The following is a 57,671-nucleotide window of genomic DNA, read 5'->3' on the forward strand; positions in this document are numbered from 1 at the left end:
GGTACGGACAACGGGTCGGGTGCCGGGCTTATTCGGGGAAAACCAGCGCGTCGGTTTTGGCAATGACCTCGCTCTGCCCGGTGCCGTTGGTGTTGCGCTGCAGGTAGAAGTAACAGGTGATGGGCCGGGCGGGCATGGGGCTGGTGGTCCGGTCCCAGAAACGGCTCAGCGGATACGACATGCTCACGGTGCCTTTGCGGGCGGTCAGGTCGACGGAGCTGGGGTTGATGGCGAAGGTGCTGCCAGTGGTCGATTTGAACAGAATGGACACCCGGTAGCCGTAGGCCGAGGTTTCGCTGTCGGCCAGGCTGTAGTTCAGCGTCGCGTCGATGGTGGTGGCGCGCGACACCTGCGTGCCGGGGGCGGGCGTCAGGCTGGCAATGCTGATAGCGGTGACAGCCGGCTGCGCGGGCGGGTTGTTGTCTTTTTTGCCGCAGCCGGCCAGCAGCAGGGTTCCGAGCAGCAGCGCGCTGGCGCCGGTTTTGCGAATGGGCATAGGAGGTAAAAGGCTTGGTTATAGCCCCGCAAGTTAAGCTGAGCCGGGCGCCGGGAAAAGTCCGTCTTTAGCGCAGTGCGGCCCCAAGAATGCTGATGCAGCGGAAAGAAACAGCCGGTTCTGCTTTGGCGCTATGGGCCACGGCGTGGCAGCCCAGCCAGCGCCGGGCGGAAGCTACTTGCCCGCCACCTGCTGCGCGGAGCCCTAGGGCTTGCGGGGCAGCGGGGCAGCGGCGGCGGACTCCGGGGAGGGCAGCCGCCGGGCCAGGGCCTGAACCTGCGTGGTGAGCTGCTCAAGCTGGCGCTGCTGCTCCTTCAGGGCCTCCAGCAGCACGGGCGTCAGCAGGGCGTAGTTGACGGCTTTGTAGCCCTGGGCATCGGTGCTCACCAGCTCGGGGTACACGCGCTCCACCTCCTGGGCCAGCAGCCCGAGCTGCTCGGCCCCGGCCGTACCGCCGTGCTGCACGCCCAGCGCGTTCCAATGGTAGCGCACCCCGCGCAGCTGCTGCACGGCGGCCAGCGCCCCGCCCAGCGGCCGCACGTCCTGCTTGAAGCGCGCGTCGGAGGGCGACACATTGCTGCCGCGGATGGTGCCGGCCACGTCCAGGGTGTAGCCCGCGTTGAGCGTGTTGATGCCCACGTTGCCGGTGGCCTGGTTCCAGCTCATCACGCCCACGGCGGCGGCGCCGTTGAGCCGCTCCAGCACCAGGCGGTCAGCGGACTGCCCGGCTTCCGCGCCGCCGGTGTTGTGGCGCAGGTTCCAGCCATAATTGGTGTCGTTTTCGCGCCACTGCAGCGCGGCTCCGCTCACCAGGTTGTTGGTGTTGGAGTGCAGCAGCAGGGTCGGTGAGGCCACACCTGCCTGCTCCACCACGCCGCTGCTGCTGATGCGGATGCCGCTCGTGCCCCCGTTGCCCACCAGCTGGAAGGTTTTCAGGTCGAAGTTGCCGCCGGCCGCCGTGATGGGCATCCACTTGCCGTTGCCCACGCCGTCGGAGGTGAGCACCTTGCCCGCGCCCTGGGTGCCGTCGACGATGCGGATGGCGGCGTTGGCATTAACGTAACCGGGGTGGCCGGCCAGGCCCACCCAGCGCAGCGGCTGGCCGGGCCGCCCCGCCGTGAAGATGCCCGCCCAGCCGTCGGAACGGTAGGCGTTGCCCCACACGGCGTAGTCGATGTCCGTGCCGTAAGGGCCCGTGCCGTAGCCCGAAAGCATGGTGCGGGTGTAGTTCCGGCCGTACAGGCTGCGCGTCATCAGGGCCACGCTTTTACTGGGTACAAACGACTGCACCAGCACTTGGGACGCGGAGTCGCCCAGGGCGGCGGTGGCCACGGCGCTTAGAGGCTTGTTGTTCAAGTCGAAGGTCTGGGTGGCGCGGTGGTTGCCGAGGTTGTCGCCGGATTTGGTCTTATCCGGGATGTAGAGCCACTGCCCGCCCACGGCGTACCAGAAGCCCCGGCGGCCGTCGGTCTGGAACACCATCAGCCCGTCGGGCGGCGTGCCGATGCCGGCGCGGGCGCTGGAGTCCATGCGCGGGATGAGCAGGCCCTTGCCGGTGGCCTGGATGTCGAGGGCGGCTTTGGCGTCGGGCGTGGCGGTGCCGATGCCCACGGAGCCGGGCGTTTGGGCGGCGGCGGCGGCGGCCGTGAGCAGGAGCGGAAAGAGGAAGGTTGTTTTCATCGGTGGCGGGAGCGTGGAACGAGTGCTATTCCAAAAGTAAGGCGTGCGCGAAGGAAATAAAGGGTAAGGCGGTCAACGACCGGCGGTGGGACGTGAGCAACCGGATTTGGGCAGCGGCCGGGCCGGACAACCCGGCGCCCGGCTGCCGCTAGCTGGGCCGCCGGGCGCCGGCCAGTGGCACCATAGAAGACTGGTCGAACGGGGATGGCACGGGCAAGCGGGCCACCCCGCCCCCCCAGCCGCTGGCTTGATGCGCGCCAAGAAATAGCCAGGTAGCAGCGGGAGCAGGGCTGCGGTCCGGGCGGCGTGGGCGGCTGGGGAGGTAGGGGCCGCTGGGGGTAGCGGGCAGAACCGGCTTGCCGCTGGGGCGGCAGGGAGGTACAACCTCCCACCAAGCCGGGCACAAGCTACCAGCCCGCTTCCGTTGGGGTGGCTGCGGGGGCGGGACTTTGCGTAGTACTCTTCTATCGGGGCGGCCGGCCCGGTCGCCGCGCTCATCACGCGTAACTCATCTGGCTTGCTTGCGCGGTCTGGCTACCCACGTGGCGCCGCTACGCGGCTGTGGGGCCGCCCCTATGCCGGTGCCGCTTTATCAACGCCGTCAACTTCATCCACTCCAGCTTATGCAACTGCACCACATCCGACGCGGCCAGGGCCAGCCCCTGCTGCTTCTTCACGGCATCGGCGGGAGCTGGCGCTCCTGGAGCCCCATCCTGGCGGCGCTGGCCGCCCGCCGCGAAGTCATTGCCCTGGACCTGCCCGGCCACGGCCAGTCGCCCGCGCTGCCCGGCGAAAACTCGTTTTACGCCCTCACCGATGCGGTGGAAGCCTGGCTGCGGGCCCAGGGGCTGACGGGCGTGGCCTGCGTGGGCTCGTCGATGGGGGCGCGCATGGTGCTGGAGCTGGCTCGGCGCGGGGCCGTGGGCGCCGCCGTGGCCCTGGACCCCGGCGGCTTCTGGCAGGGCTGGCAGGTGCCGGCGTTCTACTACTCGGTGGCCGGCTCGGTGCGGCTGCTGCGCGCCGCGGAGCCGCTGCTGCCCGCCCTCACGAGCAATGCCCTGACGCGCACGCTGCTGCTGGCGCAGTTTTCGGCCCGGCCCTGGCGCCTGCCGGCTGAGGTAGCCCTGACGGAGCTGCGCAGCTTTGTCCGCACCCCCGTGTTCGATGAGCTGCTGCGCCACCTAGCGTACGGGCCGCGGCAGGCAGGCGCCCCGCGCGGCAGCCTGCGGGCCCCGCTGGTGATTGGGTGGGGGCGGCAGGACCGGGTGTGCTTCCCCAGCCAAGCCCGCCGGGCCACGGCGGCCTTCCCCGATGCCGCGCTGTACTGGTTTGACCGCTGCGGCCACTTCCCGCATTGGGACCAGCCCGCCGAAACCGTGGCAATGATTCTGGCCGCGACGAAGCCGCAGGCGGGGGCAGCGGTGCCACGGGCGCAGTCGGCGGGGCACGAAGAGTAGTCTGGAAATAGCACGACGCCCGGCTTCCGCGGAAGGGAAGCCGGGCGTCGGCAATTAGTGGCAATAGGGTCGAAGCGGGATAGTACGGGCCTTGCGTGCGCCTCTTGTGCGCCTTACCCCCGGCTCCCTCCCTCGCTTGATGCGCGACATGAAAAGGAGAGGGGGAGCCTGACGACTTGGGGAAGTGGGGTACAGGGTTTAAATGGCGGGGGCGGCGGGTTTGACGGCTTTTTGCGAGCGGGCGGCGGTGTTGATGGTTTGGCGGGCCGACGCGTAGGCAGTGTGGAACCGGGGCTGGCTGCGCTGGTAGCGCACCATGAACTTGTCGACGCGGTTGCGGAGCAGGGCGGTGGCCTGGCGCAGGTCGGCGTCGATTTCCAGTTTCTGGGCTTTGCCGTCGGCCGTGAGGGCGCGGGGCGTGGTCTGCTCCTGCTGGAAGGCCTGGATGGCGGCTTGCAGCTCCGTCAGCTCCGCGGGGGTGCCAGGGCCTGGGCGTGCCCGGTGGCGCGCTGGTGCAGGTTTTGGGTGATGCGCAGCAGGTCGGCGTCGGGCTGGCGGCGGAGCTGGCGCTCGGAGTAGTCGCTGGCGGTGTGCAGGCGGATGTCCTGCCGCTCGTCGGCCAGGGCGAGCAGGGCGGCGGCCACGGCGGCGGCGCGCTCGGCCAGCGTCTGCTTGGTGGCCTGCTTCACGGCGCCGGGCTTCGGGGGCGTGGCGGCGCGCTGCTGCCGCTCGGCGGTGGGGTCGAGGTCGGCGACCAGGGCGGCCAGCTCGAGGCGGGCGTTGCCGAGGGCTTTGTTGGTGGGGTACAGGTCGGCGTGCCCGTCGAGCACGCGCAGGGTGGTGTGCAGCATGGCCAGCTTGGCCCGTTGCGAATCGTTCATAGGGAGTAATTGGGTTAGGGTAAATGGTTGAGCTTAAGGTAGACGGATTCCGGGTTGCTTGTATGCGGGCGGGCCGGTAGTTGGGCGGTGCGGGCTGACATGGCCTTCGCCGGACGTGACATGAACCTTAGCGGCGGTGACATGGGCTTCGCCGGGGCTGACGGGAGGTTCAACGGCGGTGACAGGAACCTCAACGCGCGTGACAGGAGGTTCAACAGACCTGACATGAGGTTCAACGGCGGTGACAGGAGCCTGATGCGGGGTGACAGGGGCTTCCGCGGCCGCGTCAGGAGGGTGAAGGCGGGGCACCTCTCCCTTTGGCCCCCTCTTCGGGAGAGTGGTTAGTAGCTGGCGGTGGGGTGCGGCCCGCACGGTATCAGTGGTATCGGTTGTTGTATCCGTTCCTATCTGTGGTCTGAGATAGGGGGGCGGGCTGCTGGGGAGGGGAAAGTAGCTTTCGTAGCAGACAAAGCCAGATGGCCGCTGGGGCGGCAGGGAGGCATAGCCTCCCGCCAAGCTGGGCACGAGCCACAAGCTTGCGCTCAGCTTGACGGGCAGTTGAGGGCGGGCGGTGCTGTAGGCGCGCTCCGCGGCGCGCGTCCGGCGGGCGCCCCGGGTAGAACTCAGGGTTGGTTGCGGACTTGTACCAAACCATCTAACTTGCGTGCAAACTGCGGAGTGTATTCAGCGGCTTGTCGTGCGACAAGGGTGAGGCTACACAATCCTTTGATTCCAATGAGAAACCTACTCACTCCCTGGTGGGCCGCTGCGATGCTGCTTGCCACCCCCGCCCTGGCGCAAACGGGCGGCGTGGGCATTGGCACCACCACCCCCGACGCCTCGGCCGCCCTGGACATCCGCAGCACGGGCAAGGGCCTGCTGCCCCCGCGCCTGACCTACGCCCAGCGCACGGGCATCAGCAATGCCGCCGCCGGCCTGCTGGTGTACCAGAGCGACGCCAGCACCAGCCCGGCGGCCCCGGCCGGCTACTACTATTATACCGGCACGCAGTGGCTGCCGCTGCTCAGCCAGGGCGACAACCTCGGCAACCACGCCGCCACCCAAAGCCTGAACCTGGCCGGCAACGCGCTGGTGGGCACCGGCGACAACATCAGCGGCGTGGGCGTGGGCGTGCGCGCCGACGGGGGGCTGAACCTGGGGCAGAACTCCGTGAGCAACAACATCTACCTGGGCTACCAGGCCGGCCAGTCGAATACCACCGGGCGCGGCAACTATTTTGCCGGCTACCGGAGCGGTTTCTCCAACACCACCGGCGACGATAACGTGTTCGTGGGCTACCGGAGCGGCTACTGGAACACCAGCGGGGCGGAGAACGTGTTTATCGGGACCGAGAGCGGCGGCCTGAACACGGATGGCATCCGCAACATCTTCGTGGGCATGCACAGCGGCCTGCGCAATACGTCGGGCGGCTACAACGTGTTCAGCGGCTACCAGAGCGGTCTTTTCAACACCACGGGGCAAAACAACGTGTTCAGCGGGCCGTCGGCGGGCGTGCGCAATACCTCGGGCAACCGCAACGTATTCGTGGGGCCCGAGGCCGGTACCAACAACGCCGTCGGGAACAACAACACGGCCCTGGGCAGTCAGGCCGACCTGCTCGGCGACGCGCTGACCAACGCCACGGCCATCGGCTACAACGCCAAGGTGAGCCAGAGCAACAGCCTGGTGCTGGGCGGCACCGGGGCCAACGCCGTGCGCGTGGGCATCGGCACCACCGCCCCGGCCGTGGCCCTGGACGTGCAAAGCAGCGGCTCGCTCGGCAGCTACGACTTCGCCTTTTACGCCCGCAACGGCAACGCCGCCAACACCGGCTACGCCTCCAACGCCAACAGCGACGTGAGCATCCGGGCCTCGGGCCGCATGGTGGCCACCGAGTTCAACGCCACCTCCGACCGTCGCCTGAAAACCGTTATCGGCCTGAGCGACGCGGCCCAGGACCTGGCCCTGCTCCGCCGCCTGCGCATCATCGATTACCAGATGCGCGACCGGGTGCAGTTCGGCCCGCGGCCGTTCAAGAAAGTCATTGCCCAGGAAGTGGAGCAGGTGTTTCCGCAGGCCGTGCAGCAGCAAACCGCGTTTCTGCCCGACGTCTACCAGGTGGCCGCAGGCCTTACGGCCCTGCCCGGCGACTCGCTGCTGCTCCTGCGCCTGCCCGCCGGCCTGGCCGAAGCCGCCGCCGCGGGGCAGCGCCTGAAGCTGCTCGGGCCCGCCGGCGAAGTGCTGGCCCGGCTGGCGCGCCCGGCGGCCGCCGGCGCCACCACGCTCACCGTGCGCGGCGCCGGGGCGCTGGCCGCGCAGCCAGCCAGCCAGGTGTTCGTGTACGGCCTGGAGCGCGCCGACGTGCGCACCGTCGACTACGAGGCCCTGTCGATGCTGAACGTGTCGGCTACCCAGGAGCTGGCCCGCAAGGTGCAGGCCCTGGAGCAGCAGAACGCCGCCCTGCGGCAGCAGGCCACGGCCGCCGCGGCCCAGGCCGATACCCGCGCTACCGCCGCCGAAGCCAGCCTGGCGAAGCTGGAGGCGCGGCTGCGCGCCCTGGAAAGCCAGCAGCCCACGGCGGCCCAGCCCTAACCCTTCCGGAATAGCTTGCGCTTCACCAAGCCCGTCAGGCCGCCGTGCCGGACGGGCTTTTTTGGGGTGTGCGGACGGCAACCGGATGCGGCGTTTCGCGGCTTTCCAGGGTGTCGGCCGGGCGTTCTGGTGGTTTGCTCTTCACATTGCCTGGTGGGTGAGGGAGCTGGCCGGCTGCTGCAACGCAAAGCGCCCGGCCTCCGCAGGGGAAGCCGGGCGCTGGCATAAGTTGCAATAGGGGGCTAAGCAGATAGGCCGGGCAACGGGGCACCTCTTGTGCGCCTCACCCCCCGGCCCCCTTCCCTCGCTTGATGCGCGACATGAAAAGGAGAGGGGGAGCCTGACGACTTGGGGAGTGGGTGCGGGGTTAGACGGCGGGGGCGGCGGGCTTGGGGGCTTTTTCCGAGCGGGCGGCGGTGTTGATGGTTTGGCGGGCCGACGTGTAGGCGGTGTGGAACTGGGGCTGGCTGCGCTGGTAGCGGACCATGAACTTGTCGACGCGGTTGCGGAGCAGGGCGGTGGCCTGGCGCAGGTCGGCGTCGATTTCCTGTTTCTGGGCTTTGCCGTCGGCCATGCGGGCGCGGGGCGTGGTTTGCTCCTGCTGGAAGGCCTGGATGGCGGCTTGCAGCTCCGTCAGCTCCTCGGCCGTGACGCCTTGCTCGGCCAGGGCCGGGGCGTGCTCGGTGGCGCGCTGGTGCAGGTTTTGGGTGATGCGCAGCAGGTCGGCGTCGGGCTGGCGGCGGAGCTGGCGCTCGGAGTAGTCGCTGGCGGTGTGCAGGCGGATGTCCTGCCGCTCGTCGGCCAGGGCGAGCAGGGCGGCGGCTACGGCGGCGGCGCGCTCGGCCAGGGTCTGCTTGGTGGCCTGCTTCACGGCGCCGGGCTTCTGGGGCGTGGCGGCGCGCTGCTGCCGCTCGGCGGTGGGGTCGAGGTCGGCGACCAGGGTGGCCAGCTCGAGGCGGGCGTTGCCGAGGGCTTTGTTGGTGGGGTACAGGTCGGCGTGCCCGTCGAGCACGCGCAGGGTGGTGTGCAGCATGGCCAGCTTGGCCCGTTGCGAATCGTTCATAGGGAGTAATTGGGTTAGGGTAAATGGTTGAGCTTAAGGTAGACGGATTCCGGGTTGCTTGTATGCGGGCGGGCCGGTAGTTGGGCGGTGCGGGCTGACATGGCCTTTGCCGGCGGTGGCAGGAACCTCGGCGGCAGTGACATGGACTTCACCGGGGCTGACGGGAGGTTCAACGGCGGTGACATGAACCTCAACGGGCGTGACATGAACTTCAACGCGGGTGACATGAACCTCAACGGCGGTGACATGAGGTTCAACGCGCGTGACATGAACCTGACGCGGGGTGACAGGAGCTTCAGCAGCCGCGTCAGGAGGGTGGGGGCGGGGCGCCTCACCCCGCCCTTAAAGAGAAAGAGTGATTATGATTTAGGGAAAGAGACAGAATGGCGCAGGCTACTAGAGCGGAGAGGGCATTTTGAGGTAGTATAAGATGAAAATATTATAGCTAAGTATTTGATTGAAAGCTCTTGTTTGCGTTATATTTAGGCTTCATTTAACTCACTACACAAGCATAATAAACATGGATGAAGTTCTCGGATGGTTGCAGGAACAGAAAGATCCTGATGATGATTTTCAAAACTCTTTAGTTGATAAAATTATTGAACAGTTAAATGAAGGTGGATTTGATAAGTATAAATTTGATAATTGGCTTGTTGCGGAAATATCACAAGCTGAAAAGTCTTTTGTAAATAAATTGAGTAAATAAGAGATGATACAGGTTAAAAGAATATTGATTGAAAATTTTAGAGGTATTAGAATGCCTTTAGAAATTTCATTTAAGAAAGGTAAGAATTTTACTTCGGTTGGTTTGTATGGAAGAAACGGTACGGGTAAGAGTTCAATTGCTGACGCTTGGGAATGGCTGCAATCAGGGAAAATTTCGCATCTAACAAGAGAAAATTCAGGTGAAAAAGATTATCCAAATAAATATGTTGGCGAGGGTGAGTGTTACATTGAGGTTGAGTTTGAGGGTGATATAAACGGTGTAGTGAAATCATCTTTTGATAAAAAGAAAATTACTATACCAAAAATTGAAGGTGAATTTGATGATTTCAAAATGAGTGCTAAGCATCCATGTTATCTTAGATATCGAGAATTGCAGCAGTTTGTGTATAATACAAAAGCTGACAAATATGCCTATATGGCAAAGTATTTGGGGTTTGAAAAACAGTTAAAATTTCAAGTTGATCTTTTTTCTTATTCAAAGCAGTTAAATGAAGAATATTATAGGGTGAAATCGGATTATGATGAAAAAAGGCATCAGGTGCTTGCTTTGGTTGGGGGAGACGAGGTGAACGAGGGTGCGGTTATAAATGCGCTTGCTGCTATTTGTGAAAAATATGGCTTTGATAAACCAACCGGGTTGCTGGATCTGAAAAGACCTTCAGATCAACTTCAAGTTCTCATTGATAGTAACCCTTTGAATAATGAACTTAATCAATGGATGGAGTTTAGGAAAAAGTTAGTTGTTTTTAATAATTTCAATCATATTATAGGTCTTGTTGATGACTTAGTTGTTGCTTTTGATAATTTGAAAAGCGATGAGGAAATTTTGTCGAAGGTAATACTGTCTGACTTGTATTCTTCTGCGTTGGTAGTTCTTCGGCAGAATGATTTTGATGGTAGCTGCCCTGTATGTGATAATGTATTTGATGGGGACTTGCTTGCTCATATACGAGAAAAGCACGAATCGTTAGTTGCTTTTCAGCAGTTAAAAGAATCTTATGATAAAAAATGTGCCCTTGCTAAAAGTAGTTTATCTGTAATAAAGAATGCCTGTGTTGTTCTTTGCGGTGAAGGCTTGGATATTGTTAGAGCTATTGAAGTAAACGTTTTCATGTGCTCAAACAAATTGCCCGATTTAGTTGATGCAGCGGATTCACTACTTGTTTCAAAAGTTCAGGATATAGAAAATCTTGAGGCTCTAATTGATGTAAAATTGGCATTATTGGAGTTATTGGATATTGTTGGAGTAGTTGATGCCGTTGCTGAATTTAAGATAGAGCAGTTGTCCAAGGACTTGGTAGTAAAAAATTTGGCTAACGATTACGAGAGGGCCAGGGCATTGTATCAAGGCTACGGTCGTTTTGTGATGTCAAAGGTTAAAAAGGATAAGTATGAACACTCATCGGTATCTATTGAAAAAGTATACACTAATTATGTGGAATGGATGCAATCGAAGTTGTTAGCTGCATTTGGGGTGATATCGAAAGATGTGATGCTGTATTTTAATATTCTGGAACAAACAGCGTCCCACATTTCTGAACCGACTATAAAATTGAATACAGACAAAAATAAAGCAGTGGAACTTGAGATAAAATTTAATAATGAGGTTATATCTCCTGTTTATAAATACTTAAGTGAATCTCAAATAAATAGTTTTGGGCTATCTGTGTTCTTGGCTGCTATCAAAAATTTTAATCCTGATTTTAAATTCGTTATACTTGATGATATAGTTAATAGTTTTGATGCTTTTAAAAGGCCGAGGATTATTGAGTTGTTACAAATTCACTTTAAGGATTATCAATTTTTAGTTCTTACACATGACGTAATTTGGTTTGAAAGATTGTTAAAAGCATTTAAGCAGTGGAATAAGCTTCGGTTTGAATCTTGGGACTTGACGCATGGGCCAAAAGTTAATCTAGGTAAAAGTGTTTCTGAGCAAATTGAAGAATGTATAAAGTCTGATAACGCTGTTCAAGCAGGTCAACTTTTGGGTAGATATCTTGAATTTTCATTGCAGGATTATAACTATAGCTTAGAGGGGATGCTTAAATATAAGCCGGATAATCAGTATGTATTAAGTGAGCTGTTAGATGCATTAATTGCTAGAGTTAATAAAGATTTGAAAGTAAAACATTTATTATATCAGAAATTGAATGACTTTTCAAGTGATTCAATGTTTAGGAATTATTGCGCTCATTACAAGGCTCCTGAAACTGAGTTTACGGTAGAAGAAATAGATATTATTTATAAAAAGTGGATGGATATTGAGTCTTTGCTAAGATGTGATGATTGTGGGACTTACGTTCGTAAGAATAGTGACGATATATATTGTCAATGTAGGTCCTTGAATCTGAAGGATGCTAAGTTTACAGTTGCGGCGTAAGTAAATCTTTTTTACATCTAAGCCATAATAACACCCGCCCCGCCGGAGCCTCCTGCATCAGAAGGCCCCAGCGGGGCGGCATCAGTTTCCGCAGCTGCTAGCGCCGCTTACCCCTCATCCTCGTCATCCGACACGGTAGCGGTGGCTACCACCGGCGGCATGGATTCCACAGCCAGCTCGTTCATCAGCTCGCGGGCGGGCAGCACGCCGGGCACGTCGGTGATGGTGACGATGAGCTGCTCCTTGCGCTCCTTCATGCTGGCGCGGCGGGGGTGGGTCTGCACGTAGTTCAGGATCTGGCCGAACTGCTCGCCCTGGAAGTAGGGCTCGTGGCCTTCGCCCGCGTCGAGGTAGCCCTTGAGGGTGTCCTTCTTGAGCGAGACTTTGCTGAAGCCCACGCGGCAGGCCTGCCAGCGCAGGCGCACGATGTCGGCCAGCTGCTCCACCTCGGGCGGCAGCGGGCCGAAGCGGTCCACCATGCTCGTGAGCAGGCGGCGCAGCTCCTCGGGCTCCCGGGCGCGGTCCAGCTTGCTGTAGAGCTGCAGGCGCTCGGAGACGGAGGCCACGTAATTGTCGGGGATGAGGATTTGCAGGTCGGTTTCCACGTTGCACTCGCGGGGGCGGGCAAAGTCGGCGGCGTCCTTGAGGCGGCCGGTGGTGTCGCCCAGGAACAGGTCGCGGAACTCGGTTTCCTTGAGCTCCTGCACGGCTTCGTCGAGGATCTGGTGGTAGGTTTCGTAGCCCAGGTCGTTGATGAAGCCCGACTGCTCGCCGCCGAGCAGGTTGCCGGCGCCGCGGATGTCCAGGTCGCGCATGGCCACGTTGAAGCCCGCCCCGAGGTCCGAAAACTCTTCCAGGGTGCTCAGGCGCTTGCGGGCGTCGGAGGGCAGGCCGGCCACGGGCGGGGTGAGCAGGTAGCAGTAAGCTTTCTTGTTGGAGCGGCCCACGCGCCCGCGCATCTGGTGCAGGTCGGAGAGGCCGTGCATGTGGGCGCGGTTGATGATGATGGTGTTGGCGTTCGGAATGTCGAGGCCCGACTCGATGAGGTTGGTCGACACCAGCACGTCGTAGTCGTGCTCCACGAACTGCATCATGCGCTTTTCGAGCACGTCGCCCTCCATCTGCCCGTGGATGCTGGTGATGCGGGCATCGGGCACCAGGCGCTGAATCATGGCGGCCTGCTCGGTGAGGTCCTTCACGCGGTTGTGGACGTAGAACACCTGCCCGCCGCGCTTCAATTCGCGGGCAATGGCGTCGCGCACCAGGTGCTCGTCGAACACGGCCAGCTCCGTCTGCACCGGCTGGCGGTTGGGCGGCGGCGTCGAAATTACCGACAGGTCGCGGGCGCCCATCAGCGAGAAGTGCAGGGTGCGCGGGATGGGCGTGGCGGTGAGCGTGAGCGTGTCCACGTTCACCTTCAGCTCCTTGAGCTTGTCCTTGGTCTTGACGCCGAACTTCTGCTCCTCGTCGATGATGAGCAGGCCCAGCTGCTTGAACTGCACGTCCTTGTTGGTGAGCCGGTGCGTGCCGATGAGAATGTCGGTCTTGCCCTCGGCCACCTTCTGCAGCGTGGCTTTGGCCTGCTTGGTGGTCTTGAAGCGGTTGATGTAGTCGACGGTGACGGGCAGCTCGCCCAGCCGGTCGCGGAAGGTCTTGAAGTGCTGCATGGCCAGGATGGTGGTGGGCACCAGCACGGCCACCTGCTTGCCGTCGGCCACGGCCTTGAAGGCGGCCCGGATGGCCACTTCCGTCTTGCCGAAGCCCACGTCGCCGCACACGAGGCGGTCCATGGGGTGGGGCTGCTCCATGTCGTGCTTCACGTCCTCGGTGGCCTTGGCCTGGTCGGGCGTGTCCTCGTAGATAAAGCTGGATTCCAGCTCGGCCTGCATGAAGGAGTCCTTGGCGAAGGCGTGGCCGGGCGCGGTTTTGCGCTTGGCGTAGAGGCGGATGAGGTCGGCGGCAATGTCCTTGACCTTCTTCTTGACCGCCTTTTTCTTGTTTTCCCACTCCGGGGAGCCCAGCTTGGACATGGTCGGCGGCGTGCCCTCGGCGCCCGAGTACTTGGCAATCTTGTGCAGGGCGTGGATGCTGACCGTGAGCACGTCGTCGTCGCGGTACACCAGGCGGATGGCTTCCTGCTGGTGCCCGTTGATTTCCACCTGCGTCAGGCCGGCGAAGCGCGCAATGCCGTGGTCCTGGTGCACCACGTAGTCGCCGGGCTGCAGGGTGCGCAGCTCCTTGAGGGTAAGCGCCTTTTTCTTCGAGAACTTGCGCTTCTCCTGGGCCCGGTAGTACCGCTCAAATATCTGGTGGTCGGTGTACACCAGCAGCTTGCGTTCCTCGTCGATGTAGCCCTCGCGCAGGCCCAGGGCCAGGTGCTGGAAGCGGATTTCGCGGCCCAACTCGTCGAAGATGGTGCGCAGCCGGTCGAGCTGCCGCATGGATTCGGCGGTGAGGATGGTGGTAAAGTCGCGCTGCTGGTTTTCGAGCAGGTTCTTCGTGAGGCGCGAGAAGTCCTTGTTGAACGAGGGCTGCGGCTTGGAGGTAAACTGCACCTGCTCGGCTTCCTTGTAGTAGAAGCGCTTGCCGAACTCCAGCACCGGAAACCGCTCCAGGTGCTTCTTGAGCGCCTTGGTCGTCTCAAACAGCTCGTCAGGCTTGGACTTGATCTGCACGCCGTGGGCCTCCTGCATCATCTGCTGGAAGTTCTGCTCGGCCTTGTCGAACTGCTCGCCCACCACGTCTAGGAGCTGGCGCGCGTCCTTGGTCCAGATGGCGGTGTTGGCGGGCAAAAACTCCAGGAACCCCTCGCGCTTCTCCGTCAGCAGCTTGGTCTGCACGTTCGGCACGATGCTGATGCTGTCCTGCCGCTCCACCGACAGCTGCGACTCGGGGTTGAAGGTGCGAATCGAGTCAATTTCGTCGCCGAACAGCTCGATGCGGTAGGGCAGCTCGTTGGCGTAGCTGAACACGTCGACGATGCCGCCGCGCACGGCGTACTGACCGGCTTCGTACACGAAGTCGGTGCGCTCGAAGTCGTACTCGGCCAGCAGCTCGCCCAGGAAGTTCACGTCCAGCCGCTCGCCCACGCGGGTGGTGAAGGTGTTCTTCACCAGGCTCTGGCGGTTGATGACCTTCTCGCTCAGCGCCTCGGGGTAGGTCACGATGAGGGCGCCCTTGGGCGGCTTCTCGTCGGCCTTGGCGGCGCTGGCGGAAGTGGTACTACCACTGTCGTTGGCTGATTCCTTCTTGCCCTTCTCGCCCGATTTGCCACTCAGCCGGTTCAGCACCTCGGCGCGCATGAGCACGTTGGCGTTTTCCGTCTCGTCAAAGGAGTAGGAGCGTTTGTAGGAGCTGGGGAAGGTCAGCACTTCCTCCCGCTCGCCCACCAGGTGTTGCAGGTCGGAGGCGAAGTAGCTGGCCTCCTCCCGGTCGTGCAGGATGAAGACCAGGTGCTCATCGGGCCGCTCCAGGTGCAGGGTGGCAGCCACCACCGCGTCCTGGCTGCCCACGAGGCCGCGCAAATGGAAGCGTTGGCCGGTGCCGCCTTCCGCCGCCGGCTTGAGGTTCAGGGCCAGGGTCTGGATGTCGGTGTCGAGCGAGTAAAGGCGGAGGAGTTCGGACGTCTGCACGGGGTATCGGCTGGGAGAGGGGGCAAAGGTAGAAGCCCGGCCGGATGGAATTCCGGTCGGGCACACTGCTACCCAATACCGCCGCGGGCTTGGTAAAGTTTCCCGGGAGGGCCCAGCCGATAGGAGCGGCCCAGCCAGACCTGCCAAGCCTCGCAGGGGATTATGCCGGCACCACTGCTACCGAAACTGGTCGCGGGAGCAGTGCGTTTTGCCGAACGTGTAACGCAGTCGGCCAAGGGTCCAGCACGCGCGGCTACTGTATCAGGGCCGCCGGATGGAAAAAGCGGACGTTGGGCGCCGGGGCAGGCCCGGAGCTGGCGGCGTGCCGTACCTTTGCCAGGTCCTTTTTCCTTCGATTTACGCGTGCGCGGTTCATCTCACTTGGCTATTGGCCTGATTACCGGCGCGGGCATCGCCGCCGTCACTGCCGATGTGCGCCTCTCGTTGCCCGGCATCGCCCTGGCCGGCTTCTCCGCCCTGGCCCCCGACCTCGACCACCCCAACTCGCGCCTGAGCAAGCGTATGGGATTCATGCAGGGGTACATGCGCTGGTCTTTTGCTGCCGGGGCCGCCGTGCTCTCGGTTTATGCCTTTCTGAACGTGCCCCCCGGTCCTAACCAGCGTGTGATGTATATGGCTGCTCTGGCCATGTTTTTAGTAGGCATGGCCATGCAGAGCCAGTCGGCGCGCAAGCTAGCCCTGCTGTTTACCGGGGTAGCGGCGGTGCTCACGGGCCTGTACGTACAAGTGCTCTGGCTGAGTTTGCTCGGCGGTTTTGTGGCCACTGCCCCCTTTACCACGCACCGTTCCTGGACGCACACCATCTGGGCAGCGGCGCTCTGGACTTACATTGGCCACCTGGCCAACCAGGATCTGGGGTGGCACGGCGTGGCCACCTACGCCGGCGCAGGCTACCTCTCGCACCTGCTGGCCGATACGCTCACCAAGTCAGGGGTGCGTTACCTGCTGCCCCTTTCCGATAAAGCCCTGAAGCTGCCCATCATCTCAACCGGTTCGTCTACGGGCAATTTGATCGAGCTGGGAGTGTGCACTGCCTACGGGCTGTTGGTTGCTTTGCTGTGGTGGCAGCGGTACAATTTGGGGTAAGCAGTGCTATTTCCTGTTATGGGAATAGTGCAGTGTCAAATAACTGTATTACAGAAGATTGCAACAAAAACAAGGGGTCGATAGTTAGGAATGGGCTAGGATTTGTAACATTGCAGTCTCAGACGGAACTGTGATTGGGCCCGCAGCGGGTGGCCTGCTTAGCTACTGCCGGGTAGCATGGCAACCGTTGCAACCCTACCCCCAACAGTGGGTCAGTAGCTGGGTAGCAGGCTATGCAGCTATTATTTTTAGCACTATTCAGGGGTAAAATCTTGCATTCGACTGAGAGCATCTTGCACCCTCCATCCATCCAAACCTCACTATGTCTTTGTACCTTTGGCCACTTCCGGCTACCGGGCCCGGAGTTCCCGTCCTCTCTCTCTCTCCTTTTGCACACCTCTCGCAATCATGAATCACATCAATAGCCCGCTGATCCGGATCGGCGTCTTCTACGACGGCAACTATTTCCTCAAGATCAGTGATTACTACTACTTCCAACACGATCGGAAAGCCCGCATCAGCCTGGAAGGCTTGCACGATTTTATCCGGCACCAAGTAGCCGAAGATGAAGACGCCGATGTGCGTTTGTGCCAAATCACGGAACCTCACTTCTTCCGCGGCCGCCTCTCGGCCACCGAAGCCCGCGACAAAGACCGCCTGTTCCACGACCGCCTGCTCGACGACATCCTGATGAACATGTCGATCCAGACGCACTACATGCCCCTGAAGACCCGCGACGGGCGCCTGCAGGAAAAAGGCGTGGACGTGTGGCTGGCCCTCGAAGCCCTGGAACTCTCCATGACCAAGCATCTGGACGTGGTGGTGCTCATCGCCGGCGACTCGGACTACGTACCGCTGATCAAGAAGCTCAACACCATCGGTACCCGCGTGATGCTGCTGAGCTGGGACTTCAAGTACACCGACTTCAAAGGCGAAAACCGCGTAACCCGTCCCTCGCAGTTGCTGCTGGAGACGGTGAACTACGCCGTGGCCATGAACGAGGTCATCGACAACAACCGCGGCGGCGACCTGGTGGACAACCTGTTCGTGAACCAGCCGGAGCCTTCGCCCTTCCCGAACGTGGCCACGCCGAAGCCCTATCAGCCCTCAGCCGCCGGTCCGGAGGGCTCCATTGGCATCAGCACCATCAAGAACCTCAAGAACGGCTACGGCTTCGTGGTGATGCCCCCCAACAACCTGTTCTTCTCGTACGCCGACATGGCCGAAGGCCAGGACTTCAACGAGCTGCACGAGGGTGACTGGGTGGAATTCACCGTGGGACGTAACCACCGCAACGAAGACTGCGCCCGCAACGTGCGCAAAGTAGAAGCCCCCGCGGAAGGAGAGTACCAGCACGAGCCGGAGTCGGCCGAGTCGGAAAACCTCTAGCCCCGCACCTGATTTAGCCCGGTTTGTTTGCCGCCGGACCAGCCGCTTTCCCCGGAAAGCCGGCTGCGTCCGGCGGTGGCGTTTGGGAGCTGAGGCGACTTTTATCTTTGGCCTAGACCGTTATTCCTCGCCGGGTTTTTCCAGCCCGAGCTGCCCGGCCAGGGCTTGCACAAACTCGCGCTTGGTAGCCGGGTAGCGGTTAAAGGTGCCCAAGCCCAGGGCCACGACCACGTCGCGCCCCGGGCATTCGATACGGCCGTTGACCACGACCAGGCTTTTGCCGTGGTGCGCCACTTCGGCGTGCGCCACCAGCTCGTCGTGCGGGCGCACGGGGTGCAGAAAGTTGAGTTTGAACTCGACGGTGGAGACGAACTCCTGGTCGAGAAAGGCCTGGGTCAGGGCTGCGGCACCCAGGGCGGCGTCCATCAGGCCCGCTACGGCGCCGCCGTGGGCCGCACCGGGAGAGGAGAGGTGCTGGTCTTGCACGTGCATGCGGTAGCTCACCACGCCAGGACGATGCACGGTCAGTTGCATGCCGTTGGCCCGGCCGTAATGGTTGATCTGGTCGTAGAGAGCCACCATGGTGGCGAGGTCGGGCATTTCGGGCATGGCCGGGAAGCGAAGGAAAGCTTGGGAACGGGGAAAAGTTAGGTTTCTTTCCCGGAAACCGATGCCCTGTGCCATGGCTGCCAAGCTGCCCCCCCGTCTTTCCTTCGCCGAGTTCTACCCTTATTACCTGGCCGAGCACCGGCGGCGCGGTACGCGCGTGCTGCACTTTGTGGGTACCACGTTGTTTCTGTCTTGGCTGGTGCTGGCAGGCGTGCTATCGGCGTACGGCTGCGCCTGGGTGGGCCATTTTTTCGTGGAGCACAACCGGCCCGCCACGTTTCAGTACCCGTGGCTGTCCTTGCGCGGAGATTTCCGCCTGTACTGGGACCTATGGCGCGGCAAGGAGCGGTTCGGGGCGTAGCGCGTTATAGCGTTTTGCGCATCAACCAATGCGGAATCACGCCGAACAGCGTGTGTGAGGGTGTTACGGTTTCATAGCCCAGCCGCTCGTAAAAGCCCACGGCGTTTTGGCGGGCGTGCAGCACCAGTTCGGTGAAGCCCTGCTGTCGGGCCGCTGCCTCCAGGTACTCCAGCAGCTGCCGGCCCGCCTGCCGGCCCTGCCACGCAGGCGCCACGGCCATGTAGCGCACCTGCCCCTGGCTGGGGCCGCTGGGACTAAGGCGAGCCACCCCGCCCACCGTGCCGTCGGGCGCGCGCCAGAGGGCGTGGGTGGTGCTGGGCTGTTCATCGTCGTCGGCACGCTCCGAGCCCGGGGGCTGTTGCCAGGGCTGGCGCAGCACCTGGTAGCGCAGCTGGTAGTACGCGGCCCAGTCGGCGGCGCTGCGGGGTGAATCAACGGAAGCACTCATGCGTACAAGGCCGAAGCAGCGCCGGCGGGAAAGCAGGTTGGGGAAGAATTGTCCTTCGGGGCAAATTAGCCAACTTTGCCGCCCCGGCGGCCCGGCGCATCCGTCGCCGGCTTGTTCCACCAGCCCCGCCCGTCCCATGGCTTCCTTCGACATTGTCAGCAAAGTAGACCCGCAAACCCTGGAAAACGCCGTCAACAATGCCCGGAAAGAGTTGCTCACACGCTACGATTTCCGCGACACCAAGGGCGGCATCGAGCTGGACAAGGCCAACAACGTCATCACCATCTCCTCGGAAAACTCCATGAAGGTGAAGTCCCTGGAGGACATCCTGATGGGGCGCATGGTGAAGCAGAGCATCGACCCGACCAGCCTGGATTTTTCAGCCGAAGAAGAGCCCTCGGGGGCGCTGGTCAAGAAAAAGCTGAAAGTGCGCGCCGGCATCGACAAGGACCTGAGCCGGAAGGTGCAAAAGCTCATTAAGGACTCCAAGCTGAAGGTGGAAGCCCAGATTCAGGGCGACCAGCTGCGCGTCACCGCCAAAAAAATCGACGAGCTGCAGGCCGTTATTGCGCTGCTGCGTGCCAACGCGGCTACCTTGGGCCAGCCGCTGCAGTTCGTCAACATGAAAAGCTAAATGGTTATATGGCTGCATGGCTATAGGGCTGGTCTTTCAAGGTCAGTCGGAAAGCAGCACCGCCAACCATTTAACCATCTGGCCATTTAATCATTTGACAAGTGTTTGACTTCTCCGTTTTCGCCAGCCCTCAGGCGTGGGTGAGCCTGCTGACCCTCACGTTCATGGAAATCGTGTTGGGCATCGACAACATCATTTTTATTTCCATCGTCGTCAACCGCCTGAACCCGGCGCAGCAAAAGCAGGGCCGCACCATCGGTCTGGTGCTGGCGCTGCTGATTCGTATCGCGCTGCTGATGAGTATTTCGTGGATCGTGGGCCTGAAAACCCCGCTGTTCACCGTTGACTTGCCCTGGGCCGAGCAGGGGTTCGGCGTCACCGGCCGCGACATTATTCTCTTCATCGGCGGCCTGTTCCTGATCGGCAAGAGCACCACCGAAATCCACACCAAGCTGCAGGGCGAGGAGGAGCACGACGGCCCCAACAAGGTCTACAGCACCATGAGCCGCATCATCTTTCAGATCGTGCTCATCGACATCGTGTTTTCCTTCGACTCCATCCTAACGGCCGTAGGCTTGGTAGACAACGTGCTGATCATGATTGTGGCCGTGGTGCTGTCGATGGGCGTGATGCTGGCCTTCTCGGGCTTGGTCAGCAACTTCGTCAACCGCAACCCCACCATCAAGATGCTGGCGCTGTCCTTCCTGATCATGATCGGCGTGATGCTGGTGATGGAGGCCTTCCACAAGGAAATCGAGAAGGGCTACATCTACTTCGCCATGGCTTTCTCGCTGGTGGTCGAGCTGCTCAACCTGCGGCTGCGCAAGAAAGCCGAGCCCGTGCACCTGCGCGACTCGCGCTTCGACTAAAAGCGTCCCGGTGTACGCCACTCGCTGCGCCCCGCTGCCTACCAGGTGGCGGGGCGTTGTGGTTAGTAGGGCGAAGCACTGTCGAGGGCCATCAACAGCAGCAGCAGCGTGGCCATGAGCAAGCCTACGCCCACGTTAACCACCGCACCCGCCGACAGCTGCCGCCGCGCGCTTAGCCCGGCCAGCAGCAGCACCAGCAGCGACAATCCGGCCAGCGTGGCGTACACGGGGTGCAGCACGGGCAACGGCTGACCCGACGGCAAGTAAGCCCGCTGTATGCAGCCAAACAACCACGACACTTCCAGGCGGTAGTGGTCGATGCCAGCGGGTAAGTCCATGGGCGTAAGCAAGGAGCCGTGGCTCGTGCGCAGCAAGCAGGAAAAAGCCTGCCGGTAGTGCTGGCACTGCAGCAGGATGGGCTGGGCCTGTACTTGGCGCCCCGGCAGGAGGTAGTCGGCCCACAGCACCACGGGCAGCAGGCCCGGAAGCCGGCCCCAGCGCCGCACCCACGCCGCGTATCGGGCATAGGCCTGCTGCCGCCAGCCGGCGGGGCCAGCGGCGCGGGGCGGCTGGTGCCGCAGCTGCTCGTGGTGCCGGCGGCGCAGCTCCGCGTCGTGCAGGGTGGCGTAGGCGTGCTCCAGGTCGGCGAGTTGGCGCTGAATGGCCGGATCAGCACCGGGTGCCCGCTGCAACAGCCGCTTCCAATGCTGGTAAGCCTGGTCGATTTGCGCGTGGCTGGCCGAATACGGTACGCGCAGTACTTGATACGCATTGCCGCCAAAAGGCTGCGTATAAGCCAGTGGGGCCGGGCGCGGCGGCTGACGGATGGCGCGCAGGCACGCGTCGTGGTGGGCGCGTAGGGCCGGCTGGCGCAGCGTGTCGTACGCCTCGTTGACGAGCAGGTAGCGGCGGTGCGCGGCCGGGTCGGGCGTGCGGTCGGGGTGGGTAAGGCGCACCAGCCGCAAGTACGCCCGCCGGATGTCGGCGGCGCTGGCCTGCTCCGTCAACTCCAGCACGTCGTAATAATTTGTCACGGGGCGGCTTCGGTGGCTAGGGCAACTACGGCGGCGGTTTGCGAGGCCACGCGCTGGCGCGTCAACTCCAGCAAGCGACGATTCATTTCGGCCCGGTGCGCCCGGTACAGCGCGTATTCACCTTCGGTGAACAGCGCCGTCACGAGCCCCGTAAGCGTGTGTTGCAGGCGGGCGTTGCGGCGCAGCAAATCTTCCAGCAGCCGTTGCTGATCGGCGGGGGCGGCGGTGGCCAGCGGCAGGCGGTAGTCGCGGGCGAAGTCGGCCACCAGCTGCAGCAGCCGCTCGTTGTGCAGCTTCAGAATGGGGCGCAGCGCGCCGTGCAGCAGCTGATCAGGTGGGCTGGCACCGGGCGAAACGGCCGCGGACACAGCGGGACGCAGGCCCAGTAAAACAAGGTCGGTGGTGGAATCGGGCATAACGGGCGGGCCGTAACTCGGCGCGTAAACAACAAACGCCCGACCACCAAGGCCGGGCGTTTGCTTAACCATAAGAAGGGCGAATTAGTGGCGCACCACCAGCTTCTGCGTGGCCGTGCCGGTCGAGCCGGTCAGACGTACCACGTAGATGCCCGAGGGCAGCTCAGCCGTGCTCAGCTCCAGCCCGTCGCGCTGCAGGGCAGTGGCGGCGGCCGTCGTGCGCTTCACTACCTGGCCGATGTTGTTGACCAGCTCTACCTGCACAGGCACCGTGCTGGAGGCCAGCAGGCGCACCGTTACGCGGTCCTGGGTCGGGTTCGGGAACACCGTCAGGGCATCAGCAGCCAGCTTGGTCTTGGCAGCCAGCACGGTCGGCAGGCTGTAGGAGGCCGTCTGGTCGGTGAGGCTCTGCGAAGAACCCTGGCTGGCGGTGGCACCCATGCCGCGGCGGGCAAATACCTGCCAGATCAGGGCGGCGTTGGCGGCGTTGTTGTTGACCGAATCCGCCTTCAGAATCCCGTTGCGGCCCGAGATAAAGCCCGGTTCGCAGCCCTGGTACTTGAGGCCGTCGATAACCAGCTTCAGCGCGATGTTGTTGCCGCCGGTGGTGCCGTACAGGTCCGTGTTGTAGCCGTAGCGGTTAATCAGGGCCCAGTTCAGGTCCCACAGTGCCGAGCACCAGATTTCACCGTTGGCGTGCACTGCGTTGTAGGGGGCAGTGCCAAGGTTGGCGTACGTCAGGTCGTTGACGGTCATGTCCGTCGAGTACGGCTTGGTGCGGATACCGCCGCCATTCGGGGCCTCCGAAACGGCGTACGTCCCGATGCCGCGCGGCGTGGTCCCTACGTCGCCGGGTCTGGTCGTCATCCACAGGGCGAAGAAGTCGCTCCAGCCTTCGCCCATCTGCTCGGCGTTCGAAAGGCAGCTCGAACCGGTACCGGTCAGGCGGTTGCTGATGCCGTGGCCGTATTCGTGCGAGATGATGCCGTTGTCGAGGTCCCCGTCGCGGTCGATGATCGAAGCCGATGCCGTTACCGCGCCCGTGGCCAGCGCCGCCAGAATCTGGTCGCCGTGGGCTTTGGAAACAAACAGGGACGGAATGCGCAGGCCCACCGAGTCGGGGGCAGAGCCGCCCATGTTCACCAGCTGCGGCGCGTTCGGGATGCTGTCCATCATGATGACCATGGTGGCGCCGGCATCCTGCGCGGCCTTGATCTTGAGCGCGAAGCTGCAGCCACCGCGCTTCATCAGCGCGATTTTGCCGCTCAGGGCCGCGGCGTTAGGCAGGGGGGTGGTGCAGCCGGGGCCGGCGTATACCACCTGGCCGGTGAGGGGCGAGAAATTGGCCAGGCGCCGTCCCAGGCTGGAGGGGGCAAACTGCAGCGGGCCCAGCGTCGTGCCATTCGGCAACGAAAGGGTCAGCGACTGGTCGTTGGTCGTCCACAGGTACATCTGCATGCGGGGCGTGCCGCTGCCATCCGGGGGCGAGGAGAAGTTGGCATTGTCCATGCCGCGGCCGTCCTGCGCCTCGGCCCGCACAAAATCGGTGCCGCGGCCCACGCCGGTGTAGTTAGTCGACTGGAAGTTGCGCGCGGCTTCGGTGAAGCCGTGGCGCTCCATCACGTCGTGCATCAGGTTGTTCCAGTAGAACAGGTTGCTGATGGCTACGTTTTGGTTGGAAAGGGCCGAGTTGGTGGCCACGTACGGAAAGTCGAAGATCTGGGTGGCGCCGCCATCCGGGCTGTAGCCGGGCTGGTTTAGGTTGCGGCGGTCTTCGTAGGCGTACACGTTGTTGCCGCGGGTGATGGTGTGCTCCGCGCCGGCCTGGCCGTTGGTATCGTGCCACCCGAAGGGCGAAGCCAGCGGGTTGGCCATGTTCGACAGCACCTGGCGCAGGCCATGGCTGGGGCTCTCGATGGTCAGCGGCCACACGTTGTAGCTGTTGGGCGTGTTGGTGCGGCTGGCGGTGCTGGGCAGCGGCGCCGGAGCGGGCGCGCTGCGCTGGGCGGCCGGCGTCGTGGTCAAGCGACGCTGGGCGTTGCGCCGAACAGCATCAGCAAACGAAGTTTCCTCGTGCACCACGTAGTCTTTGCGGTCGATCAGCTCGCCCGTCGTTGCGTCGATGCGCGCGTCCCAGTAGTGCTGGGCGTCGAGGCGGTAAAGCGTCACGTTCCAGGCCAGGGCCAGCTGGCCGTTGGCGCGCTTGGCGTACACGAGCTTCACCGGAATGGGGGCCAGCGAAATGCCGGCCTCCGAGAAGGTCATGCCCGCAGTGGCCGCGCCGTCCTCAATCAGGGTCAGTCCTTGGGGGGCGGGCATTTGCAGGGCGCGGGCAGCGGCGGCTACGGCCTGCTGCGGCGAAAGGCCGGGCGTGGCGCTATTGGCCACGGAGGCGGCATTCGGCACGAAGGTGTTGTGCGACTGTACAACGCGGCCGTTGCGGTCGAAGTGCACCTCAATCACGGCGCCGTCGATTTCCACGCCCTGGTGGCGCTGGCGCAGGTACAGGTGCGTCACGCCGTTGTCGGCATCGGTGTACTCCGAGGCCACGGCGGGGTTGCGCAGATCGGCTTCTGTCAGGCCCAGCTTTACGCGACGGCCGTTGAGGTACTCCAACCCGCGCGCCAGCGACGATGGGGTGGGCTGCTGGGCAAAGCCCAGGGCGGGCAGAGCCAGGAGGGCGGCCAGGGTGATGGTGCGGCCGTAGTGGGTAAACGTGTGTTTCATGCAGTAGACTGGGGAAAAGACAAACGAGAAAGCCGGCCACTAACCCGAAGAGCAACGTAACCGGCCGTTAAAAATACAAATCAGACGGAGAATTTCCGAACGGCAGTCAGGGATGGCACAGAATTAACTCGGCGGCAGCGTAACGCCCCATTTCGTCAGCACGTCCCACACCAGCACGCCCACCGTTACCGACACGTTTAGAGAGTGTTTGGTGCCGAACTGCGGAATTTCCACGGCCGCGTCGCAATGCCGTAGCACTTCGTCGTCCACCCCAAACACTTCATTGCCGAACACCAGCGCCAGCGGCTGCCCGGGGGCCGGCTGAAACTGCGGCAGCGGCACCGAGCCGGTAGTTTGCTCCACGGCCACCACCTGCCAGCCCTCGGCCCGCAGCTGCGCCACCAGCGCCGGCACGTCGGGCGCGTGTTCCCACGGCACCGACTCGGTGGAGCCCAGCGCGGTTTTGGTGATTTCGCGGTGCGGCGGGCGGCCGGTAATGCCGCCCAGCCACAGCTTGTGCACCGCAAACGCGTCGCAGGTGCGGAAGGCGGCGCCCACGTTGTGGAGGCTGCGCACGTTGTCGAGCACCACGCACAAGGGGAATTTCTCCGTATTTTTGAAGTCCTCAACCGTGAGCCGGTTCAGCTCGTGGATGGTTAGTTTCCGCATACTAGTTAGGTCGGCGCCGGCGCGCGGCCGCGTTGCTGGTCGAACGATACCGCCCGAACGAATTGTTCAGACGAACGCGCAAGCTACGGCTTGCGAGCCTTTTTTGCCCGGCCACACCAGGGCGCGTTCCACGACCGTCCTATCCTACCGCACGCTCCCGCAGGTGAAAACTACTACCGCTAAGAAACCCGTTCGCACGCACGGCACCCTCGGCCCCGCCCCCGTGGCCGACACGCCCCTGATGAAGCAGTACCACCAGCTCAAGCAGCAGCACCCCGGTGCGCTGCTGCTGTTTCGGGTGGGCGACTTCTACGAAACCTTCGGCGAGGACGCCGTGACGGCCGCCCGCATCCTGGGCATCGTCGAAACCAAGCGCGGCGCCGGCACCGCCGCTGAAACCGCCCTGGCCGGCTTCCCGCACCACTCGCTCGATACCTACCTGCCCAAGCTGGTGCGCGCCGGGCAGCGCGTGGCCATCTGCGACCAGCTCGAAGACCCCAAGCAGGCCAAGGGCCTCGTCAAGCGCGGCATCACCGAGTTGGTGACGCCCGGCGTGAGCCTGCACGACAACGTGCTGGAGCGCCGCGCCAACAATTACTTGGCCGCCGTGCATTTCGGCCGCGGGCAGCAGGCGGGCATCAGCTTCCTCGACATCAGCACCGGCGAGTTTCTAGTGGCGCAAGGCGACCTGGGCTACCTGGGCAAGCTGCTGCAGAACTTCGCACCGGCGGAGGTGCTGCTCTGCAAAAACAGCCGCCGTGATTTCGAAACGGCTTTTGGCCCCGACTTCTGCACGTATGCCCTCGATGAGTGGGTGTTCGGCGGCGACTATGCCCACGAGACGCTGACGCGCCACTTCAAGACCACGTCGCTCAAGGGCTTCGGCGTGGATAACCTGACCGACGGCATCATTGCTGCCGGCTGCATTCTGCACTACCTGGCCGAAACCAAGCACGACGACATCGGCCACATCAACGGCATCGGGCGCCTGGAGGAGGACAAGTACGTGTGGCTGGACCGCTTCACCGTGCGCAACCTGGAGCTGCTCTCGGCCCAGCACGCCGGCGGCGTCCCGCTCATCGACGTGCTCGACCAGACGCTGACCCCGATGGGCGCCCGCCTGCTGCGCAAGTGGGTGGTGCTGCCGCTGAAGGAGCCCGCTCAGATTCAGCGCCGCCTCGACACGGTGCAGGCCCTGCACGAGCAATCGGAGCTGCTCGAAGCCATCCGCGACCAGCTGCGCCAGATCAACGACCTGGAGCGCCTGATATCGAAAGTGGCCGTGCGCCGCGTGAATCCGCGGGAGCTGCTGCAGCTTAGCCGCGCCCTCGAAGCCCTGGCCCCCATGCGCGAGCTGCTGCACGCCACCGACGTGCGCGCCCTGCAGAAGCTGGCCGACCAGCTCAACCCCTGCGACACGCTGCGCCGCGAAATTCAAAGTAAAATCCGCCCCGACGCCGGCGTGCTGACGAACCAGGGCAACCTGATTCTGGACGGCATTGACGCGGAGCTGGACGAGTTGCGCGCCATTGCTTACACCGGCAAGGATTACCTGCTGCAGTTGCAGCAGCGCGAGCAGCGCAACACCGGCATTTCCTCGTTGAAGGTGGCCTATAACAAGGTCTTCGGCTACTACCTGGAAGTCACCAACGCCCACAAGGACAAGGTCCCCACGGAGTGGATTCGCAAGCAGACCCTGGTGAATGCGGAGCGCTACATCACCGAGGAACTGAAAACCTACGAGGAGAAAATCCTGCACGCCGAGGAACGCCTGTTCGTCATCGAGCAGCGCATCTACGACGAGCTGGTGCTGACCGCGAACGAATTCGTGAGCCAGGTGCAGCAGAACGCCCGCACCATCGGCGTGCTCGACTGCCTGGCCTCCTTTGCCAGCACCGCCCGCCAGCACCGCTATGTGCGCCCCACCGTGGACGACGGTTCCCTGCTCGACATCCGCCAGGGCCGCCACCCGGTCATCGAGCGGCAGCTGCCCCCCGGCGAGCAGTACATCCCCAACGATATCCGCCTCGACCGCGACGACCAGCAAATCGTTGTCATCACCGGCCCGAACATGGCTGGTAAATCGGCCCTGCTGCGCCAGACGGCCCTGATTGCCCTCTTGGCCCAGATCGGCTCCTTCGTGCCCGCCGAAGCGGCCCACGTGGGCGTCATCGACAAGATTTTCACCCGCGTCGGCGCTTCCGACAACTTGTCGAAGGGCGAGAGTACCTTCATGGTGGAAATGACCGAAACGGCTTCCATCCTGAACAACCTCTCCGACCGCAGCCTGGTGCTCATGGACGAAATCGGCCGCGGCACCAGCACCTACGACGGCATCAGCATTGCCTGGGCCATCGTGGAGCACTTGCACAACCACCCCAAGGCCCGCGCCAAGACGCTGTTTGCCACCCACTACCACGAGCTAAACGAGCTGGCCGAGCAGTGCCCGCGGGTGCGCAACTACAACGTGGCCGTGAAGGAAGCCGACGGGCGCATCCTGTTTTTGCGCAAGCTGCAGGAAGGCGGATCCGAGCACTCTTTCGGCATCCACGTGGCCCGCATGGCCGGCATGCCGCCCGCCGTGGTGCTGCGCGCCAACGAAATCATGCACCACCTAGAGCAGGAGCGCACTAGCGTCGGTGCGGATGACGGTGGGGCAGGGCAGGAACTGGTCGAAGCCGGCGCCGCGCCAGCTGCCTCCAACGGCCGCGCCAACATCTCTCAGCCCCATGCCCGGCCGGTAGCTACGGCTACGGCCCCGCGCCCTACGCTACAACTCAGCATGTTCGAGCCCGCTGACCCCGTCCTGGAAGGTATTCGCGACTTGCTTCAGCACCTGGATGTGAATACACTCACGCCTATTGAAGCCTTGCTGAAGCTGAATGAGCTTAAGCTGGCGCTGGCGCGCAAAGGCTAAGGTATTGCTGCCATTGACCAAGGTCAGGGCCGGCTGCACGTGCTGCGCAGCCGGCCCTGATATTTTTTAGGAAGAATTGGGCCTGATAGGCTTTTGCCAGCTCCTTCCTTATAGACCAGCTTGGAGTAGACTTACAATGTTTTTTAGGAGGGTAAGCAAAAAAAAGTGCCTGAGAATGAAGTGAAAGCGGTTTTTGAAGAATTTTTTTCAGGGCCACCTCTTGACTTCAAAGATTCTTGCAGTACCTTTGTCACATCAAAACGCCACTACGGTGGCTGACCTCAAGCGAGAGTAGCTCAGTTGGTAGAGCGCGACCTTGCCAAGGTCGAGGTCGCGAGTTCGAACCTCGTCTCCCGCTCAAGAAAGGACGTTGCCCAGGCAGCGTCCTTTTTTAGTTTAGTGCAAGTTCCTTGCACACGCCAGAGTGGTGTAATGGTAGCCACGAGGGACTTAAAATCCCTTTTCCGTAAGGAAGTACGGGTTCGAGTCCCGTCTCTGGTACCCAAAGCGAAGGCCGCCACAGCAGTGTGGCGGCCTTCGCTGCTTTAAGGATTGATAAGCAATTGCCGACTGCTGCTGTGTTCGGCGGCAATGAGCCGCAGCGTGTACGGCCCAGGAGCAAGGCCGTGCATCAGCAGGTTGCTTTCAGCAGCCGTAAGCTTTTGCTCAAGCACCACTTTGCCAAAACGGTCCAATAAACTAAGCTGCACCGGGTGCTGAGGCGTAGCGTCGGGAATGCGCACGGTGCAGCGCCCCGCGGCTGCCGGATTTGGAAAAACGTCCACCGTCGCCGGAGCAAGCGCAGCCACGGCCCGTCCTTCGTCGGGAGCCGTACCATGCAGGCGGGCCACAAAGCCGGTGTCGGAGCCGCCAGTAAGCGTGTAGGGACCAAATTGGCAAGTGGAATTAAAAGACCCGACAACGCAGGCCCGCAAGCCGGCATCCAACGCAAAGCCCGCCCCGCTGACGGCTGGCGTGCCCGCTACGGTGGTAACCCAGCGCGGCTGGCCCGCGAGGTCCGAGCTAACCAAGGTCAGGTTATTGATGGTGGTGCCGGAGCCGCGCTGCGCATCGCTTTGGTTGAGCAGCACGAAGCTGCCACCGTAACCGTCACAGCGCACCGCTACGGGCACGTCGTCGCCGGCGGTAGCAGGCAGCGGCCGTACCCAGCGCAGACGACCGGCTTTGGTAAAGTGGGCCAGGAAGGCATCATCGCCGCCGCGGTGGCTTAAGGGCTTTCCCTCAAAGGTGGTGTTGCGGCTGTACTGGCCCGCCACCACCAGCCCTTGGCCGTCGGCCGCGGCCATGCTCACGTGGCCGACGTTGCTGTCGAGGTTTTGCAGCCAGTTCAACGCGCCATCCTGCTGCCGAAAGCGGCCGACAAAGCCCCGGACACCGGGAGCGGTCAGGGTAGTGCCCGCCAAGGTGAGCCGCTCGGTGTAGGAGCCGGTGACATAACCGCTGCCCTGCCCGTCCAAGGCCAGGCTGAAGGCATTGTTGAACATGGTCGGGCTCTGGCCCACATCAGCCCAGCGCAGGGCACCGGTCACGGAATAGCTCGCAATGAATACCTGGTAACGAAGCGCTGTTTGGGAAGTGTTGGCTGCGAAAGGCGTGGTAGCGGCGCCTGCCACGTAGCAGTTGCCAGCGGCGTCGGCGGCAATGCCGCTGCCGCCGATGCTGGCGTAGCCGGAACTGCCGTCGCGGCGCAGCCAGCTGATCTGGCCCGTTGCGTTGCAACGGCCCACCAGCACACCGGGCCACTCCATAACGCCCGTGAGCGTCTGACCTGCGCCGTACGTGACCGTGCCACGCACTGTGCCGGTAAAGTAACAGTTGCCACCGGGGTCTACGGCTATGGCTTTGGGGCGTACGCTGGCGTAGGGGCCGCCGAACTGCGTAACCCAGAGCAACGCACCGGTAGGCGAAAATTTGGCTAGAAAAGCGTCGGTGTCACCAGCATACAGAGGGTTGCTCGTGAGCGTGGTGTTGCCCACTTGGGCCGTGCCAGCAAAGCCACCTATTACGTAGCTGTTGCCGGTGGCGTCGCTGGCTACGGCGGCGGGTTTCACATTCAGGCTCATGGCCAACTGCCACTGAGGCGAAGCAAGCGCGCTGCTTGTCCAAAGGAGCAGCAGAAAAACACAAGTAAAACGGAAATGCATAACGGGGAAGGAAACAAATGGAACCAAGTCTGCCCAAAGGGCAACGTCAACCCTACTCCGGCGCTATCTGCCCCGGCTACCTCACTGTGCCATGGTCCTTGCAAGGGAACCGCCTTCGCAATTGCTATGATCAAATATGCATAAAAAAAGACCATATCAATGGTCTTATAATTAAAAAAAATATTGACTTAAGTCTATTGTTGAGCTTGCTTAGGTAGTGTGGCAGCGGCGGCGTAATGCCAGCGCAGAAGCGGCACCAAGGCAGCTACGGGCAGCGGCGAAACAATGAAGTCGATCAGCTGCCGGCCCAGTTTGTAGGCCCAGGCAACGTCGCCGGCCGCTTTGCCGCCCAGCAGCAGCAGCGCACTCAGGGCGAAAATGCCGCCGTATATCCAAAACGCGGTGAGCAGGGCCCGACGCGGGACCAGCAAGCCCAGAATCAGCAAACACACGCTGGTGTAGCCCAACCCGTAGGTGAGCATGGCCGGGACGCTACGCCGGGTAATCTGTCCGCTGGTGCCGCGCTGAATACGCTCGGCCCAAGAATCCAGCCCCAGAGCCCGGAGGGCTTGGTGCCAAAAGTCGGTCAGCCAGGCAAAAACGGGCTCGTCGTAGGTGCCGACCCAGAATAGCAGACCGGCCAGCAGCGCTGCCAGGGCCAGGCGGAGCCAGGTAGCGGTGAAAAAGGAGCGGGCTGGCTCAGGCATCGGGCGAAGTGGCATAGCGCCGCACCCACAGCATCCAGAGCAGGAAAATGCAGCCGTAGACGACGAACGTGAAGGTGTAGTGGTGGTTGAAGTCGACGGTGCTGCGCGAGTATAGGTGGTTGAGGGCCAAGGCCCCGACGCGCACGATGTTCAGGGCGTAAATGGCGGCGACTCCTGCGGCGATAAACGGCAGCTTGCGGCGCCAGCCGCCGCCCGGAAACGCCAGCACGAACCCCACGAACAGGGCGTAGAGCACCAAGCCGTTGCAGGGGTCGCCGACAATTACAGCAGGTTGTCCGCCCACCGATACCACGCGCTCGGTAGCTGCGCCAGCCAGGCCCACGGCCCGCAGCGCGCCGGCACTGACGGCGGCAATGTTGAGTGAGAGGACCTCATCAAGCCGGCCGGCGGGCTTCAACCATTGTTCATAGCCAATAAACCAAAGCAGGTACAGACCGGCCGCCGTAAGCAAAAAGCGGCGCAGGTGCCGGGGATGAGTGGCGTAAGCTTGCATACAGTAAACATAGCACCGCCGCGGGGGCATTGGCACGCCGAGCAGCTACATAATGATGTGGGGCTACCCGCAACTGAGCTGCGAGAGCCGGAACAGGCTAGGGGCTGCAGCCATTCGTTTTAATTGAATATTAATGGGACGATAGTACAATACAAAAACCATTGCGTAGTTTTCAGGGATTTTGCCGGTAGTCATTTTTCGATGCCGGACAACTTCTCTCTCAGTGCTTTACCCCGCCAGTCGGACGTTGCTCTGCACCGCCGCTGCTGCGCCGTCCGCCGGCGGAGCAGCCTCCGGCGTGTAGGTAATGGTTGGCTAGCAGTTTTCCCTCTTTTTTACCACCTAACCCCCATTTCATGCACACACCTTTACGTGCAGTACGGCCCGTTGGGCTCCGTACGACTGCTCGGCCACGTTCGGGCCGATGGGCACCCAAGCTGATGGCGGCGCTGCTGCTGTCGGTGCTCGGTAGCTCCACGGCCTGGGCGCAGCTCAGCGGTACCAAATCCATTCCCGGCGACTACGCGACGATGAGCGCGGCCATCACCGACCTGAACGCCGCGGGCGTGGGGACGGGCGGCGTCACGTTTAACGTAGCGGCGGGGCACACCGAAACGGCCAACGGGCTGATCCTGACGGCCACCGGCACGGCCGCCAACCCCATCGTGTTCCAGAAATCGGGCACGGGCGCCAACCCCACCATCACGGCGGGCGCGGGCACCAGCACGTCGCTGGACTTTATTTTGGCCCTGCAAGGCGCCGACTACGTGACGCTGGACGGTATTTCGGTGGTGGACCCGACCACGAACACCACCAGCACCACGCGCATGGAGTTTGGCCTGGCCCTGCTGAAAGTGGGCACGCCGGCGGTCAACGGCTGCCAGTTCGTGACGGTGAAGAACTGCGGCGTGACGATGCAGCGCGCCTACACCAGCTCGGTCGGCATCTACTCGGCCAACCACACCACGGCCGCCACGACGGCCCTGACGCCCACCACGGCGGAGGGCACGAACTCGAACAACAAGTTCTTCGGCAACACCATCGGCAACGTCAACGGTCCGATTGAGCTGCGGGGCTTCAACGCTTCCGCGCCCTACGACTTCTACGACCAGAACAACGAAATCGGCGGCGCCACGGGCAACACCATTTTCGACTACGGCGCTGGTTCCACGGCCCAGGGCATCTATGCCATCTACCAGAACAACGTGAAGGTGTTCGGTAACACGGTGAGCAGCACGACGGGCACCAGCACGCTCTACGGCATCTTCCTGAGCACGGGCACCAACAGCAGCGCCGACGTGTACAACAACACCGTCACGCTGACCTTCGGCGGCACGTCGTCGTCGGTGTACGGTATCAACAACGCCATGGGCGGCAGCGGTACCACCAACACCATCAACCTCTACAACAACACCGTTACGCTGACCTCGACCACGGCCACCTCCAGCTCGTGGTACGGCGTGTACAACACGGCCACGGCCAGCACGGTGAACATGTACGGCAACACCACCCCCGGCTGGAGCCGGAGCGGCAGCGGCACGTCGTACTGCGTGTACCAATCGGCGGGTGTGGGTACGGCCGCCATGTACAACAACACCGTTCGGGACTTCACCGGCACCTCGACGGGCTCGGTGTACGGCGTGTACAACAACCCTTCTTCGACGACCAACACCGAGGTGTACGGCAACACGGTGCGCAACATGGCGACCGGCGCGGCCACGGTGTACGGCGTGCAGAGCACGACCGGCGCCACGACCAACGTGTACCGCAACAAAGTCAGCGACCTGAGCGCCGGCGGCACGGGCGGGCAGGTGTACGGCCTTTACATCGGCTCGGGCACCACGGTAACCGTGCACAACAACCTGGTGGGTAACCTCTCGGCCCCGGCTGCTACCGGCAGCAACGCCGTGGTGGGCCTCTTCATCGCCGGCGGCACCACCATCAACGCCTACTACAACACGCTGGCGCTGAGCGCAAGCAGCACCAGCACCACCACCTTTGGCACGTCGGGCATCTACGTCAGCTCGATTTCGCCCGTGGTGACGCTGCGCAACAACCTCGTGGTGAACAATTCCACGCCGGGCGCTACCGGCGGGGCCACGGCCGCGCTGCGCTACACCGGTGCGCCCGGCATCGGCCTGGGCAACGCCACCAACAACAACCTCTACTACGCCGGCACGCCGGCGGCCAACCGCGTGATTTACGTGGAAGGCACGGGCACGCTGGCCAACGCCCAGCAGACGCTGGCCAACTACATTTCCTACATCGGCAACAGCCGCGAGACGGCCTCCGCTACGGAGAACCCCACCTTCGTGAGCACCACGGGCACCAACGCGGGCTTCCTGCACCTGAGCCCGACCGTGCCCACGCTGGCCGAAAGCCGGGCGCTGCCCATCAGCGGCATCACCACCGATTTCGACGGGGACACGCGCAACGCCTCCACGCCCGACATCGGGGCCGACGAAGGCTCCTTCACGCCCGGCGGTTCGGCCACCGATGTGGCCGCCAACGGCCTGGTGTCGCCGCTGACCGTGGGCTGCTACGGCACCGCTGAAACCGTGACGGTGAGCATCCGCAACAACGGCCTGCAGCCGCTGAACTTCGCCACCACCCCGGCCACGGTGACCGTGACGCTGAGCGGCGCGGCTACCCAGACGCTGACGGCTACCGTGAGCACCGGAACGCTGGCACCCGGCGCCTCGCAGACGGTGAGCCTGGGGACAGTGAACATGACGGCCACCGGTACCTACACGTTTGCCACGAGCGTGACCGTGGCCGGCGACGGCGACGCGAGCAACGACAACCTGACGGCGACCCGCACGGTGGCCCCGACGGTGGCGCTGCCCCAGGTCGTGAGCTTCACGGGCTTCACCGGCTCGAACCTGACCGCCGTGTTCCCGAACTGGTACGAAGCCACCGGCGCCACCGCGCCGCTGGCCGGCAACGCTGCTTGGGTTAGCGCCACGGGCGTGGGCAGCACAGGCAACGTTACGACCAAGGTGAACCTGTTCTCGACCTCCAAGAACGAGTGGATTATCGGGCCGAAAATCGCGGCGACGGCCGCCACCCGTCTTTCCTTTAAGGCTGCGCTAACGGATTTTGCCTCGACCACCTCGCCGGCCGGTGCCGGCGACGGCATGACCGGCACCGACGACGCGGTGCGCGTGCTGGTGTCGACGGACTGCGGCGTGACCTTCACGGAGGCGTTCCGCGTGGACGCCACCAACCAGCCTTCGCCGACGGCCATTGCCTTCTCGGAGTACTCGGTGCCGCTGAGCGCCTACGCCGGGCAGAGCATCATCGTGGCCTTCAAAGCCACGGACGGACCGGTATCTAACACCCCGGACTACGACTTCCACCTCGACGACATCAGCCTGATCGAGGCGGCCGCCAGCGACGCGGGCATCACGGCCCTGACGGAACCGGGCACGGCCGGCTGCTACTCGGCCACGCAGAACGTGACCGTGACCATCCGCAACTACGGCACCACCGCTCAGAGCGACATTCCGGTGCGCGTGGTAGTGGGTGGCCCCGTGACGCAGACGCTGACGGGTACTTTCACCGGCAGCATCCCGGCCAACGGCACGGCTAATTTCACGGTCGGCCAGGTCAATATGACGGCGCTGGGCACCTACACCTTCGACGCCACCACGCTGCTGCCCGGCGACGCCACCGCCGGCAACGACGCGCTGGCCCAGCAGAGCCGCACCGTAACCGCTCCGGTCGCGCAGGGACAACTCGTCACGTTCACGGGCTTTACCGGCTCGAACCTGAACACGGTATTCCCGGGCTGGACTGAAGCCACCGGGGCCACGCTGCCCACCGGTACCACGTCGGGCTGGACCAATGGCTCCTTGCCCTCGGGCAACACCACGGCGAAGATCAACCTGTTCTCGAACAGCAAAAACGACTGGCTCGTCTCGCCGAAGTTTCTGGCCTCGGCCACCACGCAGCTGACTTTCGACGCGGGCATCTCTGATTTTGCCAGCAGCAGCGCCGACCCGGCCGGCATGACCGGCACCGACGACTTCGTGGAAGTGCGCATCTCCACCGACTGCGGCGCCACGTTTGCCCGCATTCCCGCGTTTGCGCAGTTCAACGCCGGCAACCAGCCCAGCAACGGCAGCCTGACCAGCTACTCCATCAACCTGGGCAGCTACGCCGGGCAGCAGATCATTGTGGCCTTCTTCGCTTCCGAAGGCACTGTGACCAACGCGCCGGACTACGACTTCCACATCGACAACGTGCGCGTGAACAGCCCGGTGGCCATCGACCTGGCCGCTACGGCCCTGGTAACGCCGGCCGCCAACCAAGGCTGCTACTCCGCCACTGAAACCGTGACGGTAACCGTGCGCAACGAAGGCTCGCAGGCGCTGGATTTCGCCGCCAACAACGCCACCGTGACGGCCGTGGTAACCACGCCCGGCGGCCCGCAGACGCTGACCGGCACCCTGACGACGGGTACGCTGGCCGCTGGCGCCACGCAAAACGTGACGCTGACGCCGACGCTGGACATGAGCGTCGCCGGCGCCTACTCCTTCGCCCTGACGGGCACGGTGCAGGGTGACCTGAACACCGCCAATGACGCCCTGGCTACGGCCGTCGCCCGCACGGTGGTGGCCCCGGTGGCCGGCACCGTGTCGCCCGCGGCGGCCATCATCTGCGTGAGCGGCACGAGCACGCTGACACTGACCGGCGCGGCCAACGGCAGCATCCAGTGGCAGCAATCGACCGACAACGTGACCTTCACGAACGTAAGCGCGGCCACTGCCGCCAGCTTCACCACGCCCGTACTGACGCAAACGGCGTACTTCCGCGCCCAGGTAAGCTGCGGCACGCAGACGGTTACCAGCAACGTGGCGACCGTCACGGTCAACAACCCGCTGGTGACTTCTACGAACACGCCCGTTGCCATCTGCGAAGGCGGCACGGCTACGCTGACGGCAACCGGCTCGGCCGGCACCACGCTGCGTTACTTTGAGGCCGCTACCGGCGGCACCGCCCTGGGCACGGGCGCTTCCTTTACCACACCGGCGCTGACGGCCTCGCGCCAGTACTTCGTGGAAGCCGTGAGCGGCGGCACGGAAACGGCGGGTAAGGCTACCACCACCGGCGCCGACGGCGGCTACAGCGGCGGCAACACCGGCCTGGTGTTCAACGCCACCACGGCCGTGACCATTCAGTCGGTTACGGTGTTCCCGAGCTCGACCACGGCTGGCTCGATGTCGGTGGAGCTGCGCTCCAGCACCGGCACGGTACTGGCCACGGCCGGTCCGTTTGCGGTGCCGGCCGGCAGCAGCACCCAGCGCAACCCGCTGGTGCTGCCCATCAACCTGAACGTACCGGGCGCCGGTACTTACCGCCTGGTGACGGCCACGTCGCCGGCTCCGCCCGAGCTGTACCGCGACTTCACCGGCGGCTTCCCGTTTGCTTCGGCCAGCGGCGCCGTTACCGTGACGGGGGGTGTGCTCACGGGCAATACCAGCACCTCGCACTACTTCTTCTACAACTGGCAGATTTCGACGGAGTGTGCCAGCGCCACGCGTACCCCCATCCAGGTGAACGTGACGCCGCTGCCGACGGCCAGCCTGCCGGCTGCCACGGCCAGCAGCTGCGGCACCTCGCCCTTCACGCTGGGCGGCACCGTAGGCGGCTCGGCTACGGGCGGCACCTACACCAGCAGCGGCACGGGCACGTTCTCGCCCAATGCCACCACGCTGAACGCCACCTACACCCCGTCGGCCGCTGACGTAGCCGCCGGCACGGTAACGCTGACGCTGACCTCCACCAACCCAGCGGCTTGCTCGGCCGCTGCGGCCCAGGTGGTTCTTTCGCTCACGGCGCCGGCCGTGGCCGACTTCAGCTACCCGAGCACGACGACCTACTGCGCGGGCTCCACGAGCACCGTAACGCCCACCCTGGGCACCGGCGCTACGGCCGGCACGTTCTCGTCGACTAGCGGCCTGGTTATCGACCCCGCTACGGGTGTCATCAACCTGGCGGGCAGCACCGCCGGCACCTACACCGTAACCAACACGCTGGCCGCCACCGGCGCCTGCGGGGCCGTCACGGCTACGTCCACGGTGACCATTACGCCGGCTGCTTCGGCGGCCTTCAGCTACGGCGCGGGCACGTACTGCGTGAGCGGTACCAACCCCACGGCCACGGTGACGGGCACGGCGGGCGGCACGTTCAGCTCGACCACGGGCCTGAGCCTGAACGCCACGACGGGCGCCATTAACCTGGCCGCCTCCACGCCCGGCACCTATACCGTGACCTACACGGTGGGGACGGCCTGCTCGGCTACCGCCACGGCTACCGTCACCATCACGACGGCGCCGGTGGCTACGTTCAGCTACGCCACGGCCAACTACTGCGCCGGGGCGACCGGCACGGTGGCCCCGGCCTTCGGCACGGGTGCCTCGGGCGGCACGTTCAGCTCCACGGCGGGCCTGAGCATCAATGCGTCGACGGGCGTCATCAACCTGGCCGCTTCGACGGCGGGCACCTACACCGTGACCAACACGATTGCCGCCGGCGGCGGCTGCGCGGCGGCCACGGCCACGACGACCGTGACCATCACGGCTGCCCCGGCCCAGCCGGTGGTGACGGTGCAGTACACCACGCCCGGCGTGGCGGTGCTCACCAGCTCGGCTACTACGGGCAACCAATGGTACCTGAACGGGCAGCTCATCAGCGGGGCCACGGGCCAGACCTACACGGCCAACGGCACGGCGCAGCCTGGCGCTTACACCGTGGTGGTGACCGGCACGGGCGGCTGCGCCTCGCCGGCCTCGGCCACGCTCACGGTGACCTCCGCCGTGAAGCCGCTGGCCGGCTCGGCGCTGGAACTGTTCCCGAACCCGACGCCCGACGGCAAGCTGACCCTGCAGCTGCGCGGCTACCACCAGGCCGTGGAGCTGACCGTGCTCAATGCCTTGGGCCAAGTGGTGCAGCGCCACCACCTGCCGGCCGGCCAGGCCCAGCAGCAGCTGGACCTGAGCACGCTGCCCTCGGGGGTATACGTGCTGCGCGCGGCCACCAAAGGCGGCTTGGATACCCGCCGCATCGTGCGCCAGTAACCACCGCTTCGCGTTAAGCTAAAAAGCCCCGCCGGCGCTGCCGGTGGGGCTTTTTTTGTGGATCAAGATGAGCCGGACGAAGCCGGTGCGCGGGGCTGACGAAGCATAAAACGGCGCTGCCCCGCGCAATTCGGGGCGGCGGTAGGGGCTTACGCTGCCCGCTCGTACCTTTAAGCCGGCGGCCTGTGCCGTCGTTTGCCTACGCCTTGCTCTCATGGATACTTCCGACCTCACGCAGCACTATCAGCAGAAAATCCGGCAGGTATCGGCCGAAGTCGGCAAGGTGGTGGTGGGGCAGCAGTACATGCTCAATCGCCTGCTGATTGGCCTCTTTACCGGCGGCCATATTCTGCTCGAAGGCGTGCCCGGATTGGCCAAAACGCTTACCATCAGCACGCTGGCTCAGGTACTGCACCTGCACTTTCAGCGCGTGCAGTTCACCCCCGACCTGCTGCCCTCCGACCTGGTGGGCACCATGATCTACAACCAGGCCCGCTCGGCATTCGAGGTAAAAAAAGGGCCCATCTTCGCCAACCTGGTGCTGGCCGACGAAGTGAACCGCTCCCCGGCCAAGGTGCAGTCGGCCCTGCTCGAGGCCATGCAGGAAAAGCAGGTCACCATCGGCGAAACCACGTTTCCGCTGGATCTGCCCTTCCTGGTGCTGGCCACCCAGAACCCGGTGGAGCAGGAAGGCACCTACCCCTTACCCGAGGCCCAGGTCGACCGCTTCATGATGAAGGTGTATGTTGACTACCTCAAGAAGGCGGAGGAACTGGAAGTGATGCGCCGCATGGCCAACCTCAGCTACGCCAGCGACGTGCAGGCCGTGCTTACCAAGGAGGACATCTTCGGCATCCGCGGCCTGATCAACCAGGTGCAGATTTCCGACACGCTGGAGAAGTACATCATTGAATTGGTGTTTGCCACGCGCAAGCCCGCCGAGTACGATCTGGCCGAATTTGCCCAGTACGTGCAGTACGGCGTGAGCCCGCGCGCCAGCATTGCCCTGCACCGTGCGGCCCGCACCGTGGCCTTCTTCGATGAGCGCGACTACGTGTTGCCCGAGGACATCAAGGACGTGGCCGCCGACGTGCTCAACCACCGCATCATGCTTACCTACGAAGCCGAAGCCGATGGCGTGCGCACCCAGGACCTGATCGAAGCCATGCTGCGCAAGGTGCCCATTAGCTAGTGTGCTGCGCTTCGCCAATGTGACGGAGGGGCCGATGCAACACAGCAGTAGCCGCATTCCGCACATTCCCGCCTTGGCACATTAACCACATCAGCTCATTTCCCTTTGTCTCGCCTTTCCAAAACCCTGCGCGCTATTGGTAGCCTGATGCGCAACCCCTGGCTGCTCAACGTGGTGCTCACCGCCGACGAGCAGCAGTGGCAGCAGCAGGCCTTGCGCCGTGCCGCCCGCTGGCAGCTTACCCCCGAGGGCGGCTTGCCCGTCACGCCGCTGCGGCCGCTGCTGCCCCCGGGGGGCGACGTGCTGCGCCCGTTTGCCTTCGGCGAGGGCGGCTCCTTGCCAACCGACTTGCTGCTGCTGCGCGCCCTGCTGCGCCGCGTCGGGCCGCAGGCCCGGTACTTTGAAATCGGGACCTGGCGCGGCGAAAGCGCGGCTGCCGTGGCCGAGGTAGCCGCCAGCGTGCACACGCTCAACCTCTCCGACGAGGAGCTGCGCCGCCTGCAGTTGCCCGAGGAGTACATTCGCCTGCACGGTCACTTTTCGCGGCCGCTGCCCAACGTCACGCACCTGCACGGCAACTCCGCCACCTTCGATTACCGCGGCCTGGGCCCTTTCGACGTGGTGTTCATCGACGGCGACCACCGCTACGAGGCCGTGCGCGCTGATACCGCCCGCGTGTTTGGGGAGCTGCTGCACCCGCAGTCGGTGGTGGTGTGGCACGATGCCGCCCGGCAGCCGGGCGTGCCGCGCTGGGAAGTGCTCAGCGGCATTCTCGACGGCCTGCCGGCCACGGCGCCCGGGCAGCTGTACGCGGTGGAGAATACCCTCTGCGCCCTGTACAGCCCTGCGCCGCTGCCCGCCGCGCCGCTGGCCCGGTTTGCTGAGCCCAAGGGGTTTGAGGTGACCGTGCGGCCGCTGGACGAATAATCAGCCAAACCAGTGTTGGGCGCCCTTAGGCGTTGGGGGCGGGGTCGTTGGCCCGGGGGCGGGGCGTGAGCAGCTGCAGCAGGCCCCGCGCATCGGCCGGGCCAGGCAGCAGGGCGCCCAGCCCTAGCCCGGTAGCTCGCCGGAATTGCCACAGCAGCCAGGCCGTGGAGGCGAAGTAGGACAGCGTGGTGCCCAGGGCCGCGCCGGCCGCGCCGAAGCGTGGAATCAGCAGCGCGCCCGCCAGCGTGACGCCCAGCCCGATGGTGGTGCCCAGGTTGTTGATGCGGTAGGCAGCCAGGCCGGCGAAGTAGCTGCTCAGCAGCATGTTCAGGCTGAAGGCAAGCACGCCCGGGGCCAACAGCGCCAGCAGCGGCCGCGTCGCGCCGAACTCGCGACCAAACACGGCCGTCAGCACCGGGGAGGGAATCAGCACCAGCGTGAGCACGGCCCCGCCGGTAGCAAGCAGCACCAGCCGGGCCGTGCGCGCCAGCGCCGCCGCCTGAGCGGTTTTGTCGTCGGCGTGCACCAGGTCCACATACTGCATCTGCGCGGCCGAGCGCGGAATCAGCCAGATGGCTTCGGCCAGCGCCACGCTCACCGACAGCACGCCCACGGCCCCGGCGCCGGCCAGCGCGGCCAGGAAATAATAGCTCAGTCGGTAGTTCAGAAAAGACAGGATGTTGGCCAGGTGCGCCCCCCGGCTGTGTTGGGCCAGCTCGTGCACCACGGCCCGCAACTCGCCCGGCGCCCACCGCCACGGATCAGGCAGGCGCAGCAGCAAGGCCACGCCCAGGAGCAGCGGCAGGCCGAAGGCCGGGTAGCAGGCCCACCAATACGCGGGCACCACGCGCAGCTGTAGCCCCGCGAATAGGGCCAGCAGTAGGGCCACCAGCAGGCCGGCCTGCGCCAAGTTGAGGTAGTTGAAGGCCTGCTCGCGGCGCCGGCCCAGCAGCAGCAGCGTGGTAATGGAAAAGGCCGCCTGCAGCCACGACACCCCGAACAGGTGCGCGGCGTACACCAAGCCCGTGTCGCGCCACAGCCAGATAGCCGCGCTGCCCACCGCGGCCACCACCGTGGCCCAGGTCAGAGCGGGCAGCAGCAGGTGCCACACGCTGCGCCGCGGCGCGAGGTAAATCAGCGAGGAGCCGCCCAGCAACCCGATGAACAGCAGGCTCAGGGCCATGTCCGTCACGAACAGGCTGACCTGCCCGCGGCCGGCGGCCCCGAGGTTGCGGGTGGTGAGCATGACCACCGCGAAGTTCAGCACAGCCACCCCCGCGCGGGCGGCGAAGGTGTGCAGCAGGCGGCGCAAATTCATCGGCGAGGCGGCGGGGAAAGAACGCGGCGGTACAGCGCGCCAAAGGCCTGGCCCACGGCGGCGGGGCTGCACCGGGCTTCGGCATCGGCGCGCAGCCGCTCGGTGGGCAGCGCCAACTGTCCGCCGAGCACGGTGCGCAGGGCATGGGCCAGGGCTGCTTCGTCGTCGGGCGCGATGAGCAGGCCGAACGCGCCTTCGGGCTGGAACAGCTCGGGCACGCCGCCGGTGCGCGTGGCCACCACCGGGCAGCCACAGGCCCGGGCTTCGAGCAATACGCAGCCAAAGGTCTCGGCGCGGCTAAACGACACGAGGGCGGCAGCCCGCTGCATTTCGCGCGCCACGTCGGCGTGGGCCAGCTTGCCCAGAAAAATCACCGTGCCGTCGGCCAGCAGGCCCAACTCGGCGGCGTAGGCACGCAGCCGGGCTTCGTCGGGGCCGTAGCCGGCAATGCGCAGCCGCAGGCCCGGCCGCTCGGCGCGCAGACCGGCCACCACGCGCAGCACGCCCGACACGTTCTTTACCGCATCGTGAAAGGCCGATACGTGCAGCAACGGCCGGCCCGGCGTTGGCGAAGCCGACTCGGCCGCCGGAAAAAACAGCGCAGTATCTACCACGTTGGCAATGACCACCGATTCCGGGCTGGTAAAGTCCAGCTGCCGCATGGCGTCGCCGAGGGCCTGCGAGACGGTATGCAGGGCCGCGGCGCGCCGCACCACCCAGCGCGTGAGCAGGCGGCGCAGCGGCCCGATGAGGTGGTGGCGCTCGGGCAGATACAGCGTCCAGTGCTCGGTTACGATGTAGGGCAGACCCTGCAGCCGCCGCAGCAGCCAGGCTGCTACGCCGGTGCGCAGCAGCACGTGCACGTGCACTAGGTCGGGGCGACCCCAGCGGCGTAGCAGCAGGCGGTAGCCGTGCAGCACGCAGCCGAAGTAGAGCAGCAGCTTCAGCAGCCGGTCGAGTGGGCCCAGGCCGGTAAGGCGCGCCCGGTAGTAGTAGCGCAGGGTGGGCGTGGAGCTCTGCCAGTCGGCCTCCAGCACGGCCAGCCGCGGCAGCGGGCCGCGCGCCACCGTGGCCAGGAGCACCGCCGCCTGCGCGTGCCCGGCAATGGCCGCCACGTGCCGCGCCACGAAGTCACCGTCCTGGTCGTCGTAGCGGTGGGGGTACCACTTGGGCAGCATGAGCACGCGGGGAAGCGGCGGGTGGGGCATGGGGCTGGCACAGCCGTCAAAGGGCGGGCGGAAGCAAGTTCGGCAATCGGCCGCGGAATCGGCGAGTCAGCCCGTGCCGGGGCAGAAAAACGATGGCGGCCCGCCTCCTTTCGGAAACGGGCCGCCGGGGTGGATAAGGATAGGTAACGCGGTCGGGAATAAGGCAGCTTAGCGGTTGACCACGAAGCGGACGGCTTCGCTGGTTTCGGTGGTTTGGACGGTGGCGGTGTAGATGCCGGCTTTCAGGGTAGCGGGCAGCTCCAGCTGCTGCTGGCCGGTGCCGAGCGGCTGGCCCTGCGCTACCACGGCCACCACGCGGCCGGTCACGTCGAGCACGCGCACTGTGACGGCGCTGCCGCGGCGCAGCTCAAAGGCCAGCTGGGCGGCGCCGGCCGTGGGGTTGGGGTACACGCTCAGGCCCTGCACCTGGTCCGAGGCGGGCTTGGCGGCCGTCACCTGCCCGGCCACGTTGTAGCAGGTAAACTGCGGGTTGAAGTTGGTCCAGCCGGCGGCCCAGTTGGTGCTGCCGAAGGCGCCGCGGAAGTTTACCACGTCGAAGGTGCTGTTCGCGCCGCCGTTGCCGGCGCCGGTTACCTTGGCGTTGGTGAAGGCCGCCCCCGTGTTCAGCAGCGAGGCGGCAGGCAGGGCGAAGTTGGGCGCGCACTGAGCGTTGTTGCTGCAGTTGCCTTCGAAGTACAGGTTGTCGCCGTTCAGGCCCAGGCCGGCCAGCGTGCGGGTCGTGTCGTTGCCGCCGGCGCCCACGAAAGCGTTGATGTTGAAGGCCGGCGTAGCGGCGGTGGTGCCGCCGAGGCGGGCGGCGCGGGGGCTGTAGCCGGCCAGCACGTTGTTCTGGAAGGCCAGGGCGCCGGAGGTGGCGTTGGCCTGGGTGGTGCCCGGCGCGCCGCCGTTGATTTCCAGGCCGGCGCGGCGGCCGGCAAAGACGCTGTTGAAGATGCTCTGGGCCGAGTTCTGGCGGATCAGCGCGCCGGCCGAGTTGGCAAACGGGCTGGCCGGGGCCGGCGTAGTCGGCAGGAAGATGCTCATGTTGGAGAACACCGCCGCGGTTTGGGGCGTAGCCGCGCTGTTGGTACCGTCGTTGTCGCTTTCGAAGCCGTTCGACACGCCGCCGGTGGCCACGTCGCCGCGGCTCTGGTCGCGCACGGCCACGCCGAACTGTACCCGGCCCGAGTAGCCGAAGTCGGTATCGAAGTCGTCGTCGGTGCCGGCCAGGGCAATCAGGTACTTGGCATTCACCGTGCCGCCAAACCACTCAAAGGAGTCGTCGCCGGAGGCCGTCACCTGGATGTGGTCGATGGTGGTGCCCGAGCCCACGCCGCCCAGCGTCAGGCCGTTGATTTCGTTGCCGGGCAGGAACGGGATGCCGGGGTACTCGATGCGCACGTACTGGAGCACGCCGGAGTTGTCGGCCGGGTTGTTGCCGCCGTACGTGGCCTGGGTGCCGCCCTCAATGGTGGGGTTGCCGGTGCGGTTGGTGGGAGCGTTGCCGCAAATGATGAGGCCGCCCCAGTCGCCGGGGCCGCGCTGCCCGGCCGGCTTTTCAGAGGTGAAGACGATGGGCTGCGTGGGCGTGCCGGCGGCGTTGATGCGGCCGCCCTGCCGGATAACCAGCGCGCCTTGGTTGGCAAAGCTGCCCTTGATGATGGTACCTGGCTCAATGGTCAAGGTCACGCCGCTGTTCACGTACACGATGCCGTTCAGCAGGTAGATATTGTTGCGGGTCCAGGTGGTGTTGGTCGTGATATCAAAACCCGATTTATCCGGCGTGCCGGTGCCCACAGCCACCACGTTCGACGCGGTAGGGCACGTTTGGGCCTGGGCGGTGGTGCCCAGCAAAGCCGCTACAAGCAGGGTGAGTACGGTCTTTTTCATGAGTAAAGGAGCAGTGCGTGGTACTTAAACTTGACGCTGCGAAGGTCCGCAACAGAAACGCCCGCCGGGGCAGGGCGGGCGTTATCCTTTCGTTGCGGCGGTGTTACGTTTTTGTGTAGTCCTGAGCGCGTTAGAAGCGGTAGGTCAGGCCCAGAGTGGAGTAAAGGCCGCGCTGGTAGCGGGCGTACACGGCCTGCTGCTCGAAGCCGGTGATTTTGCCATTGCGGTCCATGTCGTAGTACTGCTCCACTTGCTGGTTGAGCAGGTTCTGCACGCCGGCCCGCACCTCCAGGTGGGAACCGAAGCCCTTCGTGACGGCCAGGTCCACTACGTGGCGCGGCAGCTCAAACACGCTGAAGTTCTGCGTCTGGTCGCCCACGAACGTGATGCGCGGCCCGATGACGTTGTACTGCGCCGATACCTGCCAGCGGTGCTCGTCGTCCTGGTAAAAGGTGCCCAGGTTCACCACGTAGGGCGACTGGCCCTGCAGCGGACGGTTGTTGAGGGCAAAGCCCTTGTTGCGCGGGCTTTCCATGTCCAGCTGTACCCGGCTCTTCACCAGCGCCGCATTCACCACGAAGGAGAAACGCTGCAGGAAGGGGCTGCTCACCACGCCCAGCAAGGACTTGCGGGCTTCCAGCTCCACCCCCACGTCGTAGGCCTGGTCGGCGTTCTGGTAGCTCAGCGTGACGTTGTTGCTCGAGCGCGTCACCTGCTCGATGGCATCGGTGAAGTGCTTGTAGAATACGCCCACCGAAATCATTTCCGAGCGCGTCGGGTAGAATTCGTAGCGCAGGTCCGCGTTGTAGATGCGGGCGGTGCGCAGGCTGTCGTTGCCTTCGATGAAGAAGTTGGTGCTGAAGTCGTAGTACGTGTAGTCGGCAATTTCGCGGAACTCCGGCCGGTTTACCGATACGCTGCCGCCGGCCCGCAGCAGGTTACGTTCGTTGAACGTGTACGTGGCGTTGAGCGAGGGCAGGACAAACGTGCGGATTTCCTCGTAGGGCTTCTTCACCGCGTTGGCCGCCTCCGTTTCGCCCGAGGCCAGGAACTTGCGGTTGTACTCCAGGCGTACGCCGCCGCTCAGGTTCAGCTTGGCCGAAACCGGCGCCACGGCGCTGATGTAGCCGGCTACCAGGCGGTTCTCGCCGCGGTAGCGGTCCTGCGGCAGCGTGCCTTCGCGCAGCACGAAGCCGGTTTCGGCGTTCAGGTTGGCCGGGTTGAAGATTTCCGTCAGCGGCAGCGTCAGCAGCTGGTTGTTGAAGGTGCGGCGATTCGTGCGCGTATAGTTGAAGTAGCGGCTGGCGTAGTCGCGCTGCTTTTCCTCGGCGTAGAAGCCCACGCGCACCTTGTACTGGTTGGCGCTGAGCGTATCACGCCCGAAGAAGCGCCGCTCCAGCTGCCCGCTGGCCATGTACGTGTCCTCGCCGAGCTTGGAGTAGAAACGCGAGCTGGTCTGCGGCACGATGTCCACCGACACCTGGAAGGGGTTAGGATTGTCAGGGGTGTCAGGGCGGTTGAAACGCGTCTGCTGGTTCTGGCGGTAGTCCGGCTCGTCGCGGCTCACGTAGTTGTAACCCGCAGCCCAGGTCAGCGTGGTCAGGGCGCGGGCGCCCAGGTCGTGGCGGCCGCTGAGCTGCCCGGAGTAGATGCTGCGGCTCTGGTAGTGCAGGGCGTAGTCGTTGCGCTGCTGCGCGTCTTCGCCCGTGCCCGTCTCGAAGTTCAGGCCCCGGCGGTTCACCACCTCGTCGGTGCCGTACTGGTTGAAGAAGTTGCGGAATTCCAGCTGGTGGCGGTTGTTGAGCCGCACCTGGTAGTTGTGAATAATGCCCAGGCGCACGGCCGAGAGGCTACGGGTGTCCACGTAGTCAAACTTCGGGTCCAGAATGCCCGCGCGGTACTCGTTGTAGCGCTGGCGCTCCGAGGTGTACTGCTCCTGCGTGTTCGAGTAGGAGACGGAGGTGACGTTGCTCACGTACACGCTGCCGATTTCGTACTTGCGGTTCAGGCCCAGCGAAAAGCGCAGGTCGGGGCGCGACTGAACCGCCCGCGGAATGAACTCGTTGCGCAGCGCGCCGCCGATGGCCTGGGTTTCGCTCGCCGTCGACGGGTTCAGGGGCGTCAGGCTGTTCAGCGAGCCGGGCATGCGGCGCTGGTCGCCGCCGAAGCCGAAGTGCTGCGCCGAACTCTGGCTCGACTGCAGGTAACCGCCCTTAAAGGTGTTGGTGCTGCGGGCCCAGCCCGACACGCTCAGCGAAGTGGAGTTTTCCAGCACCGAGTTCTTGGTGTACACTTTCACCACGCCGCCGCCAAACTCACCCGGCAGCTCCGGCGCTCCGGACTTGAAAATCAGGACCCGGTCGATAACCGAAGACGGCAGAATATCAAAGGAGAAGGAGCGGGTGTCCACCTCAGCCGAAGGCGTCAGCGCGTCGTTGAGCAGCACCGTGTTGTAGCGCTCCGACAGGCCGCGGATGACGATGAAGTTGTTGTTTTGCACCGTCACGCCCGGAATGCGTTTGACTACCTCGGCCGCGTCGCGGTCCAGGGTCTTCACAATCTGGTCGTTCGACATGCCGCTGACCACCACCTCGCTCTTGCGCAGGTCCTGGATCAGCGCCACCTCGGTGCCGGTCTGGCGCTGCCCCGTAATGGTCACCTCCTGGATGGCCTGCACGTTCTCCTCGAGCGTGCTATTGAGGGTGGTTTTCTGCCCGGCCTCGATAACGATGCCAGGGAAGCTCAGCGGCTTATAGCCGATGTTCGTGATGGTGATGCCGTAGGTGCCGGGCGCGAGGCGCAGCTCGTAGTGGCCCTCCACATCCACCGGGGCGGCTTGGGTCGTGCCCGTCACCACCACCGTCGCCCCGATCACCGCTTCGCCGGTTTTTTTATCGAGGACTTTCCCCACGAGGCTGCCCTGCTGCTGGGCGTAGGTCAAGCTGCTGATGATCAGCAACAAAAACAGTAAAAAAGAACGGCGCATAAGCATGGGCTGGTTGGCGTCGCAAAAGTATTTTGACCCTGTTATGCCAGTGTGACGGCCGGGTTATGCTTATGTTATTCACCGTGCAACTACCTGAATATCTGGATTAGGCCGTACTTTTGTGCCCCCATCTACCACCCTGCCCCATGCTGCTGTCCATGACCGGCTACGGCGTCGCCCAGCGCGAAACCGAGCATTATACCGTTGTCGTCGAAATCAAGTCTTTGAACTCCAAGGGCTTGGATTTGAGTTTGCGCTTTCCTCGCTCCCTGGCCGCCCATGAGTTGGAGCTGCGCAACGTGGTCAGCCGGCAGTTGGTGCGGGGCAAGGTCAACGTCAGCGTCGACATCAGCCGGCCGGCCGCCGTTCGCTCCCGCGCCACCCTGAACCGCGAGGCGCTGACGGCCGCGTATCAGGAGCTGCAGAGCGTGGCGCAGGAGCTGGGCGCCCCCACCGACAACCTGCTGGAACTGGCCCTGCGCCTGCCCGGCGTGGTGCAGTCGCCCAACGAAAGCAACGCCCCCACGGAAGACGAGCCAGCATTGGCCTGGGCCGATCTGTTGCCCATCGTGCAGGAAGCCCTCGACCGCGCGATGGAGTTCCGGCGAGCTGAAGGCCAGAACCTGACCACGGAAATCCTGAGCTACATCGACAGCATCCGTATTCAGCTCTCCGACGTGGACCGCCACGACCCCACGCGCCTGGAGAACGTGCGCCGCCGCATGCACGACGGCCTGGCCGACTTGGCTCAGAGCGACCAGTTCAACCCCAGCCGCTTCGAGCAGGAGCTACTTTACTACATCGAGAAGCTCGACATCGCCGAGGAAAAGGTCCGTTTGGTAAGCCACCTGCACTACTTCACCGAAACGGTGCATCTGCCCGAATACAGCGGCAAAAAGTTGGCTTTCATTTCGCAGGAAATAGGCCGTGAAATCAACACCATCGGCTCCAAAGCCAACGATTCCACCATTCAACACCTAGTAGTCGGAATGAAGGAGGAGCTCGAGAAAATCAAGGAACAGCTCAATAATATTCTCTAAACCCAAATCCATGTTTCTACATATTTCGTAAATGCAATTGAACATTCTCAATACAATCTAGTATAACAGTATGCAGATGCTTGCCGGACGCTGCTCGCTCGCTCGCTAGAGCTATTGAGAAGCTCACAAAGGTCGATTCTGGCCTCGTAGAGCCGTTTTTACAAGCCTAAGTTGCGCCTTTATCTTTTGCACAAAATTATTTTTGTATAAAGATCTTGCGCAGCCGGCTTTTCTTCCTAAATTGTGTTATCCAAACAGACTGACTTTGGCCTGTTCGGTAGTTAACCCAGAAAGAATGTTCACCTTTTTTTGGTTCTAGTCATGAAGAAAGTTCTACTCGCCCCGTTGCTCTGCCTCGCAGTGCTGCTCATGGCCGCTAAGCCTTTTGCTGAAGTGGAGCTGATCAAGAAGCGCGTTCTGAGCGAGCGTGTCGAAATCTTGATTCCGAAAGGATTCGAAGTGATGAGCGAACAGCAAATGGATTTCCTCTACGCCAAAGCGCAGAGCCGTCCGAGCGTCATTTACACCAACGCTTCGCACGCCAGCCTCTCGTTCTCGTACACCGATAACACGGCCGATCAGGACATGGTCGACATGTACGCGACGAACTTCATGAAGACGTACCGCAAGCAGTACTCGGATGCGACGTTCTTCGCCGATGGCGTGAAAGAAATCAATGGTCGCAAGATCGGCTACATCGAGATGATGAAGCCCGAACTGGGCCACCAGGTTTACCAGCTGATCTTCTTCACGGACGTGGAAGGCCGCCTGCTGATGTGCACCTTCTCCTGCCCCGACCGCCAGAAGCCGGAGTGGGAATCGGTAGCCAAGCAAGTAATGGGCTCTTTGCGCAGCAACGGCTAAACAGCGCGGCGCCACCCGCTCTGTTTTTCTACCATCCCGGAATCATCCGCCTCCACCGCGGACGATTCCGGGATGATTGTTTTTCGGCGGTTTGATATATGCTTAAGCTTAGTTAGCTCCGAGCAGTAGCGGGTCAGCTTCTAGGCCCGCGCCGCAAGGAAGACCTGTAAGCCCGGCTATGGTGTCCGCTGCAGTTCGGCGCAGTAAGCCAGTAGCAGCTTGAATAATCCTGGAAAGCCCGTTAGGGGCAACATGGCAGCCTTATCGTGCACATCGTGGTAGTGCGCCGGGGTGCCGCGTAGATACAAAAAGAAGGCAGGTACCCCAGCCTCGGAGAAGGGGTAATGGTCGGAGATGGCGGCGCGGCCCCGCGGCGCCAACCCCGGCAGGTACCGGCCCTGGGCGTTGAGGCGTTCGAGTTGGCGGTACTCAAGCTCGTGCACTTTGCCGTTGACCACCGTCGCACCGTCTTGCCCGGTGCCTTCGAGGTCCAGGTTGAAGAGAAACCGAATCCGGTCGAGCGGCACCAGCGGCTGGCCTACGAAGTAGCGCGAGCCAATCAGCCCGGCTTCCTCGGCGCCGAAGGCAAGGAAGGCAACAGAGTAGCGGGGGCGGTTGGCTGGCTCGGCGTAGTGAGCCGCGAGTTCCAGCAGCAGCGCCGTGCCGCTGGCGTTGTCGTTGGCACCGGGAAAGTAGGCGCGGCGCCCCATGCGGCCCAGGTGGTCGTAATGGGCGCTGAACACAAGAAACGAGTCGGGTTGCGCAGTGCCCGGCAGGAAGCCCACCACGTTTTGGGTAGGGTAGGCTTGCCGCAGTTGGGCATCCACGCGCACGGATACACGCCCCAACGCTTCGGTGGGCCAGCGGTGCGCCAGCACCTGCAGCTGCACCTGCCCGGCCTGCTGTGCTGCCAGTGAGGCCGTAAGCTTGCCCGGCACCAGCGTGATGCGGACCGGGGCCGTGGCCACGTGTTGGGCAAACATGCTCGGCAGGGTACGCAGCCGCTCGGCGTCGCGCTGGCGTAGCACCAGAACGTGACCCTGCAGCGGCTTGGCCAGAAAGCGGCGGCCCGCCGCTTCGTCGGTGAAGATCAGTGAATCGAGGTAGACTGGCTGGCCCGTGAAGTGGCCAGCCCCCGACCCTGGCTCGGCAATAAAGTCGGGACCGGGGCGCAATCGCTGCCGGCCGATACGCAGGTCGAGCCGGTTCGGAAAGGTGTTGACGTCGAACGTAAACCCTTGGAAAAAACCTGGGGTCAACGGCTGTAAACCCAAGGCCCGAAAGCGGTCCTGCAGATACGCGGCCGCTTTCCGCTCACCTTGCTGCACGTAGCCGCGGCCATGCAGACGCGGGCTGGCCAGGTACGTCACCGTCTGACGAACGCGCGCCATGTCCTGGGCGACGGCCGGGCCAGCCAGCAAAGCGCACAGAGTGGGGTAGAGCAGGTGGCGTAGGGCAGCCCTCATACACGTCAGTGGCTAGGCAGCGGCGACGGGCAGGTTTTCCCACCAGCGACGCGTGGCATACATCAACCAGAGGCCTGCCACGGTACCCAGGGAATCACTGATCAGGTCCGACCATTCGCCGCGGCGCCCCAGGTCCATCAGGGTTTGCACCAACTCGATGAAGCCGCCCAGCAGCAGGCACACCACCAGCGTCCACAGGAAAGCCCGGTGGCGCAGGCTGGGAAATAGCCGTTGCCACCGGGCCGCCAAGACGTAAAGGACCGCCGTTACCACAAACATGCCCGCGTGCGCCGCCGTGTCGAAGGACAGTAGTTCCCAGCGGGGCAGGGGCGGCAGCTGCGCAAGCGGACTGAGCGTGCCCCAGAGCATGAACGCCGTCCAGCCCAGGGCCGTCAGCGCCGTCAGTGACCGGAGCACGGCGGTACGCGGAATTAAGCGCCGACCAACTCGCCGTAGGCTTCCGCCGACAGCAGGCCTTCCAGCTCGGCGGGGTTGCCGATGCTGATTTTGATCATCCACCCGTCGCCGTACGGATCCGAGTTAACGGTTTCGGGCGCGTCATTGAGCTTGGGGTTGACTTCCTGCACGGTGCCGCTGATGGGGCTGAACAGGTCCGAAACGGTTTTCACGGCTTCCACCGTGCCGAACACCTCGTCTTTGCTGACTTCCTTGTCGACCGAATCAATGTCCACGTAAACGATGTCGCCCAGCTCTTTCTGCGCAAAATCGGTGATGCCCACGTAGGCCACATCGCCTTCGATGCGGATCCACTCGTGCTCTTTGGTGTACTTCAGGTTAGCGGGGAGGTTCATATCGGGCAAGCAGGGAATTGGAGTGTACGCCAGCTTCGAGGAGCCGGCGGCCAAAGGTAAGAAGTGAAACCGTGAGAAAGCGCACCGGGGAGCGGAGGTTTCGGATTCCCGAAGCTCCGCTCCCCGGTGCGCTTTTGCCCGTGCGCTACTGCGAGAGGCTGTAGCGCAGTTGAATGCCGCCTTCGGTGGCAGCGTTCTTAAAGGAGGTGCCGGCGCGGGGCTGCGACACGTTGCGCGTGAAGTAGAACTGCAGGTTCAGGCGCTGGTTGACCACGTAATCGATGGTGGGACGCAGCTGGAACTGGCGGTTGCCGTTGGTCACCTGTTGGGTGGCTTCGCCGCCGTTACCCGGGTCGGTGGCGGTGGGCAGCGTCACGCCGATGATGCTGCGCTGAATGGTCACGTTGTCGCGAATGGAGAGGTCCAGGCGGGCGTTCAGCTCGTTGCGCAGCACCCGCTGCTCGCCGCCGATGCGGAACGGGATGCGGAAGCGGTTGGTGGTGTAGCCCAAACCGACGGTGATGGTGGTGTTGCGCAATTCCGTCACCTGGGCGTTGGTCGTGTTCAGCGACAACATGCGTTCCAGGCCGTAGTCGAGGCGGCCGTTAAGCTTCTCCAAGGTCTGGAAGTTGATGCCCACCAGCGGGGCCAGGCGTTCCGTAATGGAAACCTGGTTGAGCACGTAGTAGGGAATCAGCTGGCCTTCCTTGTTGGTCAGCGTGGCCAGGCCGCCCGGCTCGCTCTCGTATTCGGTGGAGGTGTTGTAGCCCAGCACCTGGTACTCGGTGGAATAGGCGTGGGTAATGGCCACCGAGCGGAAGAAGCGCTGCACGAAGGGCAGATTTGAAAGACCGTTGTAATCGACGCGCCAGTTGGGCAGCGGCAGCGAGGTGAAGGGGCTGAAGCGCTTGGGCTGGTAGTCGTTGGACGAGCGGCCGCGGTACGCGTCGAGGAAGGCCGGAATGAGCACATCCTGCGAGTTGTAACCGTAAATGCCCGCCGAATTGGCGCCTTGCAAGCTGTTGCGTACGAGGCGCCGGTTTTCCACGAAGCGGTTGAACGACGCCGAGGCGTTGTTCTTGTTCAGGTCGCCGAAGAGTGTGTTTACGGCAATAAAAGTGGTGCTGAACGAGCCCGAGCCCAGCGGTAGGCGCGGAGCCTGCGCCAGCTCCCCGGTCAACGGGTCGATGTACGGCTGCAGGGTAATTTCATCCACGGCCAAACGGTAGAACGCCTCGCGGTTGCGCACTTTCTGCTGCCGCGCCTCAATCTGGATGTTGAAGTCGCGGAACGGCTCCAGCGAAGTGCGTACCTGCAGGTTCTCGGTGCGCAGCGAGCTGAGCGGGGTGTTCAACAGGTCGCTGCGGTCGGTGTACCAGTTGTTGCGAATGGCCAGGTCGTAGAGTTCCGGCAGCTCGTATTGCTGGCCGAGCACGAACGGAATACCCGGGGCGAGCTGGTTGTTGAGGCCGAACATGCTCGTTTTGGGTAGGTAGCCCGGCAGCAGTGTACCCGCCGTGCGGGTGTAGGTGAAGTTCAGCGAGCGGGCCGTCATCAAGGAGCGCAGCACCGCCTTGAGCACGCGCAGCTCCGGCCCCTTGGCCGAGTCCGCAGGCGCATCAGCCATGGGCGTTTTGGCCGCGGCGCCCTGACGCAGGCGGTCCATGGTGCTCACGTTGGCCGCTCCGCCCTTGGCCCCGCCCGCCGGGGCGTTGTTGATGATGTTGAGAAACTTCACCTTGTTGTAGAGCTTCACCAAGTCGATGCGGCCGTTGAGGCTCACGTCCTGGCTGTTCTGCAGGGTGTTGCCCAGGTTCACGCGCGTCGTGGTCGTATCGTCGAGGCCGCCCACGGGGGCGCGGAGCGCGGTGGAGGCCGCCTGCCAGCTGTAGTTGGCCGCGTAGCGCGCATCCGCCGACAGCCAGTCGGTGAGCGGGAACTTGTCGAGCGGCAGGCGGTAGGTCAGCGCCACGGTCTGGTTGAAGTTCGTGGTGCGGCCCCCGCGCTGCAGGTTGCGCTTGATCAGGTCCCGGTTGTCCTGGGCTACCTGGGAGTTGCCGATGGCCGGTCCCACGCCCTCGTCCACGCTGCTGCGGTTATTGGCCGTGTAATCCAGGATCAGGCTCTTGGTCAGGTCCCACTTCAGGTCGTAGATGCGGGTGATGAAGAAGCTCTTCTGGTACACGCCGGGGATGCCCTCAGCGGTGGGCACCTGGCCCTGGGCCTGGGTGCGCTGCAGCAGCCGCTCGTTGTAGCGGCGGTCCAGATCGGCGCGGAAGGCGAAGCGCGAGGGCAGGGGCGTGAAATTCAGTTCCTGCAGCAGCTTCAGGTAGGGCGAGCTGAGCGCTTTTACGTTGCTCAGCGGGGCGTACGACTTGGGCGTGGGCTGGTAGGTGTACGCCAGCGCGCCGGTGTAGGTGCGGTAAAAATCCCGGTCGGTCTGGATATCGGTGTGCAGGCGGTCGGTGAGCGAGTAGCTCAGCGCCAGGTTCTCGATGTCGTAGGGCTTGGGCTTACGGTCGGGGTTCAGGCGCTCCTTGCGCACGTTCAGCAGGCTGATGGACTTGCTGCGCGTCTGGTCGGTGACTTCGCGGCGGTAGGCGGCCCGGTCGGCGTCGGAGGCAAACTTGCTGTCCAAGGACTGCTTGAGCGTCATGTCCGGATCGAGCGGGTCGTACTTGGGCGAGCGGCTCTCGTGGCCGGCTTGCAGCAGCACCGGTACGCGCAGGCCCAGCTTCTCGGGCAAAAACTTCTCGGCGGCCACGGCCGCGTTGACGTCGCCGCGGGCAATGTTGTCGAGGGAGCGTTGCGAAGGCCGGTCCTGCAGCGCGCCGAAGCCCACCGACGTGAAGGAGCCGGTCGCCGTGATGTTGGCCACGTCGGCCAAGCGGGTGTTGAAGCGCGCCGTCGCGGCCCAGCCCCCCTTGTTGTCGAAGTCCTTTACCCGCAGCTCGTCGGCCCAGATACACAGCGACTGGTCGGGGCCCTGGCCACCGTCCGAAGGGTTTTGCACACCAATCATCAGGCCCTGCAGCGCGCTCAGGTCGGGGTTGCCGAGCACGGTGATTTTGGCGTCGACGACGGAGCCGTCGCGCTGCGTAACCGGGTAGTTGATGGTGAAGGGCACCAGCAGGCTGAGGCCCAAGCGGGCCCGCTGGGCTTTGGCGTTGACGAAAGCTTCCAGCGGCACATCCACGCGGTTGGCTTCGGGCCAGATCAGGTCCGGGTTGGCGTCGGTGGTGCGGGTGATTTCCAGCGGCAGCGTGTACTGGTAGTAGTTCTGGGTGTAATCCGTGCCGAAGCGCACGAAGCCTTCCACCTGCCGGTCCCGCAGGTTGGTGTTTTCGCTTTCGGCGTGCAGGAACAGCTTCAGGCGCTTGTAGCGCAGCAGGTCCAGGCTCACGTTCTTGTAGGCCGCCTTGGCGTAGCCGTCCTTCAGGCCCTCCACGCACAGGCGCAAGGATTGCTCGTTTTGCTGGCGCAGGGTCGTGGTCGAGCCGTACTCCCGGTCGCGCTGAATGCCGGGGGGCGTTACGTACGGAATGGCGTTGCCCTGGCCGGCGCTCGGGCCGTTTTCCTCGATGCCCACCGTCGAAATGGCGAAAGCATCGGCGTCGTTGGTGCAGTTGATGCACGGCGGGGCGCCCGGCTCGGAAATGACGCCAAGGTAACGGCGCCACTGGTTGGCAATGAATTGCATCTGCACGAAGCGCAACACCGTGGGCTGCGACCAGCCCGTGAGGTACATGCGCAGGAAGCGGATGGACTTAAAGCCAAATTCGCTTTGGGCCCCGCGGATGCCGGTGTACTGGCGGATCGGAATGCGGAAGAGGTACCAGGCCACGGCGTCGCCGTTGATGGTATTCTCCACTTTGTCCACGATGAAGTTCTGCCCGACCACCAATTGGCTTTTGTTCAGCGGCACGCGGTACTCGTAGTAGCGTTCCGTGTCGTTGATGACGTTGTCGCGGTTCAGGTCCTCCTTATCCGGGAAGGCCGTGGAGCTCTGCGTGCCGATGGCGCGCGAGTTGCCCTCCATGCCGTTGAAATACTTGTAGCGGCCCAGAATTTTGGTGCCCTGCCCGCCCGTGCCCGCCTGGTCGTAGAACGGGTCGAGGTGGTGGCGGAAATTATCGGCCGAGGGGTCGTCGACGTTCTGATAGATGCCGTTGAAAAAACTCTGCTCCTCCGTCGAGGTCAGGCCATCGAGGCCGATGTCCTGCCGGTCGCGTCCGCCGGGAGCGGTGCTGAAGGCATCGGTCAGAAACTGCAGCTGCGTGACGTAGCCCCAGGGCGTCTGCTGCAGCGGGGCCAGGGTGGCGCTGCCGTCGGGCAGGCCGTTCTCAAACTGGTAAGCGCCGTCCTGCAGCAAATCCTCCGATACCGAGCCCAGGTTGAAGTACAACTCGCCCTGCGTGTCGGTGTTGGGGCCGGGGGCGGGCAGGCCGGCCGGGCGCGGGCCTTCCTCCTGGTCGTCGATGACGCCGTTGGCGCCGCCGATGAACGGGTCCATCAGCCAAAACTCCAGGTACTCTACGTTGGCGTTGTCGAAGTCCGTATCGAACGTGATTTCGCGCGAGATGCCGCCGTAGTTGCGGCGGTTCAGGCCCAGGTTGCTCGGGTTCAGGAAGCGCCCGTCGTTGGTCGCGCTCGGGCTATAGTTGTACTGGCCCCGTTCGTTGGGGTAGTAAGCCAGGTCGAAGGTGTTTTCGTAGCTGTTGCCCAGCGCGCCGTTGTCGCGGTTCGGAAACACTTCCGAGCGCGTCACGCCGCGCACGTAGTGGTTGCGCAGGTCCGCCGTGGTCACGTTGTTGGGCTTGGAGGGCCCGTCGGTGAAGTAGGTCTGGTCAATGGTGTACCAGGCCAGCCGGGCGCGCGGGTACGCAATGCCCAGGCCCGAGAGCCGCTGCTCGTCGATGATGCGCTGCGGGGTGGTGGCCAGGCGCCAGGGGTTAGCCGTGTTGTTGTTGCCGAGCGTGAAGGGCGTGCGCGAGTTTTCGAAGTCGTCGAGGTACGACACGCCGTCTTCGCCGCGGCCCAGCTGCGACTTGCCCGGCACGAACTGCGCAAACTCCCCGCTAAAGGCCACCGACGAAGGCGCCTTGGTGTTCACGAAGGGCAGCATGTCGAGGTACTTGGTCAGCACCCGCGAGTCGCGGCGCAGGTTCAGGTCGAGCCCGTAGATGGTGTTGTTGCTCGGTTCATCGCCCAGGTTTACGCGGTTGATGCCCGGCGCCTGGTTTTCAATCAGGTGCATCACCGTCCCGCCGAAGTTCACGTCCTCCGACAGCTTGTAGTCCAGGCGGGTGCCCAGCAGCTTGCGCGGCAGCACCTGCACCACGGCGTCGCGCTCAAACTGCACGCGCAGCTCGTTGGCTGAGCTCAGGTAGCTGGGGTTCAGAATCTTGAC

38 protein-coding genes and 2 tRNA genes (1 of these 40 cut by a window edge) are annotated in these 57,671 nt (G+C 63.6%); 18 read left to right on the forward strand and 22 right to left on the reverse strand.

Features of this window, described 5'->3' with window-relative positions:
- Positions 1-28: 28 nt before the first annotated feature.
- Both ACYVKQ_RS18375 and ACYVKQ_RS18380 read right to left on the reverse strand, forming a co-directional pair.
- Positions 29-496 carry a hypothetical protein gene (locus tag ACYVKQ_RS18375; protein ID WP_460676813.1) on the reverse strand — a complete coding sequence of 156 codons (468 nt, stop codon included), beginning with the start codon at positions 494-496 and terminating at the stop codon, positions 29-31.
- A 204-nt stretch (positions 497-700) separates the two neighbouring features.
- A complete protein-coding gene (locus ACYVKQ_RS18380) occupies positions 701-2,176 on the reverse strand; it encodes a tail fiber domain-containing protein (protein ID WP_460676814.1) in 1,476 nt (491 codons plus the stop codon).
- A gap of 623 nt (positions 2,177-2,799) precedes the next feature.
- Between ACYVKQ_RS18380 and ACYVKQ_RS18385 the strand changes: the two genes are divergently transcribed.
- Positions 2,800-3,633 carry an alpha/beta fold hydrolase gene (locus tag ACYVKQ_RS18385; protein ID WP_460676815.1) on the forward strand — a complete coding sequence of 278 codons (834 nt, stop codon included), beginning with the start codon at positions 2,800-2,802 and terminating at the stop codon, positions 3,631-3,633.
- A 464-nt stretch (positions 3,634-4,097) separates the two neighbouring features.
- Here the strand turns inward: ACYVKQ_RS18385 and ACYVKQ_RS18390 are convergent, their stop codons facing one another.
- The gene (locus tag ACYVKQ_RS18390; RefSeq protein WP_460676816.1) at positions 4,098-4,514 is read right to left on the reverse strand and encodes a hypothetical protein; all 417 of its coding nucleotides are present in this window, start codon (positions 4,512-4,514) and stop codon (positions 4,098-4,100) included.
- Positions 4,515-5,249: 735 nt separating this feature from the next.
- On the opposite strand from ACYVKQ_RS18390, the gene ACYVKQ_RS18395 reads away from it, so the two are divergent.
- Positions 5,250-7,106 carry a tail fiber domain-containing protein gene (locus ACYVKQ_RS18395; RefSeq protein WP_460676817.1) on the forward strand — a complete coding sequence of 619 codons (1,857 nt, stop codon included), beginning with the start codon at positions 5,250-5,252 and terminating at the stop codon, positions 7,104-7,106.
- Positions 7,107-7,473: 367 nt separating this feature from the next.
- On the opposite strand, the gene ACYVKQ_RS18400 is transcribed toward ACYVKQ_RS18395, so the two are convergent.
- Complete coding sequence (locus ACYVKQ_RS18400) at positions 7,474-8,169, reverse strand: hypothetical protein (RefSeq protein WP_460676818.1); 696 nt, start codon at positions 8,167-8,169, stop codon at positions 7,474-7,476.
- Between the two features lie 99 nt (positions 8,170-8,268).
- Between ACYVKQ_RS18400 and ACYVKQ_RS18405 the strand changes: the two genes are divergently transcribed.
- The 3 genes from ACYVKQ_RS18405 (at position 8,269) to ACYVKQ_RS18415 (ending at position 11,278) form a co-directional block, all read left to right on the forward strand.
- Positions 8,269-8,598: a hypothetical protein gene (locus ACYVKQ_RS18405; RefSeq protein ID WP_460676819.1), complete on the forward strand. Its 330-nt coding sequence runs from the start codon at positions 8,269-8,271 to the stop codon at positions 8,596-8,598.
- Positions 8,599-8,689: 91 nt separating this feature from the next.
- Positions 8,690-8,875, forward strand: coding sequence for a hypothetical protein (locus tag ACYVKQ_RS18410; protein ID WP_460676820.1), 186 nt, complete (start codon positions 8,690-8,692; stop codon positions 8,873-8,875).
- Positions 8,876-8,878: 3 nt separating this feature from the next.
- Positions 8,879-11,278 carry an AAA family ATPase gene (locus ACYVKQ_RS18415; protein WP_460676821.1) on the forward strand — a complete coding sequence of 800 codons (2,400 nt, stop codon included), beginning with the start codon at positions 8,879-8,881 and terminating at the stop codon, positions 11,276-11,278.
- A 107-nt stretch (positions 11,279-11,385) separates the two neighbouring features.
- Here ACYVKQ_RS18415 and mfd read toward each other — a convergent pair whose 3' ends face one another.
- Complete coding sequence (gene mfd, locus ACYVKQ_RS18420; RefSeq protein ID WP_460676822.1) at positions 11,386-14,910, reverse strand: transcription-repair coupling factor; 3,525 nt, start codon at positions 14,908-14,910, stop codon at positions 11,386-11,388.
- A gap of 363 nt (positions 14,911-15,273) precedes the next feature.
- On the opposite strand from mfd, the gene ACYVKQ_RS18425 reads away from it, so the two are divergent.
- Together ACYVKQ_RS18425 and ACYVKQ_RS18430 are read left to right on the forward strand one after the other, a co-directional pair.
- On the forward strand, positions 15,274-16,017 hold the full coding sequence (locus tag ACYVKQ_RS18425) for a metal-dependent hydrolase (protein WP_460676823.1): 744 nt from the start codon (positions 15,274-15,276) through the stop codon (positions 16,015-16,017).
- Positions 16,018-16,425: 408 nt separating this feature from the next.
- Entirely contained in the window at positions 16,426-17,406 is a 981-nt protein-coding gene (locus ACYVKQ_RS18430; protein WP_460676824.1) for an NYN domain-containing protein, read from the forward strand.
- A 120-nt stretch (positions 17,407-17,526) separates the two neighbouring features.
- Here the strand turns inward: ACYVKQ_RS18430 and ACYVKQ_RS18435 are convergent, their stop codons facing one another.
- Positions 17,527-18,015 (reverse strand): PaaI family thioesterase, encoded by a 489-nt coding sequence (locus tag ACYVKQ_RS18435; protein ID WP_460676825.1) that lies wholly within the window; start codon positions 18,013-18,015, stop codon positions 17,527-17,529.
- Between the two features lie 73 nt (positions 18,016-18,088).
- On the opposite strand from ACYVKQ_RS18435, the gene ACYVKQ_RS18440 reads away from it, so the two are divergent.
- A complete protein-coding gene (locus ACYVKQ_RS18440) occupies positions 18,089-18,376 on the forward strand; it encodes an Mpo1-like protein (RefSeq protein WP_460676826.1) in 288 nt (95 codons plus the stop codon).
- Between the two features lie 4 nt (positions 18,377-18,380).
- Here the strand turns inward: ACYVKQ_RS18440 and ACYVKQ_RS18445 are convergent, their stop codons facing one another.
- Positions 18,381-18,824 carry a GNAT family N-acetyltransferase gene (locus ACYVKQ_RS18445; RefSeq protein WP_460676827.1) on the reverse strand — a complete coding sequence of 148 codons (444 nt, stop codon included), beginning with the start codon at positions 18,822-18,824 and terminating at the stop codon, positions 18,381-18,383.
- Between the two features lie 136 nt (positions 18,825-18,960).
- On the opposite strand from ACYVKQ_RS18445, the gene ACYVKQ_RS18450 reads away from it, so the two are divergent.
- The gene (locus ACYVKQ_RS18450; RefSeq protein WP_460676828.1) at positions 18,961-19,458 is read left to right on the forward strand and encodes a YajQ family cyclic di-GMP-binding protein; all 498 of its coding nucleotides are present in this window, start codon (positions 18,961-18,963) and stop codon (positions 19,456-19,458) included.
- A gap of 101 nt (positions 19,459-19,559) precedes the next feature.
- Complete coding sequence (locus ACYVKQ_RS18455; RefSeq protein WP_460676829.1) at positions 19,560-20,327, forward strand: TerC family protein; 768 nt, start codon at positions 19,560-19,562, stop codon at positions 20,325-20,327.
- A gap of 62 nt (positions 20,328-20,389) precedes the next feature.
- Here ACYVKQ_RS18455 and ACYVKQ_RS18460 read toward each other — a convergent pair whose 3' ends face one another.
- From ACYVKQ_RS18460 to ACYVKQ_RS18475, 4 genes are all read right to left on the reverse strand, one after another.
- The gene (locus tag ACYVKQ_RS18460) at positions 20,390-21,361 is read right to left on the reverse strand and encodes a DnaJ domain-containing protein (protein ID WP_460676830.1); all 972 of its coding nucleotides are present in this window, start codon (positions 21,359-21,361) and stop codon (positions 20,390-20,392) included.
- Positions 21,358-21,777 (reverse strand): hypothetical protein, encoded by a 420-nt coding sequence (locus tag ACYVKQ_RS18465; RefSeq protein WP_460676831.1) that lies wholly within the window; start codon positions 21,775-21,777, stop codon positions 21,358-21,360. The genes ACYVKQ_RS18460 and ACYVKQ_RS18465 overlap by 4 nt, the downstream gene beginning before the upstream one ends.
- 84 nt (positions 21,778-21,861) lie before the next feature.
- Positions 21,862-24,504 carry a T9SS-dependent M36 family metallopeptidase gene (locus ACYVKQ_RS18470; protein WP_460676832.1) on the reverse strand — a complete coding sequence of 881 codons (2,643 nt, stop codon included), beginning with the start codon at positions 24,502-24,504 and terminating at the stop codon, positions 21,862-21,864.
- A 123-nt stretch (positions 24,505-24,627) separates the two neighbouring features.
- Positions 24,628-25,173, reverse strand: coding sequence for an RNA methyltransferase (locus ACYVKQ_RS18475; RefSeq protein ID WP_460676833.1), 546 nt, complete (start codon positions 25,171-25,173; stop codon positions 24,628-24,630).
- Positions 25,174-25,336: 163 nt separating this feature from the next.
- Between ACYVKQ_RS18475 and mutS the strand changes: the two genes are divergently transcribed.
- The 3 genes from mutS to ACYVKQ_RS18490 all read left to right on the forward strand — a co-directional run bounded on the left by mutS (position 25,337) and on the right by ACYVKQ_RS18490 (position 28,591).
- Positions 25,337-28,090: a DNA mismatch repair protein MutS gene (mutS, locus tag ACYVKQ_RS18480; protein ID WP_460676834.1), complete on the forward strand. Its 2,754-nt coding sequence runs from the start codon at positions 25,337-25,339 to the stop codon at positions 28,088-28,090.
- 285 nt (positions 28,091-28,375) lie between these two features.
- Positions 28,376-28,448: transfer RNA gene (locus ACYVKQ_RS18485), tRNA-Gly, on the forward strand.
- A gap of 60 nt (positions 28,449-28,508) precedes the next feature.
- Positions 28,509-28,591: transfer RNA gene (locus tag ACYVKQ_RS18490), tRNA-Leu, on the forward strand.
- A 44-nt stretch (positions 28,592-28,635) separates the two neighbouring features.
- On the opposite strand, the gene ACYVKQ_RS18495 is transcribed toward ACYVKQ_RS18490, so the two are convergent.
- The 3 genes from ACYVKQ_RS18495 to xrtX form a co-directional block, all read right to left on the reverse strand.
- Positions 28,636-30,255, reverse strand: coding sequence for an SBBP repeat-containing protein (locus ACYVKQ_RS18495; protein WP_460676835.1), 1,620 nt, complete (start codon positions 30,253-30,255; stop codon positions 28,636-28,638).
- A gap of 194 nt (positions 30,256-30,449) precedes the next feature.
- Positions 30,450-30,962: an XrtX-associated membrane protein gene (locus ACYVKQ_RS18500; protein ID WP_460676836.1), complete on the reverse strand. Its 513-nt coding sequence runs from the start codon at positions 30,960-30,962 to the stop codon at positions 30,450-30,452.
- Entirely contained in the window at positions 30,955-31,476 is a 522-nt protein-coding gene (gene xrtX / locus ACYVKQ_RS18505; protein WP_460676837.1) for an exosortase X, read from the reverse strand. The genes ACYVKQ_RS18500 and xrtX overlap by 8 nt, the downstream gene beginning before the upstream one ends.
- Before the next feature lie 440 nt (positions 31,477-31,916).
- Here xrtX and ACYVKQ_RS18510 point away from each other — a divergent pair, with 440 nt between their 5' ends.
- The 3 genes from ACYVKQ_RS18510 (at position 31,917) to ACYVKQ_RS18520 (ending at position 40,677) form a co-directional block, all read left to right on the forward strand.
- Positions 31,917-38,558: an Ig-like domain-containing protein gene (locus ACYVKQ_RS18510; RefSeq protein ID WP_460676838.1), complete on the forward strand. Its 6,642-nt coding sequence runs from the start codon at positions 31,917-31,919 to the stop codon at positions 38,556-38,558.
- Between the two features lie 214 nt (positions 38,559-38,772).
- Positions 38,773-39,750 (forward strand): AAA family ATPase, encoded by a 978-nt coding sequence (locus tag ACYVKQ_RS18515; protein ID WP_460676839.1) that lies wholly within the window; start codon positions 38,773-38,775, stop codon positions 39,748-39,750.
- A gap of 105 nt (positions 39,751-39,855) precedes the next feature.
- A complete protein-coding gene (locus tag ACYVKQ_RS18520) occupies positions 39,856-40,677 on the forward strand; it encodes a class I SAM-dependent methyltransferase (protein ID WP_460676840.1) in 822 nt (273 codons plus the stop codon).
- Between the two features lie 25 nt (positions 40,678-40,702).
- Here the strand turns inward: ACYVKQ_RS18520 and ACYVKQ_RS18525 are convergent, their stop codons facing one another.
- The 4 genes from ACYVKQ_RS18525 to ACYVKQ_RS18540 all read right to left on the reverse strand — a co-directional run bounded on the left by ACYVKQ_RS18525 (position 40,703) and on the right by ACYVKQ_RS18540 (position 48,079).
- Positions 40,703-41,995, reverse strand: coding sequence for a lipopolysaccharide biosynthesis protein (locus tag ACYVKQ_RS18525; RefSeq protein WP_460676841.1), 1,293 nt, complete (start codon positions 41,993-41,995; stop codon positions 40,703-40,705).
- Positions 41,992-43,173 (reverse strand): glycosyltransferase, encoded by a 1,182-nt coding sequence (locus ACYVKQ_RS18530; protein ID WP_460676916.1) that lies wholly within the window; start codon positions 43,171-43,173, stop codon positions 41,992-41,994. The genes ACYVKQ_RS18525 and ACYVKQ_RS18530 overlap by 4 nt, the downstream gene beginning before the upstream one ends.
- A 198-nt stretch (positions 43,174-43,371) precedes the next feature.
- Positions 43,372-45,093, reverse strand: coding sequence for a T9SS type A sorting domain-containing protein (locus tag ACYVKQ_RS18535; RefSeq protein ID WP_460676842.1), 1,722 nt, complete (start codon positions 45,091-45,093; stop codon positions 43,372-43,374).
- A 130-nt stretch (positions 45,094-45,223) separates the two neighbouring features.
- On the reverse strand, positions 45,224-48,079 hold the full coding sequence (locus ACYVKQ_RS18540) for a TonB-dependent receptor (RefSeq protein WP_460676843.1): 2,856 nt from the start codon (positions 48,077-48,079) through the stop codon (positions 45,224-45,226).
- A gap of 146 nt (positions 48,080-48,225) precedes the next feature.
- On the opposite strand from ACYVKQ_RS18540, the gene ACYVKQ_RS18545 reads away from it, so the two are divergent.
- Positions 48,226-49,119 (forward strand): YicC/YloC family endoribonuclease, encoded by an 894-nt coding sequence (locus tag ACYVKQ_RS18545; RefSeq protein ID WP_460676844.1) that lies wholly within the window; start codon positions 48,226-48,228, stop codon positions 49,117-49,119.
- A 321-nt stretch (positions 49,120-49,440) separates the two neighbouring features.
- Positions 49,441-49,983, forward strand: coding sequence for a hypothetical protein (locus ACYVKQ_RS18550; protein WP_460676845.1), 543 nt, complete (start codon positions 49,441-49,443; stop codon positions 49,981-49,983).
- A 176-nt stretch (positions 49,984-50,159) separates the two neighbouring features.
- Here ACYVKQ_RS18550 and ACYVKQ_RS18555 read toward each other — a convergent pair whose 3' ends face one another.
- From ACYVKQ_RS18555 to sov, 4 genes are all read right to left on the reverse strand, one after another.
- The gene (locus tag ACYVKQ_RS18555) at positions 50,160-51,449 is read right to left on the reverse strand and encodes a M28 family metallopeptidase (protein ID WP_460676846.1); all 1,290 of its coding nucleotides are present in this window, start codon (positions 51,447-51,449) and stop codon (positions 50,160-50,162) included.
- A 12-nt stretch (positions 51,450-51,461) separates the two neighbouring features.
- A complete protein-coding gene (locus ACYVKQ_RS18560) occupies positions 51,462-51,866 on the reverse strand; it encodes a VanZ family protein (RefSeq protein ID WP_460676847.1) in 405 nt (134 codons plus the stop codon).
- A gap of 14 nt (positions 51,867-51,880) precedes the next feature.
- Positions 51,881-52,261 carry a glycine cleavage system protein GcvH gene (gcvH, locus tag ACYVKQ_RS18565; RefSeq protein WP_460676848.1) on the reverse strand — a complete coding sequence of 127 codons (381 nt, stop codon included), beginning with the start codon at positions 52,259-52,261 and terminating at the stop codon, positions 51,881-51,883.
- 145 nt (positions 52,262-52,406) lie between these two features.
- Positions 52,407-57,671 carry the 3' portion of a T9SS outer membrane translocon Sov/SprA gene (gene sov, locus ACYVKQ_RS18570; protein ID WP_460676849.1) on the reverse strand. The gene runs 2,256 nt beyond the window's last position, so the window shows 5,265 of its 7,521 coding nt (coding positions 2,257-7,521); its start codon lies off the right edge, out of view; its stop codon occupies positions 52,407-52,409.

The organism is Hymenobacter coalescens, from assembly GCF_054783195.1.

What these genes read in the sequence shown, in the direction of transcription:
- ACYVKQ_RS18525 (WP_460676841.1), bottom strand. Translation starts at nt 41,995, where the DNA reads ATGAATTTGCGCCGCCTGCTGCACACCTTCGCCGCCCGCGCGGGGGTG.
- xrtX (WP_460676837.1), bottom strand. Translation starts at nt 31,476, where the DNA reads ATGCAAGCTTACGCCACTCATCCCCGGCACCTGCGCCGCTTTTTGCTT.
- ACYVKQ_RS18535 (WP_460676842.1), bottom strand. Translation starts at nt 45,093, where the DNA reads ATGAAAAAGACCGTACTCACCCTGCTTGTAGCGGCTTTGCTGGGCACC.
- ACYVKQ_RS18540 (WP_460676843.1), bottom strand. Translation starts at nt 48,079, where the DNA reads ATGCGCCGTTCTTTTTTACTGTTTTTGTTGCTGATCATCAGCAGCTTG.
- ACYVKQ_RS18375 (WP_460676813.1), bottom strand. Translation starts at nt 496, where the DNA reads ATGCCCATTCGCAAAACCGGCGCCAGCGCGCTGCTGCTCGGAACCCTG.
- ACYVKQ_RS18510 (WP_460676838.1), top strand. Translation starts at nt 31,917, where the DNA reads ATGGCGGCGCTGCTGCTGTCGGTGCTCGGTAGCTCCACGGCCTGGGCG.
- gcvH (WP_460676848.1), bottom strand. Translation starts at nt 52,261, where the DNA reads ATGAACCTCCCCGCTAACCTGAAGTACACCAAAGAGCACGAGTGGATC.
- ACYVKQ_RS18415 (WP_460676821.1), top strand. Translation starts at nt 8,879, where the DNA reads ATGATACAGGTTAAAAGAATATTGATTGAAAATTTTAGAGGTATTAGA.
- ACYVKQ_RS18545 (WP_460676844.1), top strand. Translation starts at nt 48,226, where the DNA reads ATGCTGCTGTCCATGACCGGCTACGGCGTCGCCCAGCGCGAAACCGAG.
- ACYVKQ_RS18555 (WP_460676846.1), bottom strand. Translation starts at nt 51,449, where the DNA reads ATGAGGGCTGCCCTACGCCACCTGCTCTACCCCACTCTGTGCGCTTTG.
- ACYVKQ_RS18380 (WP_460676814.1), bottom strand. Translation starts at nt 2,176, where the DNA reads ATGAAAACAACCTTCCTCTTTCCGCTCCTGCTCACGGCCGCCGCCGCC.
- ACYVKQ_RS18430 (WP_460676824.1), top strand. Translation starts at nt 16,426, where the DNA reads ATGAATCACATCAATAGCCCGCTGATCCGGATCGGCGTCTTCTACGAC.
- ACYVKQ_RS18395 (WP_460676817.1), top strand. Translation starts at nt 5,250, where the DNA reads ATGAGAAACCTACTCACTCCCTGGTGGGCCGCTGCGATGCTGCTTGCC.
- ACYVKQ_RS18500 (WP_460676836.1), bottom strand. Translation starts at nt 30,962, where the DNA reads ATGCCTGAGCCAGCCCGCTCCTTTTTCACCGCTACCTGGCTCCGCCTG.
- ACYVKQ_RS18410 (WP_460676820.1), top strand. Translation starts at nt 8,690, where the DNA reads ATGGATGAAGTTCTCGGATGGTTGCAGGAACAGAAAGATCCTGATGAT.
- ACYVKQ_RS18385 (WP_460676815.1), top strand. Translation starts at nt 2,800, where the DNA reads ATGCAACTGCACCACATCCGACGCGGCCAGGGCCAGCCCCTGCTGCTT.
- ACYVKQ_RS18445 (WP_460676827.1), bottom strand. Translation starts at nt 18,824, where the DNA reads ATGAGTGCTTCCGTTGATTCACCCCGCAGCGCCGCCGACTGGGCCGCG.
- ACYVKQ_RS18440 (WP_460676826.1), top strand. Translation starts at nt 18,089, where the DNA reads ATGGCTGCCAAGCTGCCCCCCCGTCTTTCCTTCGCCGAGTTCTACCCT.
- ACYVKQ_RS18405 (WP_460676819.1), top strand. Translation starts at nt 8,269, where the DNA reads ATGGCCTTTGCCGGCGGTGGCAGGAACCTCGGCGGCAGTGACATGGAC.
- ACYVKQ_RS18470 (WP_460676832.1), bottom strand. Translation starts at nt 24,504, where the DNA reads ATGAAACACACGTTTACCCACTACGGCCGCACCATCACCCTGGCCGCC.
- ACYVKQ_RS18400 (WP_460676818.1), bottom strand. Translation starts at nt 8,169, where the DNA reads ATGAACGATTCGCAACGGGCCAAGCTGGCCATGCTGCACACCACCCTG.
- ACYVKQ_RS18495 (WP_460676835.1), bottom strand. Translation starts at nt 30,255, where the DNA reads ATGCATTTCCGTTTTACTTGTGTTTTTCTGCTGCTCCTTTGGACAAGC.
- ACYVKQ_RS18515 (WP_460676839.1), top strand. Translation starts at nt 38,773, where the DNA reads ATGGATACTTCCGACCTCACGCAGCACTATCAGCAGAAAATCCGGCAG.
- ACYVKQ_RS18475 (WP_460676833.1), bottom strand. Translation starts at nt 25,173, where the DNA reads ATGCGGAAACTAACCATCCACGAGCTGAACCGGCTCACGGTTGAGGAC.
- ACYVKQ_RS18550 (WP_460676845.1), top strand. Translation starts at nt 49,441, where the DNA reads ATGAAGAAAGTTCTACTCGCCCCGTTGCTCTGCCTCGCAGTGCTGCTC.
- ACYVKQ_RS18390 (WP_460676816.1), bottom strand. Translation starts at nt 4,514, where the DNA reads ATGAACGATTCGCAACGGGCCAAGCTGGCCATGCTGCACACCACCCTG.
- ACYVKQ_RS18450 (WP_460676828.1), top strand. Translation starts at nt 18,961, where the DNA reads ATGGCTTCCTTCGACATTGTCAGCAAAGTAGACCCGCAAACCCTGGAA.
- ACYVKQ_RS18465 (WP_460676831.1), bottom strand. Translation starts at nt 21,777, where the DNA reads ATGCCCGATTCCACCACCGACCTTGTTTTACTGGGCCTGCGTCCCGCT.
- ACYVKQ_RS18530 (WP_460676916.1), bottom strand. Translation starts at nt 43,173, where the DNA reads ATGCTGCCCAAGTGGTACCCCCACCGCTACGACGACCAGGACGGTGAC.
- ACYVKQ_RS18435 (WP_460676825.1), bottom strand. Translation starts at nt 18,015, where the DNA reads ATGCCCGAAATGCCCGACCTCGCCACCATGGTGGCTCTCTACGACCAG.